Annotated in this window: 46 protein-coding genes (2 of these 46 running past the window's edge); 18 read left to right on the top strand and 28 right to left on the bottom strand. The window is 43.9% G+C overall.

The window, feature by feature from the left end:
• From DWW23_RS07905 to sucC, 6 genes are all read right to left on the bottom strand, one after another.
• On the bottom strand, positions 1 to 194 hold the start of the coding sequence (locus DWW23_RS07905) for an energy transducer TonB (RefSeq protein ID WP_122352738.1). The gene continues 1,420 nt to the left of window position 1, outside the view; only the first 194 of its 1,614 coding nucleotides appear in the window; its start codon is at positions 192 to 194; its stop codon lies off the left edge, out of view.
• 24 nt (positions 195 to 218) lie between these two features.
• Positions 219 to 1,748, bottom strand: coding sequence for an MBOAT family protein (locus tag DWW23_RS07900; protein WP_122352737.1), 1,530 nt, complete (start codon positions 1,746 to 1,748; stop codon positions 219 to 221).
• Positions 1,738 to 3,123, bottom strand: coding sequence for a GDSL-type esterase/lipase family protein (locus tag DWW23_RS07895; RefSeq protein ID WP_122352861.1), 1,386 nt, complete (start codon positions 3,121 to 3,123; stop codon positions 1,738 to 1,740). The genes DWW23_RS07900 and DWW23_RS07895 overlap by 11 nt, the downstream gene beginning before the upstream one ends.
• Positions 3,098 to 4,549, bottom strand: a complete 1,452-nt coding sequence (locus tag DWW23_RS07890) for a hypothetical protein (protein WP_122352736.1) — start codon at positions 4,547 to 4,549, stop codon at positions 3,098 to 3,100. The genes DWW23_RS07895 and DWW23_RS07890 overlap by 26 nt, the downstream gene beginning before the upstream one ends.
• A gap of 65 nt (positions 4,550 to 4,614) precedes the next feature.
• Positions 4,615 to 5,481 carry a succinate--CoA ligase subunit alpha gene (gene sucD, locus DWW23_RS07885; protein ID WP_122352735.1) on the bottom strand — a complete coding sequence of 289 codons (867 nt, stop codon included), beginning with the start codon at positions 5,479 to 5,481 and terminating at the stop codon, positions 4,615 to 4,617.
• A 16-nt stretch (positions 5,482 to 5,497) separates the two neighbouring features.
• On the bottom strand, positions 5,498 to 6,637 hold the full coding sequence (sucC, locus tag DWW23_RS07880) for an ADP-forming succinate--CoA ligase subunit beta (RefSeq protein WP_122352734.1): 1,140 nt from the start codon (positions 6,635 to 6,637) through the stop codon (positions 5,498 to 5,500).
• Positions 6,638 to 6,877: 240 nt separating this feature from the next.
• Between sucC and DWW23_RS07875 the strand changes: the two genes are divergently transcribed.
• The 7 genes from DWW23_RS07875 to DWW23_RS07840 all read left to right on the top strand — a co-directional run bounded on the left by DWW23_RS07875 (position 6,878) and on the right by DWW23_RS07840 (position 14,274).
• Positions 6,878 to 7,438 carry an NUDIX hydrolase gene (locus DWW23_RS07875; protein WP_122352733.1) on the top strand — a complete coding sequence of 187 codons (561 nt, stop codon included), beginning with the start codon at positions 6,878 to 6,880 and terminating at the stop codon, positions 7,436 to 7,438.
• A gap of 100 nt (positions 7,439 to 7,538) precedes the next feature.
• Positions 7,539 to 8,360, top strand: a complete 822-nt coding sequence (locus tag DWW23_RS07870) for a hypothetical protein (protein WP_122352732.1) — start codon at positions 7,539 to 7,541, stop codon at positions 8,358 to 8,360.
• A gap of 359 nt (positions 8,361 to 8,719) precedes the next feature.
• Complete coding sequence (locus DWW23_RS07860) at positions 8,720 to 9,733, top strand: N-acetylmuramoyl-L-alanine amidase (protein WP_122352730.1); 1,014 nt, start codon at positions 8,720 to 8,722, stop codon at positions 9,731 to 9,733.
• A 98-nt stretch (positions 9,734 to 9,831) separates the two neighbouring features.
• Positions 9,832 to 11,073 (top strand): anaerobic sulfatase-maturation protein, encoded by a 1,242-nt coding sequence (locus DWW23_RS07855; protein ID WP_122352729.1) that lies wholly within the window; start codon positions 9,832 to 9,834, stop codon positions 11,071 to 11,073.
• A 5-nt stretch (positions 11,074 to 11,078) separates the two neighbouring features.
• Positions 11,079 to 12,611: a TldD/PmbA family protein gene (locus tag DWW23_RS07850; RefSeq protein WP_122352728.1), complete on the top strand. Its 1,533-nt coding sequence runs from the start codon at positions 11,079 to 11,081 to the stop codon at positions 12,609 to 12,611.
• Position 12,612: 1 nt separating this feature from the next.
• Complete coding sequence (locus DWW23_RS07845; RefSeq protein WP_122352727.1) at positions 12,613 to 13,932, top strand: TldD/PmbA family protein; 1,320 nt, start codon at positions 12,613 to 12,615, stop codon at positions 13,930 to 13,932.
• Between the two features lie 129 nt (positions 13,933 to 14,061).
• Positions 14,062 to 14,274, top strand: a complete 213-nt coding sequence (locus DWW23_RS07840; protein ID WP_122352726.1) for a DUF6722 family protein — start codon at positions 14,062 to 14,064, stop codon at positions 14,272 to 14,274.
• A gap of 157 nt (positions 14,275 to 14,431) precedes the next feature.
• Here DWW23_RS07840 and DWW23_RS07835 read toward each other — a convergent pair whose 3' ends face one another.
• From DWW23_RS07835 to DWW23_RS07825, 3 genes are read right to left on the bottom strand one after another with little or no spacing between them, the layout of a single operon-like run.
• Positions 14,432 to 15,091 (bottom strand): hemolysin III family protein, encoded by a 660-nt coding sequence (locus DWW23_RS07835; RefSeq protein ID WP_122352725.1) that lies wholly within the window; start codon positions 15,089 to 15,091, stop codon positions 14,432 to 14,434.
• Positions 15,092 to 15,097: 6 nt separating this feature from the next.
• Positions 15,098 to 15,304 carry a heavy metal transport/detoxification protein gene (locus DWW23_RS07830; RefSeq protein WP_122352724.1) on the bottom strand — a complete coding sequence of 69 codons (207 nt, stop codon included), beginning with the start codon at positions 15,302 to 15,304 and terminating at the stop codon, positions 15,098 to 15,100.
• A 20-nt stretch (positions 15,305 to 15,324) separates the two neighbouring features.
• Entirely contained in the window at positions 15,325 to 17,535 is a 2,211-nt protein-coding gene (locus DWW23_RS07825; protein WP_122352723.1) for a cation-translocating P-type ATPase, read from the bottom strand.
• 207 nt (positions 17,536 to 17,742) lie between these two features.
• On the opposite strand from DWW23_RS07825, the gene DWW23_RS07820 reads away from it, so the two are divergent.
• Positions 17,743 to 18,195, top strand: coding sequence for a YhcH/YjgK/YiaL family protein (locus tag DWW23_RS07820; protein ID WP_122352722.1), 453 nt, complete (start codon positions 17,743 to 17,745; stop codon positions 18,193 to 18,195).
• A 95-nt stretch (positions 18,196 to 18,290) separates the two neighbouring features.
• On the opposite strand, the gene DWW23_RS07815 is transcribed toward DWW23_RS07820, so the two are convergent.
• From DWW23_RS07815 to DWW23_RS07805, 3 genes are all read right to left on the bottom strand, one after another.
• Entirely contained in the window at positions 18,291 to 19,580 is a 1,290-nt protein-coding gene (locus DWW23_RS07815) for a TolC family protein (RefSeq protein ID WP_122352721.1), read from the bottom strand.
• A 205-nt stretch (positions 19,581 to 19,785) separates the two neighbouring features.
• Entirely contained in the window at positions 19,786 to 22,863 is a 3,078-nt protein-coding gene (locus DWW23_RS07810; RefSeq protein ID WP_122352720.1) for an efflux RND transporter permease subunit, read from the bottom strand.
• Positions 22,860 to 23,882 carry an efflux RND transporter periplasmic adaptor subunit gene (locus tag DWW23_RS07805; RefSeq protein ID WP_122352719.1) on the bottom strand — a complete coding sequence of 341 codons (1,023 nt, stop codon included), beginning with the start codon at positions 23,880 to 23,882 and terminating at the stop codon, positions 22,860 to 22,862. The genes DWW23_RS07810 and DWW23_RS07805 overlap by 4 nt, the downstream gene beginning before the upstream one ends.
• A gap of 164 nt (positions 23,883 to 24,046) precedes the next feature.
• On the opposite strand from DWW23_RS07805, the gene DWW23_RS07800 reads away from it, so the two are divergent.
• Positions 24,047 to 24,925: a helix-turn-helix domain-containing protein gene (locus tag DWW23_RS07800; protein ID WP_122352718.1), complete on the top strand. Its 879-nt coding sequence runs from the start codon at positions 24,047 to 24,049 to the stop codon at positions 24,923 to 24,925.
• 4 nt (positions 24,926 to 24,929) lie between these two features.
• Here DWW23_RS07800 and DWW23_RS07795 read toward each other — a convergent pair whose 3' ends face one another.
• Together DWW23_RS07795 and DWW23_RS26415 are read right to left on the bottom strand one after the other, a co-directional pair.
• A complete protein-coding gene (locus DWW23_RS07795) occupies positions 24,930 to 27,314 on the bottom strand; it encodes a response regulator (RefSeq protein WP_122352717.1) in 2,385 nt (794 codons plus the stop codon).
• Between the two features lie 61 nt (positions 27,315 to 27,375).
• Positions 27,376 to 27,528 (bottom strand): hypothetical protein, encoded by a 153-nt coding sequence (locus tag DWW23_RS26415; RefSeq protein ID WP_158583166.1) that lies wholly within the window; start codon positions 27,526 to 27,528, stop codon positions 27,376 to 27,378.
• Positions 27,529 to 27,582: 54 nt separating this feature from the next.
• Here DWW23_RS26415 and DWW23_RS07790 point away from each other — a divergent pair, with 54 nt between their 5' ends.
• Entirely contained in the window at positions 27,583 to 28,467 is an 885-nt protein-coding gene (locus DWW23_RS07790) for an AraC family transcriptional regulator (RefSeq protein WP_122352716.1), read from the top strand.
• A 13-nt stretch (positions 28,468 to 28,480) separates the two neighbouring features.
• Here DWW23_RS07790 and DWW23_RS07785 read toward each other — a convergent pair whose 3' ends face one another.
• Together DWW23_RS07785 and hypD are read right to left on the bottom strand one after the other, a co-directional pair.
• Entirely contained in the window at positions 28,481 to 29,389 is a 909-nt protein-coding gene (locus DWW23_RS07785; RefSeq protein ID WP_122352715.1) for a glycyl-radical enzyme activating protein, read from the bottom strand.
• A gap of 83 nt (positions 29,390 to 29,472) precedes the next feature.
• Positions 29,473 to 31,911, bottom strand: a complete 2,439-nt coding sequence (hypD, locus tag DWW23_RS07780; protein ID WP_122352714.1) for a trans-4-hydroxy-L-proline dehydratase — start codon at positions 31,909 to 31,911, stop codon at positions 29,473 to 29,475.
• A 326-nt stretch (positions 31,912 to 32,237) separates the two neighbouring features.
• Here hypD and DWW23_RS07775 point away from each other — a divergent pair, with 326 nt between their 5' ends.
• Positions 32,238 to 33,902 (top strand): AMP-binding protein, encoded by a 1,665-nt coding sequence (locus tag DWW23_RS07775; protein WP_122352713.1) that lies wholly within the window; start codon positions 32,238 to 32,240, stop codon positions 33,900 to 33,902.
• Positions 33,903 to 34,040: 138 nt separating this feature from the next.
• Here the strand turns inward: DWW23_RS07775 and dapA are convergent, their stop codons facing one another.
• The 11 genes from dapA to DWW23_RS07720 all read right to left on the bottom strand — a co-directional run bounded on the left by dapA (position 34,041) and on the right by DWW23_RS07720 (position 46,372).
• Positions 34,041 to 34,934 carry a 4-hydroxy-tetrahydrodipicolinate synthase gene (gene dapA / locus DWW23_RS07770; protein ID WP_122352712.1) on the bottom strand — a complete coding sequence of 298 codons (894 nt, stop codon included), beginning with the start codon at positions 34,932 to 34,934 and terminating at the stop codon, positions 34,041 to 34,043.
• Positions 34,935 to 34,987: 53 nt separating this feature from the next.
• The gene (locus tag DWW23_RS07765) at positions 34,988 to 35,509 is read right to left on the bottom strand and encodes a hypothetical protein (protein WP_122352711.1); all 522 of its coding nucleotides are present in this window, start codon (positions 35,507 to 35,509) and stop codon (positions 34,988 to 34,990) included.
• Complete coding sequence (ligA, locus tag DWW23_RS07760; protein WP_122352710.1) at positions 35,506 to 37,506, bottom strand: NAD-dependent DNA ligase LigA; 2,001 nt, start codon at positions 37,504 to 37,506, stop codon at positions 35,506 to 35,508. Before ligA ends, DWW23_RS07765 begins: the two co-directional genes overlap by 4 nt.
• A 2-nt stretch (positions 37,507 to 37,508) precedes the next feature.
• Complete coding sequence (locus DWW23_RS07755; protein ID WP_122352709.1) at positions 37,509 to 38,468, bottom strand: PCMD domain-containing protein; 960 nt, start codon at positions 38,466 to 38,468, stop codon at positions 37,509 to 37,511.
• A gap of 27 nt (positions 38,469 to 38,495) precedes the next feature.
• On the bottom strand, positions 38,496 to 39,599 hold the full coding sequence (locus DWW23_RS07750) for a sulfotransferase (RefSeq protein ID WP_122352708.1): 1,104 nt from the start codon (positions 39,597 to 39,599) through the stop codon (positions 38,496 to 38,498).
• 3 nt (positions 39,600 to 39,602) lie between these two features.
• Positions 39,603 to 41,066: a sulfate adenylyltransferase subunit CysN gene (gene cysN / locus DWW23_RS07745; RefSeq protein ID WP_122352707.1), complete on the bottom strand. Its 1,464-nt coding sequence runs from the start codon at positions 41,064 to 41,066 to the stop codon at positions 39,603 to 39,605.
• Between the two features lie 90 nt (positions 41,067 to 41,156).
• Positions 41,157 to 42,065, bottom strand: a complete 909-nt coding sequence (gene cysD, locus DWW23_RS07740) for a sulfate adenylyltransferase subunit CysD (RefSeq protein WP_122352706.1) — start codon at positions 42,063 to 42,065, stop codon at positions 41,157 to 41,159.
• 26 nt (positions 42,066 to 42,091) lie between these two features.
• Positions 42,092 to 42,700, bottom strand: coding sequence for an adenylyl-sulfate kinase (cysC, locus tag DWW23_RS07735; RefSeq protein WP_122352705.1), 609 nt, complete (start codon positions 42,698 to 42,700; stop codon positions 42,092 to 42,094).
• A gap of 24 nt (positions 42,701 to 42,724) precedes the next feature.
• Positions 42,725 to 44,278: an SLC13 family permease gene (locus tag DWW23_RS07730; protein ID WP_122352704.1), complete on the bottom strand. Its 1,554-nt coding sequence runs from the start codon at positions 44,276 to 44,278 to the stop codon at positions 42,725 to 42,727.
• Between the two features lie 106 nt (positions 44,279 to 44,384).
• Complete coding sequence (gene cysQ, locus DWW23_RS07725) at positions 44,385 to 45,209, bottom strand: 3'(2'),5'-bisphosphate nucleotidase CysQ (protein WP_122352703.1); 825 nt, start codon at positions 45,207 to 45,209, stop codon at positions 44,385 to 44,387.
• Between the two features lie 107 nt (positions 45,210 to 45,316).
• Positions 45,317 to 46,372 (bottom strand): DUF362 domain-containing protein, encoded by a 1,056-nt coding sequence (locus DWW23_RS07720; protein ID WP_122352702.1) that lies wholly within the window; start codon positions 46,370 to 46,372, stop codon positions 45,317 to 45,319.
• Between the two features lie 182 nt (positions 46,373 to 46,554).
• Between DWW23_RS07720 and DWW23_RS07715 the strand changes: the two genes are divergently transcribed.
• The 5 genes from DWW23_RS07715 (at position 46,555) to DWW23_RS07695 (ending at position 53,744) form a co-directional block, all read left to right on the top strand.
• Positions 46,555 to 46,944 (top strand): hypothetical protein, encoded by a 390-nt coding sequence (locus DWW23_RS07715; protein WP_147382600.1) that lies wholly within the window; start codon positions 46,555 to 46,557, stop codon positions 46,942 to 46,944.
• Between the two features lie 523 nt (positions 46,945 to 47,467).
• Positions 47,468 to 48,664: a DUF4272 domain-containing protein gene (locus DWW23_RS07710; protein ID WP_122352700.1), complete on the top strand. Its 1,197-nt coding sequence runs from the start codon at positions 47,468 to 47,470 to the stop codon at positions 48,662 to 48,664.
• Between the two features lie 35 nt (positions 48,665 to 48,699).
• A complete protein-coding gene (locus DWW23_RS07705) occupies positions 48,700 to 49,761 on the top strand; it encodes a Gfo/Idh/MocA family oxidoreductase (protein WP_122352860.1) in 1,062 nt (353 codons plus the stop codon).
• A gap of 184 nt (positions 49,762 to 49,945) precedes the next feature.
• On the top strand, positions 49,946 to 51,226 hold the full coding sequence (gene glyA, locus DWW23_RS07700) for a serine hydroxymethyltransferase (protein WP_122352699.1): 1,281 nt from the start codon (positions 49,946 to 49,948) through the stop codon (positions 51,224 to 51,226).
• A gap of 169 nt (positions 51,227 to 51,395) precedes the next feature.
• A complete protein-coding gene (locus tag DWW23_RS07695; RefSeq protein WP_122352698.1) occupies positions 51,396 to 53,744 on the top strand; it encodes a family 20 glycosylhydrolase in 2,349 nt (782 codons plus the stop codon).
• Positions 53,745 to 53,904: 160 nt separating this feature from the next.
• Here DWW23_RS07695 and DWW23_RS07690 read toward each other — a convergent pair whose 3' ends face one another.
• On the bottom strand, positions 53,905 to 56,373 hold the full coding sequence (locus tag DWW23_RS07690) for an alpha-L-arabinofuranosidase C-terminal domain-containing protein (protein ID WP_122352697.1): 2,469 nt from the start codon (positions 56,371 to 56,373) through the stop codon (positions 53,905 to 53,907).
• 193 nt (positions 56,374 to 56,566) lie between these two features.
• Here DWW23_RS07690 and DWW23_RS07685 point away from each other — a divergent pair, with 193 nt between their 5' ends.
• Positions 56,567 to 56,932, top strand: coding sequence for a PleD family two-component system response regulator (locus DWW23_RS07685; protein WP_122352696.1), 366 nt, complete (start codon positions 56,567 to 56,569; stop codon positions 56,930 to 56,932).
• Positions 56,933 to 56,965: 33 nt separating this feature from the next.
• Positions 56,966 to 57,671: the 5' portion of a sugar transferase gene (locus DWW23_RS07680; protein WP_316251393.1), read on the top strand. The gene runs 464 nt beyond the window's last position; the window shows 706 of its 1,170 coding nt (coding positions 1-706); it begins with the start codon at positions 56,966 to 56,968; its stop codon lies beyond the right edge, outside the window.

The raw sequence follows: 57,671 nt of genomic DNA, 5'->3' as shown, positions 1-57,671 counted from the left end.
GATTCCAGACGGAACAGAGAAATATCCTTATCATTTGGTTTGGGTTCCTCAATGATCAGACTATCCAGATAAGGTCTGACTTCCTGCCGTAAGCGAAGTTGCTCTTCCGGCAAATTGTTTTGTTGCGCCTTTACTCCTGATATTCCGCTGATAAAAACAGTCAGGAGTAGATATAAAATCGGGGTGGCTTTCATGATTATAGAAATATTTAGTTTACATCAGAACTGGAAATAGATAAATGGTTGTACACCTGCACTCTTGAACTGTACCACAACGAAAACCATAATCGCCAGGATGACTGCCTGCACCAATAACGGAGAGCGGGTAACGACACCCTGCAAAGCATTCTCGGCCGATTTTGGCATAAAATGTAATACATAACCGATTATCATCAATATAAAAACGCCTTTATAACCAGTAACAAACTGTGTAAATACTTCCGGATGGAAATTTGTACAGATTTGCGTAAGCATCTCTTTTACTGTTTGCAGCGAGTCGGCACGGAAAAATATCCAACCAAAACATACCAAATGGAACGTGATCAAAATCCCCAACACTCTGCGCCAGGGTTTCATTTCTGATCCCAACGGTTTAAAACTACTGAAACGCCCCATTATAAACTTATGAATAGCCAACGCCACGCCATGTATAGCTCCCCAGATGATAAAACTCATGGAAGCACCATGCCATAGGCCTCCTAGTAGCATTGTGATCAGCAGGTTGATATAAGTACGGATTTTCCCTTTCCGGTTCCCTCCCAACGAAATATACAAATAATCTTTCAACCAGGAAGAAAGAGAAATATGCCACCGACGCCAAAATTCAGTAATAGTTGCCGATTGATAAGGTGAGTCGAAGTTCATATTGAAACGGAATCCCAATAATAAAGCGATACCGATCGCCATATCCGAATAACCGGAAAAGTCACAATAAATCTGTAAAGCATACCCGTAAATACTTAGTAGATTTTCCACCCCGGTATAAAGTAACGGCGCATCAAAAACACGATCTACAAAGTTCAAACTGATATAATCGGAAATCACCGTTTTCTTAAACAGGCCACACAGAACCAGAAATAAACCTTCCCCAAATTCAGAACGGGTAACAGTCGGATTCTTATAAATTTGAGGAATAAAATCGCGGGCACGAACAATCGGCCCTGCCACCAGCTGAGGAAAAAACGATACATAAAACCCATAATCGATCCAACGTGTCAATGGTGTAATCTTTCCCCGGTACACATCGATCACATAACTGATCGTCTGGAATGTAAAGAATGAAATACCGACAGGCAGGAAAATATCCAATGGTTGATAAGTCACACTTTGCAAGGAGGTATTTCCAAACTGATAACCAAACTCCCGTGTAACAGAAGCGATGATCTCCAGCAGGAAATTAAAATATTTAAAATAACCAAGCAATCCCAGATTTATACATAAGCTAAGGACGACCAACAGCTTACGTTTCCATTTGGTCGCCGTGTGATATATTCCCTGTGCAATACAAAAGTCGGAAGTCGCCGTAAACAACAACAGGAAAAACCAGAATCCGCTACTCTTATAATAGAAATAAAGGGAGAACAGTGTCACATATATAATACGGGCCAGCAAATGCTTCCTGAGTGACATATATATGATCAGGAATCCGATGAAAAGAAAGAAAAACAGTCCGCTACTAAAAAGTATCGGTGCATTGTGCTGGTAGGTAAGCACATCTCCCAGTTTGGACAAATCAATATTATCGAACATTGTTATCTGCTATATATCGGTTATAGGTTTGCATCAGTGCACGATACAATAAAGTTCCCTGCTCCTGATAGCCTTCTTTAGTAAAATGAACGCGGTCTCTCCCCATCAATCCGGCTTTATGCCATTTAGCACTCGAGCTCTTACCTCCTGTTGCAGCAAATAAATCCCAGCAGGCCACACCTTCACGACGGGCCACATCGACAATAGCCTTAGCGGCGCGTTCTGTATTTTCATTGCGTACATACGTACGTTTCTTATTCACATACACCCGTTTATAACATTCCGGAGGCGTAGTAAGCAAGATCGCAGTATGCGGCATCTGTTTCTTTACCAAAGAAATAAAAGTTTCAATCTGTCCGGCAAACTCACTCCGGTTAAAACGTCTGCCGAAAGTCTCATTCGTTCCCAAAGAAATAATCAGCAACGACGGATTCAGCAAGGCTAGCTGGCGGACATAATCTTCATCCGTGTAATTCACATACATAGCACCGTTTACTCCTACCGAATGATAAAGAATCCCCGGCTGGCCGTTAGTCAGATTGAAACCATAATAAAGATTTTTGAAAGAAGAAGCAGGCAACAGTTTGTCTGTCCCTTGTTTCCGACGGGTACTTTGTAACTGTAGCGTATCGATCAGGCCGGAGATACGGAAAGTATCGGTAATCACACCCGGAGCACAAGCCGTTTGGCTTAAAATCGTTTCTATCGAATCCTTCATCTTTCCGGCAGGCAACATCGGCATGGACTTTTCACCACGATAGATGACAGCCTGATTGAATGAATAACCGGCTCCGTTGTTGGGCGCCATACTTATATCCAAATTAATGGACGGAGATACGGATTGAATACCAATTCCTCCCGGTCCGATCGGACACTTCCTGTTATGCTGGATACAACGTCCGGCCACCCATTCCCGGATAACAGAGGAAATAAAATAATCATCCGGCTCATTCGTCTTGCTTAACTTGAACGGAGCGATCCAGCCACGTCCGGCATTACCGAACTGCTGCTGCAAAAGACGCATGGTCCGCCCGCTGTAATGACCTGCCTGAATATGGGAATCGCCTAACTGAACAATCGTGACGACTGTATCTTTCCCTGCACGCAGAGAATCGAGTGCCGCAAAAAAATTATGTAAAGGAGCGTAGTCACTCACACAACTGTCAGCCTCCGACAACAGAACAGAATCGATAGCAGCTCCCATTTTATAAGAGGCAAAAGGCAAAGCAACCGTATCCGAAACAGCCAGTGTATCAGGCAAAGCAGTATCATCCTGCAACGCAACACGGGAAGGCGAAAGATTTTTCGCCCCGACGGTGATTGCAATCAGCGCCAACAAAACCGACAAATTAATTAACCACTTTGTCTGCTTCATCATAAAACTCCTTTTCTAATAATAACGCATTGAATAATGCTGTGGCTATCTCACGTCCTCCCCTGAAACTCAGGTGGGTATAATCTTTACTTGCCCAATTGTTCTCTACGAAACGGACCATACTGTTCTCGCCTCCCATGGCACCGAAAGTATTCCAGAACGGGATACCGACTTTACGGGCGATCTGCCGCTGGGTATGAAGCATAGCCAATACGGCTGGCATCGTTTCAAACTCCCCGTCTTCCTGATGACTACGGTCGGAAACTCCCAGCAACAAAACATCCGATTCCGGGAAACAAGCCTGTACGTGACGGACTGCTTCCACCATACGTTTATCGTACCAGCCATAATGCAGTACACTATCGCTCACCACATTCAGTCCATATTGTAGGATAATCAGATCGTATGGCCGTACCTCGTTCAGGCTTTGGCAACGCGAACTGTCCAGGCGGTTCAGGATCATACCGGAATTACCCCGTAACGAATAATTATCTACCACGACTCCTGAATTATCTTCCAAAGCAACACCTAAAGCCCGGAAACCTTCCGTCTCGGTAAAAGAGAAAGTTGCTTCGGTGAAGTTTCCTTTACGCACATATTGAGTGATTGTTGTCGTTGGCGGTAATATTTCATTGATCGTATCCGGTTCCCCGTTATAGTGCAATTTCATCCGTGTCCCCGTATTCTGTTCATACAGGAATTTCAACGATGAAGCTGTTTCCAGTTCAGGATAACGGTTAGTTGTTTTGAGAGAGACGGTGACCTTTTCCTCTTTTTTAGGTTCAAACATCATACCGGAAAGTGTATAACCATGTTCATGATCAGTCAGCATCGACCATGTATGCCAACCTTCCGAACGTTGTTCGATCGTCGGACGGAACTGAGCGGCAACGGAAGTAATAGGGACAAAACCAACCCCACGTCCTCCAAACTCTTTCTGTAAGGCTGAACGCAAATCGGCAACGACAATGTCACCTTCGATGAACGAATCACCCAGGAAGGCAACACGTACCGGCCGGCCCAACTTATCCCGTTTCTTCAACGCCGTAAAGAAACGCTTCAAACCGATATGCCCTACCGAATAATCTTCGATATGCGTACCAAGCGAATCGGCTCCCTGAACGGAATACATCACATTATACAAGGAATCGCGTAAAGCCAATGCCGCCGAGTCAATCCCCGTCGAACGGATGATCGAATCGCGCAAAGCCACCGAATCAATTTCCAGTGTATCCGGCTGTTCGAGCTGTTTACGCAGCAAGTCCATAGACAGCGATTGCGTTTTTACCCGTAAATCCGAAAGTAAGTCAACCTTTTTTATCTTCTGACCGAACATTCTGTCCGGCAGATAATATAGTCCCAGGCAGATGCAAAGCGTAATTAGCAAAAGAGCCAGTAATCTGCCGAAATTATCTTCTTTATTCATTTACTCATTCTTACGAAGGTGCAAAGATAAAGATAAAGTTGGTATGTTCGTGTATTGTTTCAGAATTAGAAAGAGACTTTTAAAAGTTCCGGTATTTCAGAAGGCTCGCTGGCCACCCTGATTCCGGCCTCTTCCAAAGCCCGTATTTTCTCTACGGCAGAGCCTGAACCTCCGGAGATGATTGCTCCGGCATGCCCCATCTGTTTCCCGGGCGGAGCTGACTGTCCGGCAATAAATCCGACAACCGGTTTGGTGACATGCTCACGAATATATTCGGCAGCCAACTCTTCTGCATTGCCGCCGATCTCACCGATCATCACGATCGAATGTGTCTCCGGATCATTTTCAAACATTTCCAACAAATCCCGGAAATAAAGTCCGACCACAGGATCGCCGCCCATTCCGACCGCGGTAGATTGGCCCATACCTTTGGCGGTCAAATGATAAACCACCTCATAAGTAAGCGTTCCGCTCCGGCTGAGTACCCCTGTATGACCTTTTGTAAAAACTTTTCCAGGCAAAATGCCTACCAGACTCTCACCCGGAGAAATCAGTCCGGGACAGTTCGGACCGATCAGCTTCGCTCCTTTTAACTGAACGAAACGATAAGCCTTTATAACATCGAGTGTCGGGATTCCTTCCGTTATACAAACGATCAGTTCTATCCCTGCATCAGCCGCTTCCATAATGGCATCTGCTGCAAAACGGGCCGGAACAAATATAATGGAAGTATTCGCCTGTGTCTGCTGCACAGCATCATACATTGTATTAAAAACCGGGATATGCTCGATAAGAGTACCACCTTTGCCCGGCGAAGTCCCGCCAACAACATCAGTGCCATATTCTTTCATTTTCAATGCATGAAAAAGTCCGTCACGCCCGGTTATTCCTTGTACGATCACTCGGGTCGATTTATTTATTAATATGCTCATAATGATTTTTTCCTTTTTACTGTTTATTAGATGCTTCAACAGCCATCAGGGTGGCTTCTCCCATTGTCTCAGCTACTTTGAAACGTGTATTGCGCAACAAGTCACGTCCTTCCGCCTCATTCGTTCCGGTTAATCGGACAATCACCGGAATATCTGTATCGATCTGCTCAAAAGCTTTCAGCAAGCCGTAGGCAACATCATCACACCGGGTAATTCCGCCGAAAATATTGATCAACACCACTTTCACCTGCTTATCCTTCAGAAGAAGTTTCATTGCCTCAATCACTTTTTCAGGATTGGAACTACCTCCGATATCCAGGAAATTGGCCGGATTTCCGCCATACAACTTGATCAGATCCATCGTAGCCATAGCCAGTCCGGCACCATTCACCATACAGCCGATCTCGCCATCCATATGTACATAACTAAATCCTTTTTCCTTTGCCTGTGTTTCTGTCTTTTCTTCCTCGGTTGGCTCGAACAAAGATAAAACACCGGGCTGACGATACAATGCATTATCATCGAAAGTCATCTTGGCATCGATAGCAATCAAAACTCCTTCCCGGGTCATTACCAACGGATTGATCTCAACCAGAGAAGCATCTTTCTCAATAAAAAGCCTGTACATATTCTGTATAATTGCTGCCATCTGGTTTACCTGTGCACTGCTAGCGAACAAAGTAAAAGCAAACCGGCGAGCCAGATAATCCGGGATTCCGATCAGCGGATCGATCCTGAAATGAAATATTTTTTCCGGGCTTCTGCGTGCCACCTCTTCAATATCCATGCCTCCCTCCGCACTCATCATCAAAACAACCGAACGCGAATTACGATCGATAACAAAACTGACATAATATTCGAGATGAATATTTACCGCTTCGCTGACAATCACGCGGGTAACCGGATAATCTTTGATCGTCATACCCAAAATACTTTCAGCATGTTGTAAGGCTTCCCCAGCATTTCCAGCCAGTTTAACACCTCCGGCTTTTCCTCTTCCTCCGGTCAGAACCTGCGCTTTGATCGCAACTTTTTCATTTCCGAGCTGGCTGAACGCTGCCGTAACCTCCTCCGGCTTACTACACAGGATGTGTCGTTCTACCGGAATTCCATAATCTGAAAAGAATTTCTTTGCCTGATATTCGTGTATCTTCATCTGGTAATAATTTAGTGGAATTTATTCTCTCATCTCTAATAACATTCAAATAAACGAAGAAGTTGTTGAAGTAAAAGGATATATCAGACTGCTTTTCAGCATAAAAGCCCTGTAGACGCCGGATACAAACACATTCTTTATTTCCCCTGTTTTATAATAATCAATTTATAAATACGTTACTTTTGCAAGGCTTTATCGAAAGAAAGCCCATCGCGATCAATAAAATAAGAATTAGCTGATATGGAAAAGTTGAAAGAGAGAAAATGGAAAGTGCTTGAAAGTACCTATCTTCACCGCAAACCGTGGCTGACAGTACGGAGTGAACGGGTCGAACTGCCCAACGGCAATCAGATTCCCGAATATTTCGTATTTGAATATCCCGAATGGATCAATGTGATTGCCATCACGAAAGATAAAAAATTCGTTTTTGTCAGCCAATACCGCCATGGACTGGGAGAAACGTCCTATGAACTTTGTGCCGGCGTATGTGAAAAAGAAGACGGCTCTCCCCTCGTTTCCGCTCAACGTGAACTCCTGGAAGAAACAGGCTTCGGCAAAGGTTCCTGGAACGAATATATGGTGATCTCGGCCAACCCGGGAACACATACCAATCTGACTCATTGCTTTCTGGCAACCGACGTCGAACCCGTCACTGCTCAACATCTGGAAGACACAGAAGACTTGACGGTCCATATCCTCACACTCGAAGATGTTTTAGAACTATTAAAAACAGATCAGATCAAACAGGCCATACATGCTGCCCCGCTTTGGAAATACGTGGCAGAAAACCATCTGCTCTGACCTTCAAAGGACAAATCGCCCTGTATTAATCGGAGATTTATTAGGATAATTCATTCTTTTTTCTTATGTTTGTTAGGGAAGAATATGAGGAGGATGAGTTATGAGCAACATTTCAGATTATATCGAACAATTTGTCCTTGATAAACTGAACATGTTTAATGAAGGAAGAAATGAGGATAAAGGCGTATATTACATTCTTTTACCTAACGAAAAGACAGCCTATTATACGCTTTGGTTCTATAACCCGGCGGCGGAATATCATCCTAATATATTCCTTTCTACCTTGGACGTCAATGCCATTAATTCGGTCGGGAAAGCAATGAAAGCCGTGGCAAACTCTTTTGTCAAACTAACGGTCAAGATACGCATCGAATCCATCTCACACAATGCCGACGACATGATCTCTTTCGGCAAATATCGGGGGTATCATCTGTTTGAAGTAGCCTTGATCGACCCTAAATATGTCACCTGGATAGCCAACAAATACGAGGCACACGTTCAAAGTGAAAGGCGCTTCAAAGAGCTTGCGGCCACTTATTCATGGGTTTATCAGGATCTCAATACTTCCCGAATACATAAAATGCCGGTAAGCCGCTTTGTCGGAGAGATAGACGAGAAACTGACTGATTTGCATCTTACTATCCGCCGTATCAAGATAGAAGACAATCCTTATAAAACCCGTGTGATCCGGGGAACGACCCACTTTTATGTCGATCAAAAGATCATTGCGGCCGATGATTCGGAAAATCTGTTTTTCTTTACTATCCGTGCAACCGACCGTAGCCTGGAAAGCGGAAAATTAAGCAATTCCGACCATGCCTACCAGGTCGGAGAAAAACTATATATACGCTCTGCCAAGGTAATCAAACATTATGCATCCCGAAATATACGGTATACGAAATTGGGGTATGTTAAAGTTTAAATAATACAATAAGCTTTTATCTGATAAAATCCCATTCGAATCCATTTTTAATTTCTTCCGAGAGGAATTTGAATTTCATTCGGAAGAAAATTTAGTTTCTCCCGAATGTATGTTTTTCTGCACAAACAAAGATGAAAATTTTATTTTTGAGAAAATACACAAAGAAAAAAAACGATTATTAAGGCATTTATCCAAAAACAAGCGCATATTAGCAAATCTGCCATAAAAAACAGCAACAGCAACGCGTACACACACGTGCGTGAGAGCCACGGAGAGCAAAAACTTCCTGCCATTTTCTTTTTCGACATTTCTGTTATTCAACATCTTTTTTTATCTTTACCGCATTATATCCGGAAAACATGTTTGCAAAAAAAATAACGCTCATACTATCAGTCTTAGTTGCGCTCTTTATATTCAATGAGCCTATCATTGCCCAAGAAAAAGCTTTTCCTAAAAGTGGAGAAGGAATTACCCTTTTCCTGAAACGTCATAACCGTGTAGGGAAAGAGTATCACGATGAATTTATCAAATTGAACAAGACCAGGCTCGGCAGTGGTAATTCGCTGAAAATGGGCGTTAAATACCATTTGCCGCCTTTAAAGGGCGCGGCGGCTACAACTGCGAAGAAGCCTAATTACGAGCCCTTATTCGGCAAAGAATTAGCCCAATACCAAGTCACCTCTTCCGAATTGAAAGGCTGTTGCTTTTATCTGGTCAGCGGACATGGCGGCCCCGACCCCGGAGCCATCGGAAAAATGGGGAACGTCGAACTTCACGAAGACGAATATGCCTACGACGTCATGTTGCGCTTGGCACGTAATCTGCTTATGCGGGGTGCCAAAGTGCATATCATCATCCAGGATGCCAAAGATGGCATTCGCAATGACCGCTTCCTAAACAACACCAAGCGTGAAACATGCATGGGTGCCCCGATCCCATTCAACCAGGTACGCCGCCTCGAACAACGGAGCGAAAAGATCAACTCGCTGTTCAAAAAGGATAGAGAACTTTACAAACGCGCTATCTTTATGCATATCGACAGCCGTAGTAAAAGTCATCAGACTGATGTTTTCTTCTATTATCAGGACAAAAATTCTGAAAGCAAACATTTGGCAAAGACCATGAAATCCACCTTCGAGCATAAATACAACCGGCACCAGCCCGGTCGCGGATTCACAGGCACTGTCGGTCAAAGAGGATTGTTCGTCTTAAGAAAAACAACACCTCCTTCCGTATTTGTCGAATTAGGCAACATACAAAACAGTTTCGACCAAAAGCGGTTTATTCTCAGTGACAACCGCCAGGCTTTGGCAAATTGGTTGTGCGAGGGTTTTGTCACTGACTACAAACGCTACAAGAAAAAGCTGAAATAAATGCCTTGGCAATGAATTATTAGCCTCTGAAATACCGATTAATCCACAGATTAATCGTACCTTTGTGTAATTTTATTGTTGAATCGTTTTAAATAACCATGAATAATTCTTATATATCTCCATTTGCTAAGCCCGTTTATGTGATGTTGAAACCTGTCGGCTCGGTGTGTAACCTGGCGTGCGATTATTGCTACTACCTGGAAAAGGGAAAACTATATCCGGAGGTGAAGAATCATATCATGAGTGAGCAGTTACTGGAAAAATTCATCAAAGACTATCTGGAATGCCAGACAATGCCTCAGGTGCTTTTTACCTGGCATGGCGGCGAAACACTGATGCGTCCGATCAGCTTTTATAAGAAAGCGCTCGAACTTCAGCAAAAATACGGACGCGGACGGCAGATCGACAACTGTATCCAGACAAACGGTACCTTGTTGACAGACGACTGGTGCCGCTTCTTCAAAGAAAATAATTTTCTGGTCGGCATCTCGATCGACGGTCCGCAGGAATTCCATGATGAATACCGCCGGAATCGTCAGGGGCTTCCCTCCTTCTACAAAGTGATGAAGGGGATCGAATTGTTGAAAAAACATCAGGTAGAATATAATGCTATGGCTGTGGTAAACGACTACAACGTTGATTTTCCACTGGAATTTTATCATTTTTTCAAAGAAATAGACTGCCATTTCATTCAGTTTGCCCCTATTGTCGAACGATTGGGATTTCACCAGGACGGGACGAAGTTAACTTCGCCGGAACAACAGGATGCCAATATCAAACTGGCACCATTCTCTGTCGATTCCGGAAAATGGGGGGATTTCCTTTGTACGATTTTCGATGAATGGCTGAAAGAAGATGTCGGGAATTATTATATCCAGCTGTTCGACGCTACACTGGCAAACTGGGTCGGAGAGCAACCGGGCGTATGTACGCTGGCCCGAACATGCGGACATGCCGGAGTGATGGAGTTCAATGGCGATTTATATGCGTGCGACCACTTTGTGTTCCCTGAATACAAGTTAGGAAATATCTATACGCAGACATTAACTGAAATGATGTACAGTCAAAACCAACTTAAGTTTGGTGCAGACAAATACGACAAACTCCCCACTCAATGCAAAGAGTGTGAATTTCTCTTTGCCTGCAACGGGGAATGTCCCAAAAACCGCTTCCTGCATACAGCCAGTGGCGAACCGGGATTAAACTACTTATGCAAGGGCTACAAAAAGTTTTTCAAACATGTAGCACCCTATATGGATTTTATGAAAAAAGAATTATTAGCCCAGCGTCCGCCCGCAAACGTGATGCAATGGGCTAAGGGAAACAGGGATACTCTATAAAAAACATGAAATACAACAGACGTGATTTTATTAAAACAGGAGGTATGGTTATGCTTGGTTCACTGGCAGTTCCTTCTTTTTTAGAAGGTTGTGCCGGTAGTACTGCTGATAAAGCTGCCGGTATCTCATTTGCGTTAAACCATTTCGGGTTAAGCGAAAGTGATATGAAAAAAGTGCTGAACGCAGCACTGGAAAAAGGAGGAGATTATGCTGATCTTTTCTTCGAACACTCTTATCGTAACAATATCGGTTTACAGGATGGAGCGGTGAATCGTGCTTCTTCAAATATAGATTTTGGAATGGGTGTACGCGTCCTTTCCGGAGACCAGACAGGTTATGCCTATGTCGAAAACATCTCGCTGGACGAAATGCTGACCGCTGCACGCACAGCCGCACGTATCGCAAACGGCGCTGCAGGGAAAGGACCGGCCAAACTGACCGAGGAACCGATCGTCAATAACTTCTATGGCGTACAGACGCCCTGGGATGAGATTGCCGTCAAAGAAAAAACACCTTACCTGCAAAAACTGAACGACCAGATTTTTGCACTCGACAAACGTGTGCATAAAGTAATGGCATCTCTCGGCGATACGACATCGCATATCTTTTTCTGTAACTCGGAAGGACAAATGTATTACGATTACCGTCCGATGGTTACACTCGGAGCTGTTTGTATCATGGAAGATAACGGCAAGATAGAAAACTCCTACGCATCCCGTGCATTCCGTATGGGTGCCGAGTTCCTGACCGACGATATCATCAGTGAAGTGGCTAAAGAGGCTGTAGAGAAAACCTCTATCCTCTTCCAGGCGGTAAAACCTAAAGGCGGTGAGATGCCGGTCGTAATGGGTGCCGGTGGCTCCGGTATCCTGTTGCATGAAGCAATCGGACATGCGTTTGAAGCTGACTTTAACCGTAAAAACACTTCCATCTTTTCAGACCAGCTGAATAAGAAAGTCTGCAACGAACATATCAACGTAGTGGATGACGGTACGATTCCGTTCAATCGTGGTTCTGTCAATATCGACGACGAAGGTGTAGAAGGGCAAAAGACATATATTGTGAAAGAAGGTATCCTGACCAGCTATCTGCACGACCGTATCAGTGCGAAGCATTACGGTATCCCGTCGACAGGTAACGGACGCCGCGAATCATTCCGCCAGATGCCTATCCCGCGTATGCGTGCAACCTATATGGAAGCGGGCAATGTGACGGAAGAAGAGATGATCTCGACCGTTAAGAAAGGTATTTATGCATCCAGCTTCACCAACGGGCAGGTACAGATCGGTGCCGGAGATTTCACTTTCTTCGTAAAAGACGGTTATCTGATCGAAGACGGTAAACTGACACAACCGATCAAGGATATCAACATCATTGGTAACGGACCGAAAGCATTGGCCGATATTACAATGGTCGGCAACAACTATAAGATGGATAACGGCACATGGACATGTGGCAAAGACGGTCAGTCATGTCCGGTAACTTGCGGTATGCCATCTGCCCTGGTTAGTAAACTTACTGTAGGAGGAGAAAATTGATATGATAACTAACGAAAATAAAAAACTGGCTCAATGGGCCATGGAGTTCGCTTTGAAGAACGGTTGCCAGGCTTCACGTGTCAGCTTGTACAATGGTTCGAGCAGTTCGTTTGAAATCCGTGATATGAAAATCGATCGCCTGCAACAGGCATCGGAAAACAGTCTGGTTATCCAATTATTCGTAGACGGACGTTATGGTTCTTTTTCCACCAACCGTCTGGACAAGAAGGAACTGGAAAAGTTTATCCGCAATGGAATCGACTCAACCCGTTATCTGGCAGAAGACAAAGCCCGCACACTTCCTGACGCATCCCTTTATTACAAAGGCGGTGGTGCAGACCTGCAACTGATCGATCCTAAATTCGACTCCATACAGCCGGATGAGAAGGTTGCACTGGCAATGAAGACCTGTGAAGAGATGATAGGAAAAGACGACCGTATCATTTCTGCCAATTCTTCTTACAGCGATGAGAAAGACTTCAAATATATGGTTGCCAGCAACGGCTTCGAAGGTGAAGCCTGCGGCTCTTCATTCAGCCTGGTAGCCAGTGTCAGTATTCGTGGCGAAGGCGATGCCCGTCCGGAATCTTACTGGTATGATTCTTCCCTATACTACGATACAATGATCAAGGAAGGATTGGGAACCAAGGCATTGGAGCGCGTTTTTCGCAAACTGGGACAAAAGAAGGTAGCCTCCGGAAAATATCGTATGATCGTTGATAACATGAATTCAGGCCGTTTGTTATCTCCCGTTATAGATGCTTTATATGGCTCGTCTATTCAACAGAAAAACTCTTTCTTGCTTGACAAGCTCGACCAAAAGGTTTTGGGTGAGAAACTTACTCTGATCGATGAACCGCATCTGCTCAAAGCTTCCGGCGCCCGTTACTTCGACGGCGAAGGGGTTGCGACCAAACGAATGCCTGTCTTTGAAAACGGAGTATTGAAAACATACTATATCGACACCTATTCTGCCAACAAAATGGACGTGAAGCCAACTATCGCCTCTCCTTCCATCCTGACAATGCAAATGGGCGACAAGGATACGAACGGTTTGATCGAATCCGTGGATAAAGGTATTCTTGTCACTGGTTTCAATGGCGGTAACTGCAACAGTACAACCGGCGATTTCTCCTATGGCGTGGAAGGCTTCCTCATCGAAAAAGGTAAACTGACACAGCCTATATCTGAAATGAATGCCACCGGAAATATGATCTCGCTGTGGAATAATCTGGCTGAAGCCGGAAATGACCCGCGTTTGTTCTCCAGCTGGCGTATTCCGTCATTATTATTCGATGGTGTTGATTTTAGCGGATTATAAGATTTTCACCTATATTCCATAATATAAAGGCCGGATGATTATTTCCGGCCTTTATTTATATACAAAAAATTGTTCTCTTAAAAAGGATTTTCTATATTTGCCAATACTTTATAATTAAAACTTGTAACTATGAAACAAAAGACCATTCCACCACAGGTGGTTATTAATGAAAAGCTTGGTGATTTCTTTATCGATATCGCCAAATTGGTATTTGCAGGAGTTGTACTCAGCACTTTATTGGATATGGAAGTAGATAAACAATCGGTATTATTACTGGGAGTATTTACGACTGTTGTTTTTGTAAAGATAGGATTTAGGTTTTACATGAAAAAAAAGAAATAAAATGGAAGCTATTTATTTATTTGGAGGACTGAGCATTTTTGGGTTAGTATTGCTTGCTTACCTTACCTATGACGACTGGCAGTACAAAAAGAAACATCCGGAAGAAAAATAATAATCATTACAGAAAAGGAGAAAGCCTGTCGACTTTCTCCTTTTCTTATCTTACCAATAAATAGACAGAAATAAAATGGCAGACACTGCCACCCAATACAAAGAAATGCCACATCGGATGCATATACTTATATTTATCGAAGAAATAAAACACGCACCCTACAGTATAAAATAGTCCACCGCCAATCAGCCAGTACAGTACATCCATTGAGCCGGTTTGTCGACAGACATCCAGTAACGGCTTAAAAGCAATAATAACCACCCATCCCATCGCCAGGTAACAGACCGTTTTCAGATGATCCGTTTTCTTCATCTTTCGAAAACTCAGAAAAATCCCTATCACAGCGGCAACCCAGACAATCGCAAACAACGACCATCCCCAATAACCGACCTGACGAAGGGCTACTAAGGTGAAAGGAGTATATGTTCCCGCAATATGCAAATAAATCGCACTATGGTCGAAACGGCGAAGCAATCTTTTACGCCGGGCATTTGCCGAAGCATGGTAAAAGGTTGAAGTGACGTAAGAAGATGTCATACTAAGGGCATAAACCACCGAACTGCCGACAGCCCAGGGATTTCCGCTCCGGATTGAAGCCATCAATAACAGAATGAGAGCAACCGCCCCGAAAATCATCCCTGCGCCATGTGTCAGCACATTGGCAACCTCTTCGCCATAAGTTTGTCTTTGTTTGGTCCTGACCATTCGAGGTTACAGTTGTTCAGCTTTAAAACCGGCTGCCGTAACTGCCGCAACAACTGCATCAGCCGGAACATCGGCTGTAACTTCCAATACCTTGTCCGGTGATTTCAGATCGATGGACCATTCGTTATCTTTCACTACGTTATTCAGTTTTGCACCGATGGCTGATACACAGCCGCCACATTTTGCGTTTGTTTTAAATTTCATTGTTGCCATAATTTTTTATATTTATACTATTACTTCATAAATTTCAATCTCAAACTGTTAAGCACTACAGATACGGAGCTGAACGCCATTGCCGCACTGGCCAGCATCGGATTCAATAACAATCCGTTTACCGGGAATAATACCCCCGCTGCCAAAGGTATACCTATCAGGTTATAGATAAATGCCCAGAACAAGTTCTGATGGATCAGCCGGACAGTCCGTTTCGACAATTTGATTGCTTCAGGCAATAACAACAGGTCGGAAGTTATTAGCGTGACCATCGCCACGTCCATCGCAATATCCGTACCTTTTCCCATCGCGATACTGACATCTGCACGGGCCAGCGCCTGTGAATCGTTAATGCCGTCGCCGACCATCGCCACTTTCTTCCCCAGCTTCTGAAGGGCGATGATATATTCCTCCTTATCGTTCGGCATCACCTCGGCTTTAAAATGCCCTATACCTAATGTATTTGCCACCCTTTCAGCAGTTTTTACGCCGTCGCCCGTCAGCAAATGAACTTCAATTCCCATCTCTGTCAACTTCCTGACAGCTTCTGCCGATGTGGGTTTGATACGGTCCGAGATAGCTAAAACAGCCAGCAGACGATCGCCTTCGCCATAATAAACGACGCTAATGCCTTCATCCTGCCATCTGCCGATCTGCTTCATCGTATCATCAGGAATCCGGGCTCCGAACTTTTCAAGCAATCCCTGACTTCCGACCCAATAGACAGTACTGCCCACTTCCATACGGATACCCCGCCCGGTAAGGCTTTCGAAGTTTTCCGCTTCAGTGGTTGAAGCACCCGAATCTTCCAGCCAACGGATAATAGCAGAGGCCAGCGGATGTTCCGATTTCAGCTCTGCCGTATAAAGGATATCCAGATAGCAGACATTCGACTCGGTCAACCAACAGGAATCGACAACTACCGGAACTCCTTCCGTCAGTGTACCTGTCTTATCCAACACGATCGTGTCGACCTTACACAGCGTCTCCAAAGCATAAGCATCTTTTATCAGTATATGTCTTTCAGCCCCCTTCCCCATTCCGACCATCAGGGCGGTAGGAGTAGCCAGACCTAAAGCACACGGACAGGCAATAACCAACACCGATACAGCCGAAAGAAGTGCGTAAGAGAAATAGCTGCTGCCGCCGATCGTCATCCAACAGATGAATGTCAGAACAGAAAGCAACACGACCACCGGAACAAATATACCACTTATTTTATCAACGATGCGCTGCACAGGCGCTTTACTTCCCTGGGCCGCCTGTACCATCTGAACGATTTGTGCCAGGATCGTATCATTACCGACTCCCGTTGCTTCCATCGTAAAGGCACCTTTCTGGTTGATCGTACCAGCCAATACCCGATCGCCGACCGTTTTCTCTACAGGGATCGGTTCGCCGCTCAGCATGCTTTCATCCACAGAAGAAGAGCCTTGCAGCAAAACACCATCCACAGGAATTTTCTCACCGGGACGGACGCTTACCACATTTCCGGTCTTTAAGGAAGAAATAGGAACTTCCTCCTCTTTACCTTTCGTTACGAGGCGGGCAGTCTTCGGCTGCAATCCCATCAGACTCTTGATAGCAGAGGATGTACTGTTCTTTGCCCGTTCTTCCATCAGTTTTCCCAGCAGGACAAAAGCGATGATCACACCCGATGCTTCATAATATACATGTGGCTCCAACCCTTTTTCAATCCAGAACTGCGGATATACAGTATTAAAGAAGCTGAAAATAAAGGCAATAGACGTACTGAGGGCCACCAGCGTATCCATATTGGCTTTCCCCTGAACAGCATGGCGTGCGCCACTCACATAAAAGGTTCTGCCGAACAGCAACATAATTGCCAATGCCAGCACCATCATAATCCAGTTAGCATAGGGCATATGCATAAATACCATTCCCAACAACGCCAAGGGCACGGATAATACCCACGCCCCGATCGTATTTCGCTTCAATTTCTTATAATGTTTACGCGCCATCTCTTCCTGCTCGGCAAGCGGATCTTCCGATTCTATGATCAGATCGTATCCCGCTCCCTGCACAGCTTCTTGTATTTTCTGTAAGCTGATTACAGACGGACGAAACTTAACGGACAAAGTGTTAGCCGCAAAATTAACAGATGCCTCTTCTACCCCGGAAAGCCCCTTAACAGTGCTTTCCACGTTATTGGCACAAACCGCACAACTCATCTCCAGGACGGGCAATACCTTACTTTCTATATCTTTCATTATTGTGTATCTATTTATACCGATTCTATTTGTAGAACAAAGATACAAATAAATCAGTTGCAACAAAGTTGCGGATTTTCATTACTCCTGATTAAGATATGTATAAATTTAATAGTTTTATTTGGTATCTTTGTCCTATTATTTAACAATCGGATACCCGATCTTTGTCAGACTAATTTACGAATGAATTTATAAATAAATACAGTTATGATACTTGACTCCTTGAATAACACAGAAAAAGTAGAGCGCTTACACCCTCTTTTCAAAAAAGCATTTGATTACATCAAAGAAACAGATTTTTCCAAAGTGGAAGATGGTAAATATGAACTGGATGGTTCCCGCCTGTTCGTCAGTGTGGTCAGTTTGACCGGTAAAGACAAAAATGATGCCGCTATCGAAACACATAAAAAATATATCGATATCCAGCTCCCCTTGTTAGGCGTGGAAAAAATCGGATGGAAGCCCGGTTGCGAACTGCAGGAAGAATCTATTCCTTACGACGAAGCAAAAGACATTGCCTTCTATGTAGATCGTCCTACCGCTTATACTAAAATCTATCCGGGACAATTCGCTGTTTATTTTCCGGAAGACGGACACGCTCCCGGCATCGGCGAAGGGAATATCCGTAAGGTGATCGTAAAAGTACAGGTAGAAGAATAATATTGCCAGATACGACAAAGCCGGTATTTTCCGAATAAAGATCGAGACAATCTTTAAGGGAAATACCGGCTTGCTTTTGTAAAGTTCTTATCTCGTCACTGCCCTGTTGCCTGCAAATACTGCGTACGTTTGATCAGGTAACTTGTATAATCGTCTGTGTATTGATCACGACTCTGCTGCAACAGCGACTGGGCATCCAGCAAATCACTCAATGTTTCGGTCCCAGCCTGGTAATAGGCGGTACTGAGACGGACATTCTCCTCTGCCGTCACAATCGATTCTTCCGAGAGTTTGACCTGCTTATAAGCTTCTTCCAGCTCGTTCCATAATTTCTGCATCTGCAAAACAAGTTTCTCATTCGAATCCTGGCGGGTATATTCGGCAGCCTTCAACTGTAGTTTCTGTTTCCGGATAGCATGCGACCCTCCCCACCAGTCCGTGATCGGAATACTGACCGTAGCAAAGATCATCCCGAAAGAATGATCGGTATCCAGAATATTATGATACATATAACCGGCTCCTATACCCAACGACGGCAGGTTTTGGCCGACTTTCAGTTTATATTGCAGGCGGCTCGCCTCAACTTGCTTATCCAACAATTTATAACCCACAGTATTAGGCAGAGCCGCTATCGGATCGACCCGATAAGTTTCCGGTAACGGCAAAGGCTCCTGCAAATAAGAACGGACAAGGAAATCATCTTCCGCCACACCGATATACTGTGCCAATACCATTTTAGACAAGCGCAGATTATTTTCTACCTTCAGCCGGTCGCTGGCAACACTGTTCTTTTTCAGTTGTACCTGCAACAGTTCATTCCGGTTGGCAACACCGGCTTTTACCGAGGTTTCGACATCTTTATAGAGATTACCGACCAGCGATTCAATGATCCCGATCGTTTTCATCTTTTCCTGCAAAGAAACGTTCTGCCAGTAATATTGCTCGACCGTCAACAGAACCTCATCTTCCGATTGCTTCATCTGGTAACGGCTAACCTCTACAGCCAGTGCAGCCAGCTTGTTGCTGTTCCATATTTGTCCGCCGGCAAATACAGGCTGGACGGCAGTTACTCCTCCCATGACTCCGTTTTTCCCCAGTGTCATTTCCAGTCCCGGCATCAGGATCATTTCCGCCATTCCGTTGTCGGAAGCAAAAGCACCTCCTGTTGCACTGACAGAAGGGAAGTATTTGGTAAATGCTTCCTTTCGGGTCTCTTGCGTCCCTTCCAGATCAAGACGGGCATTCTTCATCCGTGCATTATTCTCCAATGCCAACCGGCTGCATTCTTCCAGTGTAAGAAGCTGTTGAGCATTCCCTGCAACCAGACACAAGGACAATAAACAAACCAAGCCAGGTATTCTATATCTTATTTCTCTTCTCAGCATATTCTATTTTTTTTATTATTTGATTCTATTCTTTTCCTCCCGATCTTTTATATTTTTGACCTAGGTAGAAAACGTTTTGCACCTAGGTCAAAAACGTTTTTCACCAAGGTCGTAAACGTTTAGCACCTGGGTCAAAAATATAGAAGATAAGGATGTTTTTATCAGGATATCTGCACTCTGCAGTTATCGGTTCCACTATTTCCGGCTACTTATTCCCGAATATCTTCCAGTAGAATACCGGTAAGATGGTTACCGCCAATATCATAGCAAAGACGGTTCCGGCACAGATCACGATTCCCATCGGCATCCAGAGGGAACTTTGGCTGATGATCATCGGAACCACTCCTACAGCCGTCGTAGCCGAAGTCAGGAAGATCGGGAGCATACGGCGTTTACCGGCATCTAAAGCGGCATCCTTCGGAGTGAAATGGTGATTGATCCTCAGATCCTGGGCATGCTCGAACATAATGATTGCATTGCGGACGATAATCCCCATCAGGCTGATCACTCCCAATACACAAGTCACACTGAAGGCCGTATCTGCTATCCATAATCCCAAAGAGGCACCGAACAGGCAAAGCAACAGAGAGGACAAAGCCGCCAGTGCCAGGCCGATCTTCTTGAAGTTGAACAGAAGAAAAAAGAAGATGATCACCACCGCGATCAGTAAACCGCGCAACAAGGGTTCGATAATCTCCAGGTCTGCTTCTTTCGCTCCGCCATATTCCATAGAGACACCCGCAGGAAGTATGGGTTCGATCTCGGCTTTTACAACTTTCTCGATCTTTTTCTGCATGCTGTTTTCCGTATATCCCCGCTTCACCTGTGCCATGACACTGATCGTACGGACACCGTTACGTCTCACGATCTGCCCTTCATTCCATCCGGCTTCTACTGTGGAGACCTGTCGCAGAGGGACACTTACACCCGGGACAGCCGTAGGGATATATTCGTCTTCTACCTGGTTGAAAGGCTGTTTCTCCTCCTTTTTATCCGCTTTCAAATGGACTGGCAGTGCATAATCGCCCTCCCAGACGGAACCGACCGATAAACCGTCGTAACGGATAGCCATATCGGCAGAGGCCATTGCTTTCGTAATTCCTAGGCGGGAGGCTTCTATCGGATCGAGCTTCACACGTATTTCGGGCTGCATCTCTTCATAGTTGGTGTGTATCCATTCCAGTTCGTCTATTCCGCGCAAAGCCAGCATCATCGAATCGGCCGCCTGCTTCAGCAAAGCGATATCTTCGCCGGAAAAACGGATCTCCAATGGAGAAGACACATTCTGATAATCCAGTTGTTTGAACTTGACGTAGGCGTTCGGGAAATAATCGGCATAACGATCGGTATAATCGTCGAGAATTTCCACCGTTGCTTCCGGGGAAGCGGTATTGACAATGAACTGTGCATAATTCTTTCCTGCCAGATTGGGGGCATAGGTTGTCTGGAAACGGGGCGAAGCCATACCGACAAAAGAGGTGACGGAAAGGATACGTTCGTCTTTCTTCATAATGGAATAGAGACTGTCGCAAACCTCTGCCGTGCGGTGTAAAGGCGTTCCCTGCGGCAGATATATCTCCACGGCGAACTGGTCACGGTCGGCAACAGGCATCATGCGCTGATCCAGACGAGTCATCATCCATAAGGCAAGCAGAATGGAAAGCACACCTATCCCGATCGTTGTCTTTGGAAAGCGGAATGTCCATTTCAATGTTTTCTCGTAAACGGACTGGACTATATCCAATAGATTAAAGGTCGGTTTAGCTTCTTTTTCCTTCCGGTCGTGCAAACCTTTCTTTATCACGGCATATTCGAACAGCGGGATAAAGACCATGGCTATGACCAGTGAGATCATCAGTGAGATCGTGATCGTCCAGGGGAAATACTCGACAAAATCATACATCTGTCCCGTCATGGTAAACAATAGCGGGAAGAAGATGATACAGATACAAAGTGTCGCCAGGAAAATAGACCCGAAATAATCTTTTGCACTGGAAATGGCGGCATTCCAGCGGGACATTCCCAGATCCAGCTTCTCGAGATAAGCGTCGATCACGATGATGGAATTATCCACGATCATACCTAACACGACAATCAATGCAGCCAGTGTAACCGTATTCAGCGGAATGCCGGTAACATACATCACCCCTATCGAAATAAAAATACTGATCGGAATGGATGTTGCCGCTACGACTGCCGAACGGAAAGGGAACAGAATCATCATCACCAGAATAACGATGATGATAGAGACGAAAAGGTCGCGTATGAAAGAGGTTACCGACTCGTTCACCACCTTCGGCTGGTCGGCAATCCGGCGGATAGAGACACTGTCGGGTAACTCTTCCTGGAAAGAGGCCAGCACTTCGTCAACCTGCCTGCCATATTCCACAATATTATTTCCCTCCCTCATTTCCATGGAGAGAATGATCGCTTTCTTTCCGTTATTGGTAATGTAGCTATCCGGTTCGGGATATTCACGGACAATCCTGGCGATATCCTTCAGGCGGATCATGTTGCCTTTATTATCGGAGTAAATGATCTGTTCGCCGATCTCCTTTTCCGAAGGATAGGAGACGGAGAAATGGAGAGGGATATCCAGTGATTCGCCTTTCGCCGTTCCGCCGGAGGTTGTGAAACCCTGTGTAAACAGAGTCGTAAGCAACATCCTGCTATCCAACCCGTAAGCCGTCATTCTATCTTTATCCAGATAGACTCCGATCTGTTCATTCTGTACTCCATAACGACGGAGATTGGATACGGATTCGATACGGCGGAGACGGTCTTCCAATGTCTCCAGATACTTTTCCAGTTCACGGTAAGTCTTGTCTTCCGATTCCAAAGTGATCAGCAAGGCAGACGTATCGCCAAAATCATCATTAGCAATAAGTGCCAATACACCGGCCGGCAATTGCGACTTGAAGTTCTGCAATCCCAGTTTGATCTTCGACCAGACTTCATCTTTATTGTTCACATCATCGTTCAACTCGACCATCACATATACCAAGCCGTCTCTCGACATGGAATAGGTTTTCTTCTTCTTTACTTCCTTAAAGGTGAAGAGATAGCGTTCGAGCGGCTTTGCCAGTTGTTCTTCCACTTCGGAAGAGGTGGCACCGGGATATACGCCCACTACAACACCTTGACGGATAATAAATTCAGGAAATTCCTGTTTTGGCATCTTAACCAATCCGTATATGCCAAGCAATACCAGCAGAAAGATCAATAGCAACGTGATCTGGTTATAACGCATGGCAAGCTCTATGATTCCGCGTTTCTTTTTCATTGTACTTTCACTTTCATGTTCTCACTGATTTTCTGGTAACCTTCGGTAACGACCTGGTCGCCTTCTTTCAATCCGTTCGTTATTTCTATACCGTCAGTGGTCAACGGGCCGGTTACAACCTGCCTTGCCTCTGCCCTTCCGTTATTTACACACCAGACGAAGTTGTTTCCTGTATGGGATATTTGTACGGCATTCACCGGGATAGAAATGACGGGAGACGCAGCATCATCCAACACGTTGACACGGCAAACCATTCCCGGCATCAACAATCCTTTGCCGTTATTCAGCTTGATCCTTGCATCATACGTATGGGAAAGCGGGTCGGCAACTACGCCTTTCTCCGTTATTTGTCCTTCAAAAGACAGGTCTCCAAGAGCGCCTACAGTGATCAGAGCTTTTTGTTTATCCAACCTGGCAACTTCTTTTTCCGGTATGGCGATGCGGACATACACCTCGTTGATCTCCAATAAAGTAAGCACAGGAACTCCCGGTTGTATATTCTCACCCGGTTCGACAGTCCGTTTTCCGATCACACCGCTGAACGGGGCATACAAAGAAGCATCTTCCAGATTCTTCCGTGCAATACGTTCCATGGATTGTGCCTGCTGTAATTTACTCTGTACTTCCACCCATTTGATCTCGGGAAGACTTTTACTCTCATAAAGTATCTTCATTCGATCGCAGGCATCCTGTGCCTGAACCAGGGAAGCATGTGCCGCCTCATAAGAGTTTTGAAGCGTCGCCCGGTCGAGCGAGGCAAGAAGTTGCCCTTTATCCACCCGCTGGCCTTCCCTGACAAGTATTCTCTCGACATTCCCCATCACCTGGAAACTAAGGGAAGAGGCCGACATCTCTTCTACTGTTCCTACATAATATTGTTCTTTAACGGAACTCATATCTGTAATCCTGATAACCTTTACCGGGATTTCCCTTTCTGCTGTTCCTTTGTCCTTGCTTCCGGTGCAACTCAGCAGCAGAGATAATAACAAAAGGGTTCCCACGCAATTAACAATCTTCATATTATTCTATTCTTTGATTTGTACTACAAAATAAACAGTGCAAAAGTCGAGAGATTCTTTAGAATACAAAAGGTCTATTTGCTAATCGTATTGTTCTAAAAGTCGCTTACTCCGGGTTGATATTCCAATTCTTTTATGTATGTTTACAGTCAAATAGTAAAAAGATGGATAATACGACCGTACCTGTTATTGATTTCTCTTTTATAGAAAATCTGCCCGAGATAGATTATGTGGATAAAGACCTTGCCATATTCAATACGCTGGATCATTTTCCAATATTCGAATATCCCAGTCGTATTAAAGCGGCTGCTTTTGCTGTTTGCCTGAGTGGTTCTATCCGTATCAGCATCAATCTGGAAGAATATATTATTACCCAAAACACATTGGTGGTCATCTTACCGGAGCAGATAGTACAACATTATGAACAAAGTGCCGATTTCAAAGGAGTATACCTGGGGGTATCGGAAGATTTTGTCAACAACATAACTCCTAACATACAAAATTTGCTCTCAGCCTTCTTTTACATTAAGCGGCATCCTTATACCATACTCACGAATGAAGAGTTGGAGGATCTGGTGGAATACCATGCAATCTTATGGAAACGGGTAAAAAATAAAGATCATGCTTATCAGCGGGAGGTCATACAAAATCTTCTGCTGGCTTTGTTCTACGATATTTGTGATATATTCCGTAAACATGAACCGCAACACACTAATAAGGTATCCAGAAAAGAAGAATTGTTCGAGAAGTTTATACAAACTGTGATGGAGTATTATAAGGAGGAAAGAAGTCTTGGTTTTTACGCCGGTAAACTTTGTATTACTCCAAAATACTTATCCCTGATATCCAAAGATGTCAGCGGAAGATCAGCCGGAGAATGGATCGACCAGTATGTGGTACTGGAAGCAAAGACATTACTGAAATCGACCCGGATGAGTATCCAGGAGATTGCCGATGTGCTGAACTTTGCCAATCAATCTTTCTTCGGCAAATATTTCAAACACCATACCGGCATTTCCCCTAAAGAATATAGAAAAGTATAATCTCTTACAGATACGTGGATAAAACGCCCATCAAGGCTTTAATATCGATCGGCTTCGCCAGATGATGGTTCATGCCGGCATTGAGGGCGTTCGCCACATCTTCGGAAAAGGCGTTGGCCGTCATAGCAATGATCGGTATATTTACAACATCCGTACGCGGAAGTTGTCGTATTTGGCGGGTCGCCTCATAACCGTCCATAACGGGCATTTGGATATCCATCAGGATCATCTGATAATAACCTTCAGCCGATTGCATCACCTTATCGACTGCATCCTGTCCGTTCACCGCCGTTTCAACCAGTACACCTGTGCTGCCGATGATTTCTTCGGCTATCTCACGGTTCAGGTCATTATCTTCCACCAGCAAAAGATGTTTCCCTGAATGATCGGCCTCTGAAAACTTAACAGGTTCAGTTACCTGACGTACTTCATCCTTTTCAAGGAATCTCCTCAATATCTGAAGTAATTTTGATTTGAAAAGAGGCTTAGCGACAAATCCATTAGCACCTGCCTTCCGGGCATCCGTCTCATATTCATCTATATCATAGGCCGACAGAATGATGATCGGGACGTCCGGTCCGACTGCCGATCTGATCTGCCGGGTAGTCTCGATACCACTCATTCCCGGCATTTTCAAATCCATGATAACGGCAAAATAATCCTCCTTTTCTTTATGACGTTTCCTGGTTGCAGCCACCGCTTCACTACCGGAACAAACCCAATCGCTCTTCAGCCCGATTTCCGACAGACAATTACAGGTACTCAGACAAGCCGTTTTGTCATCATCGACAACAAGCACAGACAGTTCCGGTCGTTCTATCTTCTCATCGAAGGCTTTCTCATGGTATTTCAATGGCATGTGGATAGTAAAACGGGTGCCTTTTCCATATTCGCTCTCCACCTGGATATCGCCTCCCATCATCCGAATAATACTGTGACTGATAGCCATACCAAGCCCTGTTCCCTGAATACTGCTGATACCATGATCGTCGGCCCGTTCAAATGGCTGAAATATCTTATCCAGAAAATCAGGTTTCATTCCTCTCCCGTTGTCTTCAAAGACGAACTCATAGTTGGCAATTCCATCATGGGGAGCCTTTTCTTCAATGCTAATCAGGATCTGCCCATTATCCGGCGTATATTTGATCGCATTGGATATAATGTTCATCAACACCTGTTTTATTCTTTGAATATCTCCTACTACGTTTTCATGATGTAATCCGCTGACATGGATATCCAGTTTGTGCTGCTTGTTCTTAATCTCCGATTGCATCATAACGATCAGATCCTGTAGAAGTTCACCGATATTAAACTCATCCTCCGATAGTTTCAAACGTCCGCTCTCTATCTTCGACATATCCAGAATTTCATTTATCAGGCTAAGCAACAGGTTTGACGCGCTCGTTATCTTTTTCAGGCAATCATGTACGCGTTCGTGATCATCCACATGTGCTCCCGCAATAGCCGTCATACCCACGATCGCATTCATCGGCGTACGGATGTCATGACTCATCCGGGCAAGAAAATCAGACTTCGCCTGATTAGCCTTTTCGGCGAAATCGAGTGCATCCTTCAGAAGTTGAGACTGTTCCTCCAACTTCTTTTGTAACTCGCGTTGTTCCGTAATGTCCGTAATATCGATGTAAACGATAATATAGATGGATTCTCCGTTCACACAGCCGATACATTCGCCATTCAACTGAAACCAGGAATAGCTTCCGTTCTTATTTCTCGAACAGATGACAAAATGAACCGGCTCTCCTTTTTGCATCAAAGGAATATGTTCATCCAGAACCATCCTGCTTTTTTCCGTCAAATGAGAAAAAGTAGGGAAAGTGCTTACATTCTCTTTTTTGATACCGAAGAAACTCAAAAACTTATCATTCGCATCCAACAATCCCAGACTTCCATCCTTCCGTATTTTGTATTTAGCGATAAATCCGGGAATATTCTCATAAGCGATCGTCTGTTCGATACGTTTCTGCATCATATCATCCACATTCGTGATAACTGTGTATGCTATAGGGTGGCCGTTATAAACCTCTTCCGTAAAGGAGGCTGTTATTTTCGTCCAGATCAGGGAACCATCTTTACGTTCCATCTGGACAAATACATCATATCTGCTCTTGCCGGTTTCCAATGCATTTGTCACAGCCTCTACAATGGTATCCCATCCGGCTTTGTTCCTTGCAAAAAACAAATCGCATTGGTTATGGAATATTGCTTCATACTCTTCTTTCGGATATCCAATCAAATCATAATAGAAATCGTTGGCCCATAAGACCGTAAAATGTTCATCCACCAAATGTTTGCTGACACTGACTCCCATCGTACACATCAACAAATTATAATCCCCATCTATTTCCGGTTGCAAAAACTGTTCTTCCATGATACTTCTATCTCTCAATGATTTTTCTTTATTACGTCACATCTCTTTTCATACCGGAACCTTAATAATTGACTTTGGCGTCCGGCAGTTGCCGCTTATATTCGTCTGTCATATAAGTTTTGTGAGATGAATCGATACTTTTTACAAAGTAACAATTATTGGTATCAACTAACAAATCCATTTTTTCTTTTATATGTTCTATTCTTTCTCTCATAACATTTGTTTTTCAAATAATATTTATATTTGATGCAAAAACTAATCGACAAAAATGGATAAACAAATTATCAGCATCGATTCGCCAACCGATTTCATAGTCGGCAAATATGTATCCTCCGATGAACTCAAACCATATATGAATGCGCCTTACAAAATCAAAGCAGGGGTCTTTATTCTCTGCATGGAAGGATATATACGTACTACTATAAACCAATCCGAATATACATCGACACGCCATCATGTTACGACATTGATTCCCAATTCTTATTTACAGATCCACGAAATGTCAGAAGAGATATTAATCTATTTTGTGGCTTTTTCCTCTGATTTTATGGGATACGTTAACTTTGTGAGAAGTACAATGAGCTGCTTATCGGTGATCTATAAGAATCCGGTTATTCCTATTTCTCAGGAAATGTCTTGTCTTTTTGCTACTTTCTACGATCTCTTGTTCCAGTACGCCATATACCCCAATATTCTGAACAACAAAGAGATGATAAAAGCCATTTTTACAATGTGCAGCCAGGGTATTGTTGAATTATATAATAGTAATCAACTCCTGGAAAAAAGAGAATTGACCCGGTACACCGAAATATACCAGGATTTCATGAATCTGGTCCTAAAACATTATACGACGGAGCATAACGTCACATTCTATGCAGACCAACTTGGACTGACACCTCCTTATTTCTCCACATCGATCAAAAAGGCGATCGGACAAACACCTCTTGAAGTCATTACTCAAATAATTATCATGGATGCCAAAGCCCAACTGAAAGGGACAAACCAGGAAATCAAGAAAATAGCCATGGGACTTGGTTTCAACAATCTGTCTTTCTTTAACCGGTTCTTCCGGCAACATGTAGGAATGACTCCTCAGGAATACAGAGGAAAAACATATACTTATTCATATTATCAGAAAGATCCCGGCAAATAAATACGTTTACTGGCTATCCGCCTACTATAACATCTATTCCATAACGATTAAATATATCCGTACATCGCTGTACAGTTTCTTCTGAAGGTGTCGCCATCGGATACCGGTTCGGATTATATGTCGTACCTAATTTATCATGTTTATTTTTTCCGATATCATGGTATAACAATAAATTTACTGTACGGTGTTCCCAGGGTAAGGAAGAGAGAAAAGCGGCCGCTTGTACCATATTCTCTTCATCGGCATTGATACCTTCGATCAGTGGGATACGGATATGGAACTTATAACCGGCTTCTGCCATCAGGCGTAAGTTAGAAAGAATCAACTCATTAGGGACACCACAATAAAGCTTATGTTTAACCGTATCCATTTGTTTGAGATCTACCAGAAATAGTTCGGAATGCTCCATTACCTCCCTGACTATTTCCGGTCGGGCAAACAATGTCGTATCGACGGCACGGTGAATACCCAACTCTCCGCAACGCCTGAGCAATTCCAGCAGCATCTCCGGATGTAATAACGGTTCCCCACCACAGAAAGTAACACCTCCCTCCGACCGGTCCATGAAAACCGTTTCCTTCCCGATCTCTTTCATCAGGTAATCGATGGAATATTCTGTTCCGGATATCTCCATTGCCATCGCCGGACAGACTTCCGCACAAGTACCGCACAGGTCACAAAGAGACCGATCGGTCACGATTCCTTCAGAAGTCCATGTTAATGCCTTTTGCGGACAAGCTTTCACGCAAGTTTGGCATCCTATACATTTCTTCTTTGTATACAGTTTCTGTTTCCGGCAGGATAATCCCTCCGGGTTATGGCACCACACACAGGAAAGCGGGCATCCTTTCATAAAAATAGTTGTTCGGATGCCCGGCCCGTCATTTATTGCATAACGCTTTATGTCGAATATCAATCCCATTTTTCAGTTGACAATTGACAGTTGACAATTGACAGCTTTAAGGTGTTTTACCTGTCAACTGTCACTTGTCAACTATCAACTAATTAAAAGTTATCCTGCTCCGTACGGGCAATTACATCTGCCTGCAGGTCTGCATTCATATCATTAAAATAATCGCTATAACCGGCCACACGCACCAACAAGTCTCGATAATCTTCCGGACATTTCTGAGCGGCATATAACGTTTCCGTATCCACGATATTGAACTGGATATGATGTCCTCCCAAAGCAAAATAACTACGAATCAAGGATGCCAGTTTGGAAATATCCTCCTCCCGTTTCAAGAGGCTCGGGAGGAAACGCTGATTCAGGAGAGTTCCGCCACTCTTTACCTGGTCCAGTTTACCTAATGATTTGACAACGGCAGACGGTCCGTGCGTATCGGCACCATGAGAGGGAGATGTTCCGTCGGAGATCGCTTTCTCCGCCAAACGTCCGTTAGGAGTCGCTCCCATTACTTTTCCGAAATAAACATGACAAGTGGTCGACAGCATATTCAAATGGAAACATTCCCCCTTCGTATTCGGCTTTCCTTCAATAGTATCATACAGGTCATTAAAAACTTTAATAGCAATAGAGTCGGCATAATCATCATCGTTACCAAAGAAAGGCGTACGATTCAAAATCGTTTGACGCATCACTTCCGCACCGGCAAAATTGTTAGCTATCGCTTTCAGCATCTCGTCCATAGAGAAACGTTTATCTTCGAACACATGTTTCTTTAAGGAAGAAAGACTGTCGGTAATCGTTCCCAGACCAGTACATTGTATATAAGTAGTATTGTAACGCGGGCCACAATTATAGTAATCACGTCCCTTGGCAATACAATCGTCAATAAACAGAGAGAGGAAGGTTGCCGGAGCATATTTGGCAAACATACGGTCGATATAATTGCTGACACGCATCTTCATATCCACAAAGTACCGAAGCTGTTTCATAAAGGCAGCATACAGATCATCATAATCTGCGAAATTACGCGGATCACCGGTTTCCAGTCCTACTTTACGACCCGAAACCGGATCAACGCCATTATGAAGTGTTACTTCCAGTATTTTCGGCACATTCAGATATCCAGTCAATACATAGGCCTCTTTACCGAAAGCACCCACTTCAATACAACCACTGCAACCTCCTTCCCGGGCATCCTGCAACGACTTTCCCTGCCGCATCAATTCCTGGATATACACATCCGGATTAAATACGGAAGGATAACCATGCCCCTGACGGATCACTTTACATCCGGCACGCAGAAAACGTTCCGGCGTACGGGAGCTGATATGAATAGCACTACCCGGTTGCAGGATATGCAGTTCTTCGATCGTTTCCAGCATGATATAGGATACTTCGTTTACTCCGTCGCTACCATCGGCTTTCACGCCCCCGATATTCAGGTTGGTGAAATCGTTGTATGTTCCGCTTTCCTTTGCGGTTATACCGACTTTCGGGGGAGCCGTATGGTTGTTTACCTTGATAAAGAAACACGACATCAACTCTTTGGCTTCGGCACGGGTAAGTGTCCCGGCTGTTATTTCCTTCTCATAGAAAGGTGTCAGATGCTGATCGAAATGCCCCGGATTCATGGCATCCCACCCGTTTAGTTCGGTTATGGTTCCGAGATGGACAAACCAATACATCTGTATAGCTTCCCAATAAGTACGCGGAGCATGTGCCGGAACCCAACGACAGACATCTGCAATCTTACGCAATTCAGCCGCCCGTACCGGATCTTTCTCCGTCATTGCCATCTCATCAGCCAGGTCGGCATGACGTTCGGCAAATAAGATAGCGGCATCACAGGAAATAGACATCGCTGTCAGTTCTTCCTGTTTATCTGTCGCTTCCGGGTCGTTCATGAAATCCAGATCAGCCAATTCTCCGGCTATCCGTTCCTTCAGGTCAAGCAAACCATATTGATATACTTTACCGTCGAGTGCCGTATGTCCCGGAGCACGCTGTTCCATAAACTCAGTGAACATGCCGACCTCATAGGCTTCTTTCCATTCTTTCGGAACATGGCTGAAAATACGTTCCCGTTGTGTACGGCCTTTCCAATAGGGAATGACTTCACGTTCATATGTATCGATATCTTCCTGGCTGATCGTATAACGTTGCAAATCAAGGGTATTCAACACATGCAGATCCTCTACGCTATGGCAGGTCAGCTCCGGAAAAGTAGGAACAGCTTTCGGTGCCGGACCACGTTCACCCACGATCAGTTCGTCCTTACCGATATAAATAGTCTTATGCCTGCATATTTCCAGAAAGTTCAACGCCCGCAGTATCGGAATAGGATATTTGCCATAGTTTTCTTTATAGAAACGGGTCTCGATCAGTGCCCGTTCGATGGATAAAGATGGTTCGGCTTCAAAAGAAAGCCGGCGTAACCGTTTGATACGGTCGTTCATACCATAAGCATTTGCTTCCACTGCAGGAGCAAAATTAGAGGCACTCTTAGGTACACGCTGAGCTGTTGTCGTACTCATTTTGAATGGTTTATTTATTCGTGCATACACTATACATTATTACGTACAGAGACACACAGTATTTTTAAAGAAATAATTAAGAATAACAAAAGAATTTACCGCACCACAGGCGGCAATACCCGGGAGAGAGTAAATTGTTTAAAGATAGAACATCAAACAATTGAAAAGTTTTCTGTAACCTTTTATAACCATATTATTTACATAGTGTTACACTGACATCGCAAACATAAATACTTTTAAGGAATAAACAAAATTATTGCATCCGTATTTTTAGTATATTTGCAACAATCAATTTGTTTTCATGGTTATTCAATAAACATATCTTCATGGAAAATCGTTTCTTAGGACTTATCGAGAACAGCATCAAGGAACATTGGGACCTCCCCGCTTTCTCTGATTATAATGGACATACATACCATTATAAAGATGTGGCCCGTCGTATAGAAAAATTTCATATAATACTCGAACATGCAGGGATCAAGAAAGGAGACAAAGTCGCTTTGGTCGGGCGTAACTCGTCCAACTGGGCCATCTGTTTTTTCGGAATCCTGGCGTATGGAGCCGTAGCTGTTCCCATCCTGCACGAGTTCAAGCCGGACAACATCCATCATATCGTCAACCATTCGGGCGCCAAAGCTGTTTTGGCCGGTGCCAACAACTGGGAGAACATGAACGAACAGATGATGCCCGACGTCAAACTGTTCATGATGCTGGATAATTTTTCCATCATCAAAAGTAAGAACAAGGATGTACGGATGGTCCGTGACAGGATCAATGAATATTTCGGAAAGAAATATCCCCGCTCATTCACCTCCTCTGATGTAAAATATCATGCTGAACAACCGGAAGAACTGGCTGTTCTGAATTATACATCGGGAACAACAAGTTTCTCCAAAGGTGTTATGATCCCTTATCGTAGTTTATGGAGCAATACACAATTTGCTTACGATAACCTGCCGTTCATTCATCCGGGAGATAGCGTTGTCTGCATGCTACCGATGGCGCATATGTACGGACTGGCTTTCGAGATACTGAATTGTGTAAATAAAGGTTGTCATGTACATTTCCTGACACGTACGCCCAGTCCGAAAATCATTGCCGAAGCTTTTGCCCGCGTGAAGCCGACATTGATACTTGCCGTACCTCTTATTATTGAGAAAATCGTTAAGAATAAGATATTCCCTGAACTGGAAAAGCCTCTTATCAAGCTATTGCTTAAAGTCCCTTATCTCGATCAGAAAGTTCTCGACACGATTGCAAAGAAACTGAACGATTCGTTCGGCGGTAAATTCGGCGAAGTGGTTATTGGCGGTGCAGCTTTGAATAAAGAGGTGGAAGAGTTCCTGCGTTCGATTAAGTTCCGCTATACGGTAGGTTATGGTATGACGGAATGCGGACCGTTGGTTGCTTACGAGCAATGGGATACTTTCAAGAAAGGCTCCGTCGGCCGGATTGTCGACCGGATGGAAGCACGTATCGACTCTGCTAATCCTACTAATGAAGTTGGTGAAATCTTGGTTCGTGGCATGAATGTGATGTTGGGATATTATAAGAATCCGGAAGCAACCAAAGCCGTTATGATGCCCGACGGATGGATGCGGACCGGCGACCTCGGAACGATCGACTCCGATGGCTTTCTGTACATTCGCGGACGCAGTAAAACAATGATACTGGGTCCGAGCGGACAGAACATTTATCCGGAAGAGATTGAAGACCGGTTGAATAATATGTTATATGTAGCTGAATCACTGATCATCTCTCAGGGGGGTAAACTGGTTGCTTTGATCTATCCGGACTGGGAACAGGTCGATAAGGCAGGTATCCAGCATTCTGAAATAGAAAAACTGATGCAGCAGAATGTAGACCAACTGAATGCAGAAATGCCTTCGTACAGCAAAGTCTCCTGTTTCAAGTTATATCAGGAAGAATTTGAAAAGACACCGAAACGCAGTATAAAACGATATCTGTATCAGCCTGCGGAAGAAAATTAATTATTCCAAAGGTGATCAATGAAAAAGCGGTGACACCGGATTTATTTACCGGAGCCACCGCTTTTCCTTTATTTATCAACAGATTACTTTTTTTCAATCTTAAGACTATTTTCTGAAAATAATCAGCAATTCGACTTATCAGCATTTAATGCTTAATTCGCGTAATACGTCCCGAATCTTTTCAAAGGTCGTAATACGTGTCGGAACCAGCGGCAAACGCAATTTGTTTTCAATAAAGCCCATTGCATTCAGCATACTTTTAGCTCCGGCAGGATTACCATCTACAAACAGCAGTTCGAATAACTCGGTGAAGCGATGGTGTATAGTCCGGGCATGATCATAATCTCCGGCCAACGCCAAACGCACCATGCGGCTGAATTCACGCGGGAAAGCATTACCGATAACGGAAATAACGCCGATAGCTCCTAACGTGATCAACGGGAATGTGATACCATCGTCACCCGAAATAACATTGAAATTAGCTGGTTTATTTTTGATAATATCATCCATCTGCGTAATATTTCCGGAAGCCTCTTTCACAGCAATCACATTCTTGAACTCACGCGCAATGCGAAGCGTCGTGGCAGCAGTCATATTCACACCTGTTCTTCCCGGTACATTATATAACACGATCGGAAGTTTTGTTGCTTCGGCAATAGCCTTGTAATGCTGATAAATCCCTTCCTGTGAAGGTTTATTATAATAAGGCACGACAGACAGGATCGCGTCGATACCATCAAAGTTATCATTCTTTAATTTCTCAACAATCGTACGGGTACAGTTACCGCCGAGACCTAAAACAATAGGTATACGGCCATTTACTTTCGTTACGACAAGGCTGATAATTTTCTTTTTTTCTTCTTCAGTGAGGGTTGGAGTTTCCGCAGTAGTTCCTAACACTACCAGATAATCGGTTCCGTTCTGCACCTGGTAATCAACCAGTTTGCCTAACGCATCATAATCCACACTTTCGTCTTCTTTAAAGGGAGTGATCAAAGCCACACCCATTCCTTTCAAATTTATGTCTGCCATGGGGAAAATATTCCTTTTTTGTTATTTAGCACTGCAAAAATAACGAAATTATATCATTTGGAGCGGATTGTTTGCAAATAAAATAATATATGTCCGAATATATGCTTTATATCAGCGTTTTCTGTCACTGAAATAGTAAGATCGTATAAATCAAGTTCACTGCTCCTTGCCCCGACTTTGAAAGTCCCGGGATGCTTCAGCAACAAATACTGCATGGCATAATTATCCCCTCGTGTAAGGTCGATAAGTATATCCGCATCACATGAACAGAACTTCTTCTCTATTTCATCCACAGGCATATACCACATATCCAGATCTGTTTTTGCATGGATGACCATATAGGACGGATCCATTTCAGGAACCGTATCTCCGGAAACATAGACACAAGCTTTCGTATTCTTCTGCTGCGAGCGTAATGTTTCCAGGCAAGGCTCGACAATATCCTTATCCTCGACATTGAACAATACCAGGATATGGCGTGCATCCTTCAAAGTGCAGAAATGACTCTGACGCTTTCCGGCCTGCTCTGCCAGTCCTTTTACTTTTTTACGGATGAAATGGTTCGTCAGTCTCATTCTGCCAACATATTTAAGAATTCATTCTCATTGATAATCTTTACTCCCAGCTTGGCTGCTTTTTCCAGTTTTGCCGGACCCATATTTTCTCCGGCAAGGATATAATCCGTTTTGCCGGAAACAGAACCGCTGTTCTTGCCGCCATGCTGTTCAATCATCGCTTTATATTCATCACGCGAATGTTGTGAGAAAGTTCCGCTGATCACGATCGTCAAACCTTTCAACTTGTCAGAACGATTTGCCAGTACTTCTTCCGCCACCGCCATCTGTAATCCGGAAACCTGCAGACGGGCAACCAATATGCGATTATCCTCGTCGGCAAAATAATCCACTACACTGCGTGCGATACGTTCGCCGATCTCATCCACTTCCGTCAAGGTCTCCAACGATGCTTCCTGTAATTGCTGCATCGAATGAAATGCAGAAGCCAAACGTTTCGCTACCGTCTCACCTACATAACGAATACCTAATCCGAACAATACCCGTTCAAACGGAACCTGCTTGGATTCCTCCAGGCTGGTCATCAGATTACGGGCACTTTTCTCCGCCCAACGTTCCAAACGCAACAAATCTGTCATCTGCAATGTATACAAGTCTGCCACGTTTTTGACCAAGCCTGCATCATACAGATCCTCCACTGTCTCGGGTCCCATGTTTATATTCATTGCCCGGCGGGTAACGAAATGTTCGATACGACCTTTTATCTGGGGAGGACAACCGGATTCATTCGGACAGTAGTGAGCTGCCTCTCCTTCGGGACGGTACAAAGGTGTACCGCATTCCGGACAAGTCTTGATGAAAGTGACCTTCGCCCCCAACAACATCGAACGGGAATCGACATCGACACCCACGATCTTGGGGATGATCTCTCCTCCTTTCTCCACATATACATTATCTCCCAGATGCAAATCCAGACCTTCTATGATATCCGCATTATGCAAAGAGGCGCGTTTCACGGTCGTTCCGGCAAGCAATACAGGCTCCAGGTTGGCTACCGGAGTAACCGCTCCCGTTCGTCCTACCTGGAAAGAGACAGAGTTCAGACGGGTTACCGCCCGTTCTGCCTGAAATTTATAAGCGATCGCCCAACGAGGACTTTTAGCTGTGAATCCCAGATTCTTCTGCTGGCGAAGCGAATTTACTTTCAGAACGATGCCGTCTGTTGCTACCGGCAGGTTTTTCCGTTCCACATCCCAATAAGCAATGTAGTCGAAAATATCCTGCAAGCTATTGCACTTACGGATAACATCAGGTATTTTGAATCCCCAGGTACGGGCCATCTGTAAGTTTTCATAATGACCTTCGGCGAGAAGGTTTTCCCCCAGCAAATAATAGAAATAAGCATCCAGCTTACGTGAAGCCACAATAGCCGGATTCTGCTGTTTCAATGTTCCTGACGCGGCATTACGGGGATTGGCAAAAAGCGGTTCTTCCTGTTCTTCGCGTTCTTTGTTCAGACGGTCGAATTCCGCCCACGGAAGTAATATCTCTCCACGAATCTCAAAATTAGCAGGGTAATTCTCTCCGCGCAATTTTAAAGGGACAGAACGGATTGTCTTTACGTTCGCCGTCACATCATCTCCACGGGTTCCGTCACCACGGGTAACGGCACGCACCAGGCGTCCGTTCTCATAGATCAACGAGATGGAAGTTCCGTCATATTTCAGTTCGGCAACAATCTCAAAAGGCTCGTTCAAAGCACGTTCCGTCCGCTCATAGAAATCACGAATCTCTTCTTCGGAATAGGTATTCCCCAAAGAAAGCATCGGATACTGATGAACAACCTGTTCAAACTCTTTCGACAGGTCGCTTCCTACCCGTTGCGTAGGTGAATGCGGATCGGCAAATTCAGGATTAGCTTCCTCCAATGCCTGTAACTCTTTCATCTTCTCATCAAACTCACGGTCTGATATAGTCGGTGCGGAAAGCACATAATAATTGTAATTATGTTGCTCCAGCTCATCACGAAGTGCTTTAATCTTTGCCTCTACTTCCATATTTAATATACCAGTTTTACATTATCAATCCAGAACGTATTTCCGGGAGAACCGATATAGGCCCCTCCATGACTGGAAGTGAACTGCAGAACCATATGCGTCGGTTCTTCATTTTCTTCCGCCCAGCCGATCTCCTGGATAGGGACACTCTTTCCCTGGCTGTTCATCGTATAACGTTCTTCAACCTGTATGCGCATGTATGGTTTGTAATCGGAATGGGAAGAAATATCTCCATACATGATCGGATAAGTAGCATCGTTCACCCAACCGTCTGTCGACGATACATAACGCTGCACCATGGTTCCGACACGTTTGGCATATACATTTCCTTCCTTATCCTCCCAACGTTTCTGCAAAAACAAGATGGCAGCGATAGAATCCTGCCCCGCCACTTTCGACTTACGGCTGAATCCCGTACTACGGATACGATCTTTTTCAGGTGCCGCCTTGATCTTATAATCAAAACGGATTGCTTTCGGTTTTTTTGTAAAAGGAACACCACTTCCCAGCATACTCTGTGGATTCTTCGTTCCTTTGATCGGTTCATGCACTGCACCCAGAAAAACAGAACCGGCTGCAACCACCTCGATATCGACCAGACCGAGCACCTTCACACTTTCCATACGGGTCTCCAATCGGGCACACCAGCCATCATCTCTTCTTTCAGGGAAAACAGAAGTATTCGTCTTTACAACCCCGGCCACTTTCGCCATCACATTGGAGTTCGCCCACGGTGAACCTCCCCGGTTATGATAAGCGATATTACCGACAATCGTATCGGTCGGTCCCAGTTCATAAAGATACTTTTTGTTTCCACCGATGATTCCCGATTCCTGAATCTCACGGACAACCCATTGATCCATATCTCCAAACGCAAAAGGAACAACCTTTTCCTGTCCGGTCATCGTGGATAGCTGACTGCCCGCAAACAAAAATAATAATATATTCTTTATAGAATTCATAAGCTTTGCTTAAAAGTTGAAAGAATATTATAAAGAATATCCCCACTCTTTCAGAGCCATTCCCCAGTTCTCTTCCACGATCTTCACCGTACGGTCATCGTATTTGTACTGGTTCTTTTTATATCCCTTCTTCTTACCCAGATATTTTCCGATCTCGTCTTTTGACGCTTCAAAGCCCGGCAGGTTTAATTTACGGTAAATATCTTCGGTCATGGCATAAGCATCCTGTTCGAAATCCTCGAACTTAACTTCCACCAGATTTCCTTCAGGGATCAGCCCTTTCTGTTCTTCAAATTTGTAGAACAAGCGGCGGTATACTTCAATAAGATTGCTTTCAATCTGTTCATTAGTGATATCCTGCAAACGAAGCGGCTGTATTGTATTTGTAAAGAAACTGCGTGTACTTTCAAATACGGTATAAGGATTACGCTTCAAATAAATAAATTTAGCATTTGGAAACATCTCCAGCAATGTCTTTACGCGTCCGGTATGTGGCGGGTTCTTACTCAGAAACTGAGAACCGTGCGTATTCCAGAGCGATATCTTGACAAGCTTCAGGAATGTTTCCTTAAAGATTTCCAGTTCATGCGCTGTAACATTGTCAAACAAAAGATACCGGTCGCAATACTCCAGCATATGCTTCGGGAAAAACCAGAAATTATAATAAGTGTACGGCATCATATTTGCCAGTGCAAACTCTTCTTCCTGCGGAAGGTCGACCTTCAACTCCATATTGTCGGTAGGACGTTTGTCGGGCATCAGGAATGACATATTCTTCTTAAAGAAAGGCTGTCCCCAAAGCATCAGATTCGGAAATACCGTCTGATAAGTCGTATTGTAGCCGAAATGCTTGTCACACGAAAACACATTGTGTACAAATGTCGTACCACTTCGCCAATGGCCCAGAATAAATACCGGGTCCATTTCCAGCGGTTTGTCCGCGATCTTGTGATAACGGGCATCTTCGAAAGGTTGCAGTAAACTAAGCAGACGGCATACCGATTTTGTCAGATAATACTTGTTGCGAAAACCTTTATCGATCGTTTTATCGGCTGTCACAGCCTTGAATGTCTTCCAGTCCGCACCAACCAGCGTATTGATTGGCAATTTATCAAATTCCAGCAACCCCATAAGTTATTTCTTTTCAGTTATACATTTAACAGGAACGCCCTGGCGTCCTAATTCTTCACATATCGTACGAATGGCATCGTAATGCTCTTCACCTATACCCAATTCCGGCAGATCCAATACAGCCAAAGCATCTTCCGTAACCATGTCTTTGGCATCCACCCGGTCGATGATCATTCCGACAGCCGACGTGTTATTGGTTATCGGATCGATCAGGATAAATGCTCCTGTCTGCTTATTCTTCTGATAAGGATCGAAGAACAACTCTTTACCGGTAGTGAAAACGACACGGGCGATCTCGTTCAGTTTCATAGGCAAACTCTCAATAGTCAACTGTCCATTATCAACGGACAACTGTTCCATTGTATTGACATTCACCTTATAACGGATACTATCTACACGGGCACGTGTCAGATTCGTCGTGTGTTTGATATAGAATTGTTTGGACATGTCCATCGCTTCTTCATCCATCCATACGAGCATGGCTTCGAAGTTACGGTCTCCCATCGGCAAATTATCCGGATGTACCAGCATTTCGCCACGCGACACGTCTATTTCATCTTCCAGCGTAATGGTAACGCATTGGGGCGGGAAAGCATAATCCAGTTCGCCATCATACGTCACGATACTTTTTACTTTCGATGTTTTGCGTGAAGGCAAAGCCATAACCGTATCTCCTTTACGGATGATACCGCTGGATACTTTTCCACAGAACCCACGGAAATCCAGGTTCGGACGCAATACATACTGTACCGGATAGCGGAAATCCTCGAAGTTGCGATCCTGGTCGATAGGCACTGTTTCCAGAAAATCCAGTAAAGAAGGACCGTCATACCAGGGAGTACGGTCGCTCTTATCCACTACGTTATCACCGTCCAGGGCGGAAAGTGGAATACAAGTGATATCCGGGATATTCAGCGGAGCCACGAACTCTTTATAGTCAGATACGATCTGGTCGAATATCTGTTTGTCAAAATCGACCAGGTCCATTTTATTCACAGCCAATACAACATGCTTGATACCCAGCAAAGACACCAGATAAGTATGGCGACGTGTCTGTGTGATCACACCGGTACGGGCATCGACCAGAATAATAGCCAGGTTGGCTGTCGAACCGCCGGTTATCATGTTGCGGGTATATTGTTCATGCCCCGGAGTATCAGCAATGATGAACTTACGGTTATTCGTACTGAAATAACGGTAAGCCACATCGATCGTAATCCCCTGCTCACGCTCTGCTTTCAGGCCGTCCAGCAATAGAGCATAGTCGATATGATCGCCGGCATTTCCCATACGCTTACTGTCGCGTTCGAGTGCATCCAACTGATCCTCGTATATTTTTTTACTGTCAAACAACAGACGTCCGATCAAAGTCGATTTACCGTCGTCCACCGAACCTGCCGTAAGGAAACGAAGCAAATCCTTCTGCTCGTCCCTGTCCAGGAATTCTTTTATATTTAATGTTGCCATAGTTTTATGAGTTGACAATTGACAGTTGACAGTTGACAGATAAAAACAGCTCTTAAAACTGTCATCTGTTAATTGTCAACTGTTAACTAATTAAAAATATCCTTCTCTTTTCTTTTGTTCCATGCTGGCATCCTGGTCGAAGTCGATCACACGGGTCGTACGTTCGCTCTTGGTGGTTGTCATCATCTCTTCCACGATCTTTTCAATCGTATCGGCCTCACTCTCCACTGCCCCTGTCAACGGCCAGCAACCAAGTGTACGGAAACGAACCATACGCATCTTAATCTGATCGCGATACTGTTCCGGCAGACGGTCGTCATCAGCCATGATCAGGTTACCGTCAAGCTCGACGATAGGACGTTCTTTGGCATAATACAACGGAACGATAGGTATATTTTCCAGACGGATATATTGCCAGATATCCAGTTCTGTCCAGTTGGATAACGGAAATACACGGATACTTTCACCTTTATGGACACGGGCGTTATAGATATCCCATAATTCCGGACGCTGATTCTTCGGGTCCCACTGATGGAACTTGTCACGGAAGGAGTAGATACGCTCTTTCGCACGGCTCTTTTCCTCGTCACGACGGGCACCACCGAAAGCGGCATCAAATTTATATTTATCGAGGGCATGCAGTAAAGCCTGCGTTTTCATCAGGTCGGTATGCACTTTACTACCATGCGTAAAAGGCCCGACACCAGCGTGAAAGGCCTCCATATTCGACTCGACGATCAGGTTCCAACCGAACTTTTTCGCATACTCATCGCGAAACTGTACCATCTCCTTGAACTTCCATTTGGAGTCGATATGCATCAAAGGAAACGGCACTTTCCCCGGAGCAAAGGCTTTCTCTGCCAACCGGACCATCACAGACGAATCTTTACCGATAGAATAAAGCATCACAGGATTCTCAAATTCAGCAGCAACCTCCCGTATGATATGGATGGATTCTGCTTCCAGCTCCTGCAAATGGCTTAATTTGTAATCTGACATAGTTATATTTGTTATTATTATTATTTCTATACTTTTACTTTAGGTAATATCAACCCTAATAATTTATTTACCGACTCTTCCAGACTCAACACAGATGTGTCCAACGATAATGCCGGATGTTCCGGTGCTTCGAACGGAGCCGAAACACCTGTAAAATCTTTGATTTCCCCTCTACGGGCTTTTGCATATAATCCTTTCACATCGCGACGTTCACATTCTTCGATCGGTGTGTTCACATAGATTTCCAGGAAATTTTCTTTTCCTATAATAGACGAAGCCATCTCCCTCAAATCGTTGTTCGGACTGATAAAAGCCGCTATGGTTATAACACCGGTATCGATAAACAGTTTACTTACCTCTGCTATACGACGGATATTCTCGACACGGTCTTCCGGCGAGAATCCTAAATTGTTATTGATCCCGCTACGGATATTATCGCCGTCCAGAATACGGCATAACAAACCACGCTGATGCAACTCACGCTCCAACGCAATGGCAATCGTACTCTTCCCCGAACCGCTAAGCCCGGTAAACCAAACCATCACACTACGTTGTCTTAATAGAGATTCTTTATCCTCCCGCCCCATCATCCGGTCGAAGATCGGATAAATGTTATTTGATTGTGTATTACTCATTTTGTTTTTTATTTCCCCCTTTTACTAGAATTTCCAGATCATTGGTATCACAAACACAGAGATCAGGAATGTGATCAGGTTCAACGGCAATCCGATACGGACAAAGTCGGTGAACTTATAACTACCGATACCCTGCACGATCAGATTGGTCTGATAACCGATCGGAGAACTGAAGCTGGCGGATGCAGCCATACAAATCACTACAAAGAAAGGTGTCGGATTGACTCCCAACTGGGTAGCGACAGACAACGCGATCGGAAAACTCAAAGCCGCCGCCGCATTGTTTGTAATCAGTTCCGTGAATATATTCGTAATAATAAAAATAATGGCAAGTAAGGCATACGGTCCGAAGTTATCCGCCATGCTGATAATATAGCTGGCAACCAACGACGCAAAGCCGGAATTCTCCATCGCTTTACTGATCGCAAAAGCACAGGCGATCGTAATCAGGATATCCCATGAAATATATTTCGTATATTTTTTTGGTGGAAATATCTTTGTCCAGGCCATAATGATCGTCGTGATACAAACGAAGAAAAACATATCCAGCCTCATATTCGGAATAGCCTCTTTCACAGCCGGCAACTCACCGACCGTTGCACCGACGATCATAAAGATCAGCAAACCTAAAGCCAACCAACGCTTCTTTTTCGACACCGGTTCCGTATTCTCACTACCGTTTGCCAACATCAGGAAGACACTCGATTCTCCCCAGGTCGGAATAAACGTATCGTCAGCCCAAAGAACCAACGTATCTCCCTCATGCAAAGTAACTTTATCGAGATCGTGAGTAAAACGTTCTCCCCCGCTTTTCACCTCCTTCACGATCGCACCGTAATGACGGGTGAAATTAAACTCCCCCAATGTTTTATTAATACCGGGAAAACGGGAACCTAACACCGCTTCTACCCGGTGCAGATTGCCGGGACTACCTTCCTCTTCTTCTTCCGTATAATTGTCCTGACGGGAATCTGGTAATAATCTATTGGAAAAAGCAAACAAATATAACATACCGGCTATAGCGATAAAAACTCCGACTTTTCCCAATTCAAACATGGTGAAACCTTCATAACCGGCATCTATCACCATGCCATGAACAACCAGGTTGGTAGATGTTCCGATCAGCGTACAAATACCTCCCAATATGGTTACATAAGAAAGAGGGATAAGGAATTTAGTTGCCGGAAGTTTTACAGATTCTGCCCACCGTTTAATAATAGGAGCAAAAATAACAACTACAGGAGTATTATTAAGAAACGCAGACACAAATGCTATAGGAGGCAACATGCGAACCTGTGCTTTCAAAACCGTCGTTTTTCCTTCCGGAAGAAGTTTTTTGATCAATTGCCCCAAGGCTCCGCTTTGGCGTATCCCCTCACTCACCAGGAAGAGCATAGCAACCGTTATCATTCCCTTATTACTGAAACCCTCCAGCATTTCTTTGGGAGTCAATATACCGACGACCAGAAATAATACCACAACGGAAAGTAGTATCATTCCCGGTCGCATCCTGTCCCATACTAATGCCGCAACCATTCCGGCCAGGGCCATCAATACAAATAATATCTCGAAGTTCATTATGTACCTAATCTGTCTAATTTTCTCAGATAAGGTGCAAATGTAATAAGAAAATTAACGTTATTCGTACGTTAAAGATCTATTTTAGACTTATTGACCAAAATAATCAGCAAATGGAAGAAAGGGGTTTTACAATGAACCAGGGGTTATGCAAATCCTCTTTGTTGTATTTCAACGGAGTTCGCCCATCAATATGAAAGACATCGCATCCGGCTCCTCTTGCAATAGCGTGACCGGCAGCCGTATCCCACTCCATCGTCGGCGCAAAACGTGGATAAATATCGGCACTACCTTCTGCTACCAGGCAGATTTTCAAGCTACTGCCACTACTGATAAGCGTAACAGGCTGGCCTTGCTTCCGCAGGTTCTCAATAAAATCCGTTGTCTCCGGACTCTGGTGTGAACGGGAGGCAACAACGACAATTCCCTGATGTGCCATAGAAACGGGTAGACGGTTTGCATTTTGCATGATCTCATCCATAGAAGGCTGATGATCACAATCCGCCACCAGCTTATATGCGCCCAAGGAATCCGCCGAGAAATACAACTCTTTCCGTACCGGAACATAAATAACCCCCAGAACAGGTACACCCTTTTGGATCAAAGCGATATTCACAGTAAACTCACCGTTCTTTTTGATAAATTCCTTGGTTCCGTCCAGCGGATCCACCAGCCAGAATGTTTCCCACGAAGAACGTTCGGCATAAGGAATATCCTTTCCTTCTTCACTCAATATCGGATATGGAGTTACGGAAAGAACATTCATGATCAGTTTATGAGCTGCTTTGTCGGCTTTCGTCAAGGGAGAATTATCGGCTTTGCGTTCAATTTCAAAATCAGATGCAGGATCTGTATAAATATCCATGATAGCTTTCCCGGCGTCTATCGCTGCCCGGACAGCAATGTAAAGATTGTTCGAATAGTTCATCATCACTCATATCTATTAAGTTTGTAATAATACAAATATAATGTTTTTTCCGAACAAAACCATCTATGAAAGCTATTTTATTTCAAACGCTACAAACTATTCACGTATTCTCAGGCATCCAGTAGGACCAAATTGTATTTCTGGCTACCGACACCTATTGCCTCTGCATGCTCAAGGGTATGGATGCCGTGTCGCGACTCCATCCGTTCGATCAAGTGCTTGCGTCCTTCGTCCGGCGAGTTATATACCATATCCACACAGGCTTTATCCAATGCGACCGGGTCAAGAGAAGCCAGAATGCCAACATCTGCCATTTGCGGATCAGCCGGGTGGGAATCACAATCGCAATCTACCGACAACTTATTCATCACACTGATATAAAGTATTTTATCACCGCAATGGTCGGCAACAGCTTTGGCAGCTTCAGCCATCGATTCCAGAAAGAAATCCTGTTCGGGAAGATTTCCCCACATCTCCGAAGCATTCCGGGTCGTACCGGCAGAATGTATCCAGGCTTTACCGGAAGAAGAAGCAATACCGATAGATATATTCTTTATAGCACCACCGAAACCTCCCATCGCATGCCCTTTGAAATGAGAAAGAACAACCGTGAAATCGTAGTTTGCATAATGTGAACCGACAAAGTCTTCTTTCAGATGCGTCCCACCTTTTACCGGCAAACTAATCTCTCCTTCCTCATCCATGATATCCACCTTCGCGATAGAGGTAAACCCATGGTCCGCAGCCGCTTTCAAATGACTTTCCGTATCAGATCGTCCGCCGCCGTAAGCGGTATTACATTCGACAATGGTACCGTTTACTTTCCGTACCAGGTCGCCAATAAGCTCCGGTTTCAGGTAATTATTTCCACCAGGCTCTCCTGTGCTTAGTTTCACCGCTACTTTTCCTGTAACCGAACGTCCGAGTGCCTCATAAATACGCACCAGGCTCCTGGGAGAAATTTCACGCAACATATAAACTGTTGCTACTTCTCCGGACGGGTTATTTGTGTGTCCTTCTTCTCCCGCCTCTTCACCTGACCTGCCATTTGCCGAACAGGCTGATAACGGGACCAGATTCGATGTTAACAAAACGCCTCCGGCTGCTACCGAAGCCTTAATAAATCCACGCCGCGTAAATGACGACATCTTTCTTTTTCCACTCATAAGTAATACATTTTATTTTAATGCAAATGTATCTGTATTCCTACTTTTAACTTGTACCTATATTACATATATTTTTACCCAAATCACTGTTTTACTTTAAATCTTCGAATAACACAATAAACATCTATAAACCAACGTTTAATACATCAAGAAAGTAATTATTAACTTTAAACATATAAGAAATGAAATCATTAAAATCGGTATTTAAGTTTTGGCAAGAAATTATTTTTATAGTTTCAACCGGATCATTGCTTATTGGAAGTACAAGAGGCGTCATCAATTCGCAGTCAATGGATATATGGGATATTTTGCTCGTATGCTGGGTACTTCCTTTATTTATTTGCCTTATCGGACAATTTTTCTGGAAAAAGAAAAGCCTGGCTATCATCCTATCCGTACCTCTGGGATTAAGTTCCGTGATTACTATTTTTATGGCTTTGTATGGTATATTCAATAGTCCGTCTTACAAAACGGAAAGTATTGCGATGCTTATCATCGGAACAGTCTTAGTGCTAGCGGCGTTAAAAATGCCTTTTAAATATGATGTTAATAAAGTACATGTGGAATCCTAACGCAAGATAATAGACATACTCTTGATTATTTTTGCCGGCAAATAATTAGAGAGTAAACCTATTTCAAAAATAAACAACAAAAGGGACAACCCTTTTTATTACTAACTATAAACCGAGTCAACCCTTTTTATTGATAGGCAGAAAGTAGTCAACTAAAATCGTTAAACTACACCTTGAAAGTGTTTCATTGGGTAGAAACAAGTGTTTCACTTAGGAGAAACAACTGTTTCATTATATTGAAACAATAAATTCCCCCCTATGAAATAACCGGTATAACTTTATAAGGAATTCAATTTCCCTTCAGTCTTCTTTATTTGAAATACAAAGCATACACACAGATCGAAAGCTAAAACATAATATTAGTGTTAGCAGCGGCCGGTATACACAACACAGTTAATCCATCTCTACCACCCGATAAACTTAAATAAAGACACAACAGCAACACTACAAAATACCTTTATTTTATTATTTTTGTACAAGAGAATCATCATCCGGCTATCAAACGGATATAAACAACAAAATAATGGAAAAAGCAAACATCACGTTATACACAGTAATCGGCAACCCGGACCGTATCGTAACCTCTATCCGGGATCGGTTCAAAGAGATGACAAAAGAGCTTACATCAGAAAACGGGGCTATCATCCTGACACTTGCAGATGACTCTAACATCACTTTCAACATCAGCCATCAACAGGATAAACCGGACTTTATCGCATCGCATACAGCCGGTATGGCCAACTATTTCGCTTCCGCCCAGACACCATTGGTCGAACTGAAAGAAAATGTGCTGCGTCAAATCCGCGTATTCAACTGTATAACAGGTATTACATTCGAAGTCGATGATAACGAAGACCGGACGAACTATATCATCAATTGCCTTTTCGCCGTCGCCAACGATGTGAACGGCTTCCTGCTCTATCCTAGTATGCAGATATATACGAAAGAGGGGAAACTACTGTTCTCTATCCAGGGTGAAAGCCAACTGACGGAGTTTATCCCGATCGGCAACGCAGACCTGTTGGATGCGAACCGCCCGGAAGAGGCTCCGGCTGATGTGGAAAGACGTTTACGTTCTATAGCACTCCTTGAAGCAAGAAATATTCCTTATATGGAACATTTACACAGCGAGGCGCTGGAAAGCGAAGTTAAACTCAGAAGCCGCGAAGAAATGGTGAAACGGGCGGCGGCATTATTCGCCGTTGCGGTTTATTCGGAAGTGATGTTATCGGAAGACTCCGACCGGGAAGCAGCACTCTCCTATTTTAATAAAATGGATGAATTATACGGAGTAAAATCATATATTACACCCCATGAAGCAGCATATATCAATAACCCGGAACCGGAAGAACAAGAATGTATACAGTTCGGATGGCGATATGAATGTTGCGGCGTACTGCTTTGGGCGGCTGGTGTGGTAGACGATCTGTCTTATCCTTCCACTATCATCGACGTCCCCGTCCTTGCTGCCATTTTCTGGCAACACAAAGGTATCAAAGATCTACTTTCCAAAGGATTTGCACGTCCCGAAACTGAAATACTGGATGCCGCCGATATGACATTACGTTATGATTGGGCTTGCGTGGATGCACGTATTCATGGAAAAGAAGCGCCTGCCTCACTCGACGGAGGAGTCGTCATGGAACGTCATTATGCTTTCAACTGGATCATCGGAGCTAATAACGGAGCCGATTGGGATCATATTCAACCGAATACATAAGAAACAAGATTCTAATAATGCATAAAGAAACAACTATGGATAAGATAAAAACCGGATTAGCGGCCTACGGAATGTCAGGACAAGTTTTTCATGCGCCGTTTATCAGCACGAACCCCCACTTTGATTTAACGGCTATCACAGAACGCAGCAAAAACCTGGCAAAAGAGCGTTATCCCGAAACACATATTGCCCGTAGTTTTGATGAGTTGCTCGACATGAACGACCTGGAACTGATCGTTGTCAACACTCCCGACAGCTCCCATTACGACTATGCCCGTCGCGCACTCGAAGCCGGCAAGCATGTGATCGTAGAAAAGCCATTTACACAAACTGTAGAAGAGGCGAACGAGTTGGTAACCCTTGCCACAGAAAAAGGTCTGACATTAAGCGTCTACCAAAACAGACGCTGGGACAGTGATTTTCTAACGGTTAAGGAGATATTGGATAAAAAATTAACGGGCAGATTGGTTGAGTTCGAATCGACCTTTCCCCGTTTCCGTAATTTTATTAAACAAGGGACCTGGAAGGAAACAGGCGAAGCCGGAGGCGGAATAACTTATAATCTGGGAGCACATCTGATAGATCAGGCGGTACAGTTATTCGGTATGCCGGAAGCCGTCTTTGCCGATATTGCAGTTTTACGTGACAACGGGTTGGTCGATGATTATTTCATTATTCATTTATTAAGGCCATCAAAAGCACCGGACGTGAGAATTACCTTAAAAGCCAGCTACCTGATGTGCGAACGGGAGCCACGGTTCACGCTGCACGGGACAGACGGATCATTCGTCAAATATGGCCTCGACAGACAGGAAGCCGACCTGACAAACGGCCTAATGCCTGATACGCCGCATTGGGGAGAAGAAGATCCCGAAATCTGGGGATTGTTGCATACAGAAAAGAACGGTCTAAATATACAGGAGAGATATCCGAGTATTCCGGGTAATTACGGTGCCTTTTACGAGAACATTTACCAGCATATCCGTAAGGGAGAGACACTGCTAAGTGATGCCCGTGGAGTGATAAATGTAATACGCCTGATCGAGGCTGCCTGGGAAAGCAGCCGATCAGGGAATGTCTTAAATTTGAACCCGTAACAAAAGCGCACTTTACTCTTATACGATCCTCAATCCCATAAATATAATTTGCTCATTATTTCCAGATTATAATTATCTTTTGATAACAATTTAGCTATATATACAGATATTTATCGTAAATTTGCGACGATTCTCTCTAAAATAGCAAGTAGAGAGCTCATTGCAATAACCAATTTTACATGTAATGAAACAAGACAAGATCATTTTCGACATCATTGAGAAAGAACATCAGCGCCAGTTAAAAGGAATCGAGCTGATTGCTTCTGAAAACTTTGTGAGCGACCAGGTGATGCAAGCCATGGGTAGCTGTCTGACCAACAAATACGCCGAAGGTTATCCCGGCAAGCGCTATTATGGTGGTTGTGAGGTAGTAGACCAAAGCGAGACGATTGCTATCGAACGGTTGAAACAAATCTTCAATGCTGAATGGGCAAACGTTCAACCTCATTCAGGAGCACAGGCAAATGCTGCTGTATTCCTGGCAGTTCTTAATCCCGGGGACACATTCCTCGGTTTGAATCTGGCTCATGGCGGGCACCTTTCACATGGTTCTCCAGTAAATAGTTCAGGTATCTTATATAGAGCAACAGAATATAATGTAAAAGAAGAAACCGGTCGTGTCGATTACGACCAGATGGAAGAAGTAGCACTTCGTGAAAAACCGAAACTGATCGTCGGTGGCGGTTCTGCTTATTCACGTGAATGGGATTACAAACGTATGCGCGAAATCGCTGATAAAGTAGGCGCATTATTGATGATCGACATGGCCCACCCGGCCGGTCTGATTGCTGCAGGTTTGCTGAACAATCCGCTGGAATATGCTCACATCGTAACTTCAACGACACATAAGACATTACGTGGTCCGCGTGGCGGTATCATTCTTCTGGGTAAAGATTTCGAAAACCCATGGGGAAAGAAAACTCCCAAAGGCGAGATCAAGAAAATGTCTCAACTATTGGATTCTGCGGTATTCCCGGGTATCCAGGGAGGTCCTCTGGAGCACGTAATTGCAGCTAAAGCCGTTTCTTTCGGTGAAGCACTGGAACCTGAATACAAAACTTATCAGGCTCAGGTTAAAGCAAATGCTGCTGCTATGGCTAAGGCTTTTATCGACAAAGGATATAAAATCATTTCTGATGGTACGGATAACCACAGCATGCTGATCGACCTGCGCAAGAAGTTCCCCGAACTGACTGGTAAAGTAGCCGAAAAAGCATTGGTTGCTGCAGATATCACTGTAAACAAGAACATGGTTCCGTTCGACAGCCGCTCTGCTTTCCAGACTTCAGGTATCCGCGTAGGTACTCCGGCTATCACGACTCGTGGTGCCAAGGAGCCGTTAATGGCTGAAATTGTTGAATTGATCGACACAGTTCTTTCTGCACCGGAATGTGATAAAACAATCACTGCTGTTCGCGAAAAAGTAAACAGCATCATGAAAGAATATCCAATCTTCGCATGGTAAAACACAATGTATAGGAGTTGCGTTCACTCGCGCTCCTATACATTATATTATATATAAACCGTATAAGCGGCAAAAATATCTGTTTAACCGGGATAAATACCGGGACGACCGCTAGGGCCGCCCCTACGAAAAACAAAATTCACAATTATCAATAAACTTATTCTTGAACATGAAGAAGCTCATTTCAATGTGTGCCGGCGCAGCACTTTGTATACTTGCGTCATGCAGTGAAGGGCCAACTAAGCAGATGCCTTACAATCAGGGTATCAATGTTATTCCGACGCCTGTAAGTCTGACCCAGAATGAAGGGGTCTTTAAAGTAGGTAAGAATATGGCTTTCCAGGCTTCCACCCCGGAGGCAAAAGTCATTGCCGAGTATTTTGCTTCAAAGATCAACCAGGCAACAGGTTATAAGACCACTGTCGGAGACCAGGCTGTTTCTAACGGAATCTCGCTCGTACTCGACGATGCGTTAGACGTAAATAACGAAGGCTACACACTGGACGTTACCACCAACGGCGTAACCGTAAAAGCCAAAACTCCTCAAGGCTTATTCTATGGTATGCAGACTTTCATGCAGTTATTGCCTGCAGAGATCGAAAGTCCGGCTGTTGTAAACGGTATCGCATGGACAACTCCATGCGTAACGGTAAAAGACGAACCGCGCTTCGCTTATCGTGGTTTCATGCTGGATCCTTGCCGTCATTTTATCCCTGTCGAGAACGTAAAGAAACAAATCGATGTTTTGTCTTTATTCAAAGTAAATACAATGCACTGGCATTTGACCGACGATCAGGGCTGGCGTGTCGAAATCAAGAAATATCCGAAGCTGACAGAGATCGGTGCAAAACGTATCGAAGGTGAAGGAACCGAATACGGTGGTTTCTATACACAGGAAGAGATTAAGGATGTTGTAAAATATGCCGCAGACCGCTTTATCACCGTTATTCCTGAACTGGAACTCCCGGGACACGAAATGGCCGCTATCGCTGCTTATCCCGAATTATCCTGCAAAGGCGAACAAGGTACTCCCCGTATCATCTGGGGCGTTGAAGACATCGTTATGTGTGCAGGCAAAGAAGAACCATTCAAGTTCCTGGAAGATGTGATCGATGAGATCGCTCCGATGTTCCCCAGCGAATACTTCCATATCGGTGGTGATGAATGCCCGAAGATCAGCTGGAAAGAATGTCCGCTTTGTCAGAAAAGGATCCAGGAAGAAGGTCTGAAAGGGACTAAAGAACATAGCGCAGAAGAGCGTCTGCAAAGCTATTTCGTACAACGGATGGAAAAATATCTGGCCGAAAAACATGGCAAAAAAATCATTGGCTGGGATGAGATCCTGGAAGGCGGACTCGCTCCTTCTGCAACTGTCATGTCATGGCGTGGTGAAGCCGGAGGTATCGCTGCAGCTAACATGGGACATGATGTGATCATGACTCCGGGAAGTGCCGGTATGTATCTCGACCAATACCAGGGAGATTCCAAGATCGAGCCGGTTACTATCGGCGGATATGCCACAATCGAGAAAGTATATAACTACAATCCGGTTCCCGATACACTGGTCGCAACAGGTAAAGCACAACATATCAAAGGTGTTCAGTGTAATAACTGGTCTGAATACATGTATAATACAGACTTGATGGAATACCGTATGTATCCTCGTATGCTTGCTTTATCCGAAATCGGATGGAGTCCGCTGAATCGCAAAGATTACAAAGATTTTGAACGTAGACTGGACAATGCACTGGTTCGTCTGGATGAACACAACATCAACTACCAGATCCCGCAACCGGAACAACCGAACGGTTCTTCTAACTTTGTTGCATTCACAGATAAGGCTTCTCTTGAATTTAAGACTACACGCCCTGTCAAAGTGGTATATACGATCGACGGAACAGAACCGACTGCAGAATCTACGGTCTACTCAGCTCCTATCGAATTCACCGAATCAGGTATATTGAAGATCCGCTCTGTTTTGCCTTCCGGTAAAATGAGCAAGACTCGTACGATCACCGTAGAAAAACAGGCATTGGCTCCGGCCAAAGAAGTTGCTAAAACAACTCCGGGACTGGAAATGCAGGTTACTGACGGCATGTTCCTTGAATCATCGAAACTGGCTGATGTGAAGGAATGGAAGAAGTCTACAATGAAAGATCTTCGTGAACTTACCAGTGTCGTTAAGAGTAGCGAGTCGATGAGAGGTGTAAAACAGTATGCTGCCGTTGCTACCGGTTATGTAAATATTCCGGAAGATGGCGTTTATTATATTTCTTCAGACAATGAAGAAGTCTGGATCGACGGCAAACTGCTTATCAACAACGGCGGTGAAGTAAAACGCTTCTCCCGTCACGACACATCTGTTGCTTTAGCAGCCGGTTTACACGAGATCAAGGTTGTATTCCTTGGACATATCATCGGCGGATGGCCTTCTAACTGGAATGACGGTAGCGTAAAATTACGTAAAGCCGATGCAGAGAAATTCACTCGCATCACTCCGGAAATGCTGGTTCATTAATTGAAAATATCTTCCGGGGTCTCGAAAACCCCGGTCAAACGTTGAAAAATGCTTTCCGAGATCTCGGGAAGCATTTTTTAATGGTGAAAGTGACTTTCCGAAGTCTCGGGAGTCGACTTTAAACGTTTTTCAACCATCCGAGGACTCGAGAGGCCTATTTTTAATCAATCTTCAGCTTCATTATCGTGATCGAATTAGGCGGAAAGGAATAAACCATCGGTCCCCCTAATGAGAAAGATACATTTTTCGATACCGGGATAATCCTTGTAGGATCTTTAAATGTATTACGAGCCGAAGGATCTCCCGCTAACTGAAGGATCTCAGCATCATTCTTAACACCGGTACCTTTTATATTCAACTCTGTTTTTTCTTCATGCTGTGTCGTATTGACCACTTTCAGTATGATCGTATCAGTCTCTTTATCCAAAGTCGCTACGGATACAAGTGAAGGCAGAGGAGGCAATACAACCTCATGCAACAACACACCATCCACATAACAGCTAACTGTTTCATCTTTACAAACGACTTTCACATCATACCAGCGATTACTCTCAAAAGAATATGCTTTAGGAGAGCGCAACGTATCTTTAACAGCACCCGATGAGCGGTAGAACTCACAGGAACCCGGAGTGATGGAAACGGCAATATGGTCATTCGCTTCTCCATTCTTTCCATTATCCCGCACACGTAGCTGAACCGGTCCGCTCCCTTTATTCCTTCTTAGCTTCATAGAGAAAGTATAATCATGGGCTGTAGAATCCCCCATCAGAACATAGTTCCAACGGTTGGCATCAGGTGTTAAAGTTCCGTTATTCACTTTCCAGCCACCGGTCCGGACCATAGCTTCCGTTACCGGTTTTCCATCGATCCTCACATCATCAAAGTCATAACTATTATCAAACAAATCGATTCCGGTATATCCGAACGTCACCTGTGGCTTATTGTACGTATTAATTTCCGTTTTCAACAGATCATCACCCCGATTATCCGAAAACATCTTCAGCATATAATAAGAAGGCGACCCTATAGCACTGTTATTATTAAATGAAACAGCCGGATACCTCTGGAAGTCATAATTCACATTTCCCAATACAGGTGCATAAGCCAGATGTTTTACAACCTCCGGACTGTTCTCTACCCCCAGCAGAAAGCAAGCCTCTCCTATTGCAGCCCGTAACGTTCCCTGCAAAGAAGCATCTCCCATACTGAATTCTCCGATGAATACAGCAGGGAATCTTCTCAGATATTGTCCGGTTTCATACCTGTTATGATTCGCGATCAGAAAGTCCTCACCGGAATAGAAATGGTAATCCGTCCACTCTGTTCTGTTTTTCCCTGAAATAAAAGAACTTTTGATCACAGTAATTTCAGGATAAGCTTCATTGATTGCTTTTTTAAACAGATCAAAACGTTTGGAATATTCCTGTCCATAGTTTTCACTACCGACCTCTATGTATTTCAGATCAAAAGGTGCCGGATGCCCATTCTTTGCACGCATCGCACCAAATGTCGAATCTGCCGGTTGATTGGCATAAGCGATGGCATCCAATGCATCTTGTACTAACTTATTCATTGCCGTAATATCCTCATAACGCGGACGTCTGCTCTGACTGGTAACCCCACTGTTTATCACATAGAGCGGTTCTGCATTCAAATCTTCACACATCTGCAGATATTCATGATATCCCATCCCATTCGTCGAACCATAGGCCCAAATATTCCAGAAATTCCTACGCGTAGAGATATCACCTATCGTTTCATGCCAGACCGGATATGTCCCGGCTGTATATCCTTCAACAAAACTGCCTCCCGGAAAACGAATGAACTGAGGATTGAGCGCAGAGATCATCTCCATCAGATCAGGACGCAAACCATTAGGTCTGTCTTTCCATGTTTTTTGAGGAAATAAAGAAACCATATCCATCCAGAATACAATGGAAGTATCGGCTGTAATTGCTAAAACGGCATTATCGGTGTTTTCCGAAGCCGTGAACGTGTGTTTATATTTTCTCCATTCATATATCGGAGACACATTAAAAATATCACTTAACGGTGCCCCTATCACGGAATCTCCGATAAATATACTTACTTTTTTAGGAATCATCGAACCGCCTTTCAGGAATAAAGACAACTCATATTTTTCTCCCTTACGTATGGAAAGTCCATTATAACCCGTTGCAGCGACTCCTCCTCGTCCCGACTCCGAGGAGACAGCAACAGAGACCAGCAAAGATCGCTTATTCTTATCATTAATCAATTCCTGTCCATCAGGCCACATACTGGTATTGGATGAGATTTTTCGCCATCCGGGCAATGAATCGGAACGAATAAAAGGAATTGTCCATCCGTTCGGAGTACTTAAAACATTTCGTTTTGCATCATACGGACAGTTCAAAGGAGGCACTCCCTCTTCAAAGCTACGATTTTGTATCATCTCCGCATACAATCCACCGTCGATAGCATGATTTATCTCTTCTATTGTTACTCCATACAATTTTTTATTCACAGGAACAGAAAAACCGTCCATATCAATCACTATCGATGACGTAACAGGCATTTCCGGCTGGCATCCGGACAACAACAAAACAAGTATAGCGCTTATATTTAATGCTTTAAAAGGTATATTCATTTCTTTGTTTATCAATTCAAAATAATGACTACATTTCGCCTTGCAAACTTAAAGAATAATTTCCACATATATCATTCTTTGAGAAAAAGACTATTCCACATTAAAAACCTTTGATTTTTATACTCTTTATTAAATAATTATTTTAATTTTGTGCATTGAAGCATACAAAAAAAGCACTAGTATAAGAAAAAACATGAAACAGTCAATTTTATTGGTTGATGATAAGCCGGAAATAGCAAAGATTATAATGCTGTATTTGTCTTCATTGTATGAAGTCACATATAAAGAAAATCCGATAAAAGCTATAGCATGGCTTAATGAAGGTAATATTCCTGACGGAGTTATATCCGATTTGAATATGCCTGAGATGAGCGGAGAAGAATTTTTGTGCTATTTAAAGGCAAACGAACTTTTCAATCACATTCCGGTACTGATCCTCTCTAGCGTTGAAAGTAGCGCTAACAGAATCCGTCTTTTTGAAGAAGGAGCAGAAGATTTCATTCTGAAACCTTTTAATCCTGAAGAACTGAGAGTCAGGGTTAAGAGACTCTTGAGATAAGTACTTAAACACCAGGGTAAAAACGACATTAGTATGGAATATATCTTTTGGGGGAATAATATTCCTTTAGCAACTCACCTACGAGAAACTCTGCAATGCAAGATTTCCGAATGTCTCACTTTCCAACAGTTAAAATCAAATCTCACCCTTATCAATGAGGTTGATTTTTGCGTATTTGTGGAAAGACAGGATATATTAACGGATATACCGACCATCACCCAGCTTCATAAAATGTATCCGGCTCTCTATATCATTTTAATAAGCGAGCCATTACGTAAAGAAGAGAAAATACCTTATCTGAGAGCGGGTATCGATTGCATGATCTCAAAAAAGACCTCAAAAGAAGACATGCAAAAGTTGTTGTCCGTCGTCATCGATTTCAAAGAAAAAGAGAAATCCAGAAAAGATAACCCAATTTCATCTCTGGCTGAATTTCATTTGCCGGTATGGAAACGTTCATTCGATATTCTGGCTGCCGGATCAGCGATCCTTTGTTTGTCACCCATACTTATAACAACGGCATTAGCGATACTTTTTGAAAGTAGAGGAAAAGTTGTATACAAGTCGAAACGTGTAGGCAGTAATTATAAAATTTTCGATTTTTATAAGTTCCGCTCCATGTATGCGGATGCAGACAAAAGACTTGCAGAGTATCAGAAACTGAATCAATACACTAAAAAAATAGCGGACGAAGAGTTGTTTGACTCTTCGTCCGCTGCAGAGGATCCTCTGCAGGCCA

The sequence above is a fragment of the Parabacteroides sp. AF14-59 genome (assembly GCF_003479515.1).
GTDB classification, from domain to species: domain Bacteria; phylum Bacteroidota; class Bacteroidia; order Bacteroidales; family Tannerellaceae; genus Parabacteroides; species Parabacteroides faecis.
This window is presented reverse-complemented; position numbering and strand designations above follow the sequence as displayed.

What these genes read in the sequence shown, in the direction of transcription:
- DWW23_RS07900 (WP_122352737.1), bottom strand. Translation starts at nt 1,748, where the DNA reads ATGTTCGATAATATTGATTTGTCCAAACTGGGAGATGTGCTTACCTAC.
- DWW23_RS07895 (WP_122352861.1), bottom strand. Translation starts at nt 3,123, where the DNA reads ATGAAGCAGACAAAGTGGTTAATTAATTTGTCGGTTTTGTTGGCGCTG.
- DWW23_RS07890 (WP_122352736.1), bottom strand. Translation starts at nt 4,549, where the DNA reads ATGAATAAAGAAGATAATTTCGGCAGATTACTGGCTCTTTTGCTAATT.
- sucD (WP_122352735.1), bottom strand. Translation starts at nt 5,481, where the DNA reads ATGAGCATATTAATAAATAAATCGACCCGAGTGATCGTACAAGGAATA.
- sucC (WP_122352734.1), bottom strand. Translation starts at nt 6,637, where the DNA reads ATGAAGATACACGAATATCAGGCAAAGAAATTCTTTTCAGATTATGGA.
- DWW23_RS07875 (WP_122352733.1), top strand. Translation starts at nt 6,878, where the DNA reads ATGGAAAAGTTGAAAGAGAGAAAATGGAAAGTGCTTGAAAGTACCTAT.
- DWW23_RS07870 (WP_122352732.1), top strand. Translation starts at nt 7,539, where the DNA reads ATGAGCAACATTTCAGATTATATCGAACAATTTGTCCTTGATAAACTG.
- DWW23_RS07860 (WP_122352730.1), top strand. Translation starts at nt 8,720, where the DNA reads ATGTTTGCAAAAAAAATAACGCTCATACTATCAGTCTTAGTTGCGCTC.
- DWW23_RS07855 (WP_122352729.1), top strand. Translation starts at nt 9,832, where the DNA reads ATGAATAATTCTTATATATCTCCATTTGCTAAGCCCGTTTATGTGATG.
- DWW23_RS07850 (WP_122352728.1), top strand. Translation starts at nt 11,079, where the DNA reads ATGAAATACAACAGACGTGATTTTATTAAAACAGGAGGTATGGTTATG.
- DWW23_RS07845 (WP_122352727.1), top strand. Translation starts at nt 12,613, where the DNA reads ATGATAACTAACGAAAATAAAAAACTGGCTCAATGGGCCATGGAGTTC.
- DWW23_RS07840 (WP_122352726.1), top strand. Translation starts at nt 14,062, where the DNA reads ATGAAACAAAAGACCATTCCACCACAGGTGGTTATTAATGAAAAGCTT.
- DWW23_RS07835 (WP_122352725.1), bottom strand. Translation starts at nt 15,091, where the DNA reads ATGGTCAGGACCAAACAAAGACAAACTTATGGCGAAGAGGTTGCCAAT.
- DWW23_RS07830 (WP_122352724.1), bottom strand. Translation starts at nt 15,304, where the DNA reads ATGGCAACAATGAAATTTAAAACAAACGCAAAATGTGGCGGCTGTGTA.
- DWW23_RS07825 (WP_122352723.1), bottom strand. Translation starts at nt 17,535, where the DNA reads ATGAAAGATATAGAAAGTAAGGTATTGCCCGTCCTGGAGATGAGTTGT.
- DWW23_RS07820 (WP_122352722.1), top strand. Translation starts at nt 17,743, where the DNA reads ATGATACTTGACTCCTTGAATAACACAGAAAAAGTAGAGCGCTTACAC.
- DWW23_RS07815 (WP_122352721.1), bottom strand. Translation starts at nt 19,580, where the DNA reads ATGCTGAGAAGAGAAATAAGATATAGAATACCTGGCTTGGTTTGTTTA.
- DWW23_RS07810 (WP_122352720.1), bottom strand. Translation starts at nt 22,863, where the DNA reads ATGAAAAAGAAACGCGGAATCATAGAGCTTGCCATGCGTTATAACCAG.
- DWW23_RS07805 (WP_122352719.1), bottom strand. Translation starts at nt 23,882, where the DNA reads ATGAAGATTGTTAATTGCGTGGGAACCCTTTTGTTATTATCTCTGCTG.
- DWW23_RS07800 (WP_122352718.1), top strand. Translation starts at nt 24,047, where the DNA reads ATGGATAATACGACCGTACCTGTTATTGATTTCTCTTTTATAGAAAAT.
- DWW23_RS07795 (WP_122352717.1), bottom strand. Translation starts at nt 27,314, where the DNA reads ATGGAAGAACAGTTTTTGCAACCGGAAATAGATGGGGATTATAATTTG.
- DWW23_RS26415 (WP_158583166.1), bottom strand. Translation starts at nt 27,528, where the DNA reads ATGAGAGAAAGAATAGAACATATAAAAGAAAAAATGGATTTGTTAGTT.
- DWW23_RS07790 (WP_122352716.1), top strand. Translation starts at nt 27,583, where the DNA reads ATGGATAAACAAATTATCAGCATCGATTCGCCAACCGATTTCATAGTC.
- DWW23_RS07785 (WP_122352715.1), bottom strand. Translation starts at nt 29,389, where the DNA reads ATGGGATTGATATTCGACATAAAGCGTTATGCAATAAATGACGGGCCG.
- hypD (WP_122352714.1), bottom strand. Translation starts at nt 31,911, where the DNA reads ATGAGTACGACAACAGCTCAGCGTGTACCTAAGAGTGCCTCTAATTTT.
- DWW23_RS07775 (WP_122352713.1), top strand. Translation starts at nt 32,238, where the DNA reads ATGGAAAATCGTTTCTTAGGACTTATCGAGAACAGCATCAAGGAACAT.
- dapA (WP_122352712.1), bottom strand. Translation starts at nt 34,934, where the DNA reads ATGGCAGACATAAATTTGAAAGGAATGGGTGTGGCTTTGATCACTCCC.
- DWW23_RS07765 (WP_122352711.1), bottom strand. Translation starts at nt 35,509, where the DNA reads ATGAGACTGACGAACCATTTCATCCGTAAAAAAGTAAAAGGACTGGCA.
- ligA (WP_122352710.1), bottom strand. Translation starts at nt 37,506, where the DNA reads ATGGAAGTAGAGGCAAAGATTAAAGCACTTCGTGATGAGCTGGAGCAA.
- DWW23_RS07755 (WP_122352709.1), bottom strand. Translation starts at nt 38,468, where the DNA reads ATGAATTCTATAAAGAATATATTATTATTTTTGTTTGCGGGCAGTCAG.
- DWW23_RS07750 (WP_122352708.1), bottom strand. Translation starts at nt 39,599, where the DNA reads ATGGGGTTGCTGGAATTTGATAAATTGCCAATCAATACGCTGGTTGGT.
- cysN (WP_122352707.1), bottom strand. Translation starts at nt 41,066, where the DNA reads ATGGCAACATTAAATATAAAAGAATTCCTGGACAGGGACGAGCAGAAG.
- cysD (WP_122352706.1), bottom strand. Translation starts at nt 42,065, where the DNA reads ATGTCAGATTACAAATTAAGCCATTTGCAGGAGCTGGAAGCAGAATCC.
- cysC (WP_122352705.1), bottom strand. Translation starts at nt 42,700, where the DNA reads ATGAGTAATACACAATCAAATAACATTTATCCGATCTTCGACCGGATG.
- DWW23_RS07730 (WP_122352704.1), bottom strand. Translation starts at nt 44,278, where the DNA reads ATGAACTTCGAGATATTATTTGTATTGATGGCCCTGGCCGGAATGGTT.
- cysQ (WP_122352703.1), bottom strand. Translation starts at nt 45,209, where the DNA reads ATGATGAACTATTCGAACAATCTTTACATTGCTGTCCGGGCAGCGATA.
- DWW23_RS07720 (WP_122352702.1), bottom strand. Translation starts at nt 46,372, where the DNA reads ATGAGTGGAAAAAGAAAGATGTCGTCATTTACGCGGCGTGGATTTATT.
- DWW23_RS07715 (WP_147382600.1), top strand. Translation starts at nt 46,555, where the DNA reads ATGAAATCATTAAAATCGGTATTTAAGTTTTGGCAAGAAATTATTTTT.
- DWW23_RS07710 (WP_122352700.1), top strand. Translation starts at nt 47,468, where the DNA reads ATGGAAAAAGCAAACATCACGTTATACACAGTAATCGGCAACCCGGAC.
- DWW23_RS07705 (WP_122352860.1), top strand. Translation starts at nt 48,700, where the DNA reads ATGGATAAGATAAAAACCGGATTAGCGGCCTACGGAATGTCAGGACAA.
- glyA (WP_122352699.1), top strand. Translation starts at nt 49,946, where the DNA reads ATGAAACAAGACAAGATCATTTTCGACATCATTGAGAAAGAACATCAG.
- DWW23_RS07695 (WP_122352698.1), top strand. Translation starts at nt 51,396, where the DNA reads ATGAAGAAGCTCATTTCAATGTGTGCCGGCGCAGCACTTTGTATACTT.
- DWW23_RS07690 (WP_122352697.1), bottom strand. Translation starts at nt 56,373, where the DNA reads ATGAATATACCTTTTAAAGCATTAAATATAAGCGCTATACTTGTTTTG.
- DWW23_RS07685 (WP_122352696.1), top strand. Translation starts at nt 56,567, where the DNA reads ATGAAACAGTCAATTTTATTGGTTGATGATAAGCCGGAAATAGCAAAG.